The 57,671-nt window shown below is 40.9% G+C and carries 51 protein-coding genes and 5 tRNA genes (1 of these 56 running past the window's edge); 16 read left to right on the top strand and 40 right to left on the bottom strand.

Going from position 1 to position 57,671, the window contains the following annotated elements; translation table 11 throughout:
* Positions 1-725 carry the 3' portion of a sodium-dependent transporter gene (locus tag PGLA_RS03100; protein WP_068529341.1) on the top strand. 637 nt of this gene lie to the left of the window's left edge, so 725 of the gene's 1,362 nt are visible here — the last part of the coding sequence; the start codon falls outside the window, past its left edge; its stop codon occupies positions 723-725.
* A 191-nt stretch (positions 726-916) separates the two neighbouring features.
* Here the strand turns inward: PGLA_RS03100 and PGLA_RS03095 are convergent, their stop codons facing one another.
* The 10 genes from PGLA_RS03095 to PGLA_RS03060 all read right to left on the bottom strand — a co-directional run bounded on the left by PGLA_RS03095 (position 917) and on the right by PGLA_RS03060 (position 7,299).
* Positions 917-1,201, bottom strand: coding sequence for a winged helix-turn-helix domain-containing protein (locus PGLA_RS03095; RefSeq protein ID WP_145939462.1), 285 nt, complete (start codon positions 1,199-1,201; stop codon positions 917-919).
* The gene (locus PGLA_RS27825; RefSeq protein ID WP_161487830.1) at positions 1,191-1,334 is read right to left on the bottom strand and encodes a YEATS-associated helix-containing protein; all 144 of its coding nucleotides are present in this window, start codon (positions 1,332-1,334) and stop codon (positions 1,191-1,193) included. The genes PGLA_RS03095 and PGLA_RS27825 overlap by 11 nt, the downstream gene beginning before the upstream one ends.
* Positions 1,335-1,504: 170 nt before the next feature.
* On the bottom strand, positions 1,505-1,954 hold the full coding sequence (locus PGLA_RS03090; protein ID WP_068528532.1) for a GNAT family N-acetyltransferase: 450 nt from the start codon (positions 1,952-1,954) through the stop codon (positions 1,505-1,507).
* A 245-nt stretch (positions 1,955-2,199) separates the two neighbouring features.
* On the bottom strand, positions 2,200-2,973 hold the full coding sequence (locus PGLA_RS03085) for a hypothetical protein (RefSeq protein WP_068528529.1): 774 nt from the start codon (positions 2,971-2,973) through the stop codon (positions 2,200-2,202).
* Between the two features lie 171 nt (positions 2,974-3,144).
* Positions 3,145-3,639: a hypothetical protein gene (locus PGLA_RS03080; protein WP_068528526.1), complete on the bottom strand. Its 495-nt coding sequence runs from the start codon at positions 3,637-3,639 to the stop codon at positions 3,145-3,147.
* A gap of 22 nt (positions 3,640-3,661) precedes the next feature.
* A complete protein-coding gene (locus PGLA_RS27280; RefSeq protein WP_145939461.1) occupies positions 3,662-3,859 on the bottom strand; it encodes a hypothetical protein in 198 nt (65 codons plus the stop codon).
* Positions 3,860-3,886: 27 nt separating this feature from the next.
* A complete protein-coding gene (locus PGLA_RS03075; RefSeq protein ID WP_245699684.1) occupies positions 3,887-4,360 on the bottom strand; it encodes a hypothetical protein in 474 nt (157 codons plus the stop codon).
* Between the two features lie 390 nt (positions 4,361-4,750).
* Positions 4,751-5,086 carry a DUF4181 domain-containing protein gene (locus PGLA_RS03070; RefSeq protein ID WP_068528521.1) on the bottom strand — a complete coding sequence of 112 codons (336 nt, stop codon included), beginning with the start codon at positions 5,084-5,086 and terminating at the stop codon, positions 4,751-4,753.
* Between the two features lie 686 nt (positions 5,087-5,772).
* Positions 5,773-6,594: a hypothetical protein gene (locus PGLA_RS03065; protein WP_211269491.1), complete on the bottom strand. Its 822-nt coding sequence runs from the start codon at positions 6,592-6,594 to the stop codon at positions 5,773-5,775.
* 363 nt (positions 6,595-6,957) lie between these two features.
* Entirely contained in the window at positions 6,958-7,299 is a 342-nt protein-coding gene (locus PGLA_RS03060; protein ID WP_068528514.1) for a DUF3139 domain-containing protein, read from the bottom strand.
* 482 nt (positions 7,300-7,781) lie between these two features.
* Here PGLA_RS03060 and PGLA_RS28740 point away from each other — a divergent pair, with 482 nt between their 5' ends.
* Positions 7,782-8,546: an IS110 family transposase gene (locus PGLA_RS28740; RefSeq protein WP_245699682.1), complete on the top strand. Its 765-nt coding sequence runs from the start codon at positions 7,782-7,784 to the stop codon at positions 8,544-8,546.
* On the top strand, positions 8,543-8,989 hold the full coding sequence (locus PGLA_RS28735) for a transposase (RefSeq protein WP_245699681.1): 447 nt from the start codon (positions 8,543-8,545) through the stop codon (positions 8,987-8,989). Before PGLA_RS28740 ends, PGLA_RS28735 begins: the two co-directional genes overlap by 4 nt.
* 181 nt (positions 8,990-9,170) lie before the next feature.
* On the opposite strand, the gene PGLA_RS03050 is transcribed toward PGLA_RS28735, so the two are convergent.
* The 13 genes from PGLA_RS03050 to PGLA_RS02985 all read right to left on the bottom strand — a co-directional run bounded on the left by PGLA_RS03050 (position 9,171) and on the right by PGLA_RS02985 (position 27,832).
* Positions 9,171-9,473 (bottom strand): hypothetical protein, encoded by a 303-nt coding sequence (locus PGLA_RS03050; protein WP_068528511.1) that lies wholly within the window; start codon positions 9,471-9,473, stop codon positions 9,171-9,173.
* 857 nt (positions 9,474-10,330) lie between these two features.
* Positions 10,331-10,747 carry a hypothetical protein gene (locus PGLA_RS03040; RefSeq protein WP_068528505.1) on the bottom strand — a complete coding sequence of 139 codons (417 nt, stop codon included), beginning with the start codon at positions 10,745-10,747 and terminating at the stop codon, positions 10,331-10,333.
* Positions 10,748-10,940: 193 nt separating this feature from the next.
* Positions 10,941-11,444: a hypothetical protein gene (locus tag PGLA_RS03035; protein WP_068528502.1), complete on the bottom strand. Its 504-nt coding sequence runs from the start codon at positions 11,442-11,444 to the stop codon at positions 10,941-10,943.
* Between the two features lie 151 nt (positions 11,445-11,595).
* Positions 11,596-12,084, bottom strand: a complete 489-nt coding sequence (locus PGLA_RS03030; RefSeq protein ID WP_068528499.1) for a hypothetical protein — start codon at positions 12,082-12,084, stop codon at positions 11,596-11,598.
* Positions 12,085-12,209: 125 nt separating this feature from the next.
* Positions 12,210-12,728, bottom strand: a complete 519-nt coding sequence (msrA, locus tag PGLA_RS03025) for a peptide-methionine (S)-S-oxide reductase MsrA (RefSeq protein WP_068528496.1) — start codon at positions 12,726-12,728, stop codon at positions 12,210-12,212.
* 112 nt (positions 12,729-12,840) lie between these two features.
* Positions 12,841-15,999 (bottom strand): GAP1-N2 domain-containing protein, encoded by a 3,159-nt coding sequence (locus PGLA_RS03020; RefSeq protein WP_068528494.1) that lies wholly within the window; start codon positions 15,997-15,999, stop codon positions 12,841-12,843.
* Positions 15,999-17,258, bottom strand: a complete 1,260-nt coding sequence (locus tag PGLA_RS03015; protein ID WP_068528491.1) for a hypothetical protein — start codon at positions 17,256-17,258, stop codon at positions 15,999-16,001. Before PGLA_RS03015 ends, PGLA_RS03020 begins: the two co-directional genes overlap by 1 nt.
* A gap of 97 nt (positions 17,259-17,355) precedes the next feature.
* On the bottom strand, positions 17,356-17,610 hold the full coding sequence (locus tag PGLA_RS03010; protein ID WP_068528487.1) for a hypothetical protein: 255 nt from the start codon (positions 17,608-17,610) through the stop codon (positions 17,356-17,358).
* Between the two features lie 97 nt (positions 17,611-17,707).
* Complete coding sequence (locus PGLA_RS03005; protein WP_068528484.1) at positions 17,708-18,343, bottom strand: beta-mannanase; 636 nt, start codon at positions 18,341-18,343, stop codon at positions 17,708-17,710.
* Positions 18,344-18,363: 20 nt separating this feature from the next.
* Positions 18,364-19,638 carry a vWA domain-containing protein gene (locus tag PGLA_RS03000; protein WP_068528481.1) on the bottom strand — a complete coding sequence of 425 codons (1,275 nt, stop codon included), beginning with the start codon at positions 19,636-19,638 and terminating at the stop codon, positions 18,364-18,366.
* Between the two features lie 40 nt (positions 19,639-19,678).
* On the bottom strand, positions 19,679-22,201 hold the full coding sequence (locus tag PGLA_RS02995; protein WP_068528480.1) for a transcription initiation factor TFIID: 2,523 nt from the start codon (positions 22,199-22,201) through the stop codon (positions 19,679-19,681).
* A 2-nt stretch (positions 22,202-22,203) separates the two neighbouring features.
* Positions 22,204-25,593 (bottom strand): tubulin-like doman-containing protein, encoded by a 3,390-nt coding sequence (locus PGLA_RS02990; RefSeq protein ID WP_068528478.1) that lies wholly within the window; start codon positions 25,591-25,593, stop codon positions 22,204-22,206.
* A gap of 436 nt (positions 25,594-26,029) precedes the next feature.
* Positions 26,030-27,832, bottom strand: a complete 1,803-nt coding sequence (locus PGLA_RS02985) for a vWA domain-containing protein (protein WP_068528475.1) — start codon at positions 27,830-27,832, stop codon at positions 26,030-26,032.
* Between the two features lie 340 nt (positions 27,833-28,172).
* Here PGLA_RS02985 and PGLA_RS28475 point away from each other — a divergent pair, with 340 nt between their 5' ends.
* From PGLA_RS28475 to PGLA_RS02975, 3 genes are read left to right on the top strand one after another with little or no spacing between them, the layout of a single operon-like run.
* Entirely contained in the window at positions 28,173-28,325 is a 153-nt protein-coding gene (locus tag PGLA_RS28475; protein WP_211269490.1) for a hypothetical protein, read from the top strand.
* On the top strand, positions 28,318-29,244 hold the full coding sequence (locus tag PGLA_RS02980) for a hypothetical protein (RefSeq protein WP_068528470.1): 927 nt from the start codon (positions 28,318-28,320) through the stop codon (positions 29,242-29,244). Before PGLA_RS28475 ends, PGLA_RS02980 begins: the two co-directional genes overlap by 8 nt.
* Before the next feature lie 24 nt (positions 29,245-29,268).
* Entirely contained in the window at positions 29,269-31,011 is a 1,743-nt protein-coding gene (locus PGLA_RS02975; protein ID WP_068528467.1) for a hypothetical protein, read from the top strand.
* Between the two features lie 126 nt (positions 31,012-31,137).
* Here PGLA_RS02975 and PGLA_RS02970 read toward each other — a convergent pair whose 3' ends face one another.
* The gene (locus tag PGLA_RS02970; protein ID WP_245699677.1) at positions 31,138-33,573 is read right to left on the bottom strand and encodes an Ig-like domain-containing protein; all 2,436 of its coding nucleotides are present in this window, start codon (positions 33,571-33,573) and stop codon (positions 31,138-31,140) included.
* Positions 33,574-33,834: 261 nt separating this feature from the next.
* Here PGLA_RS02970 and PGLA_RS02965 point away from each other — a divergent pair, with 261 nt between their 5' ends.
* From PGLA_RS02965 to PGLA_RS02955, 3 genes are all read left to right on the top strand, one after another.
* The gene (locus PGLA_RS02965; RefSeq protein ID WP_068528465.1) at positions 33,835-34,611 is read left to right on the top strand and encodes a basic amino acid ABC transporter substrate-binding protein; all 777 of its coding nucleotides are present in this window, start codon (positions 33,835-33,837) and stop codon (positions 34,609-34,611) included.
* 68 nt (positions 34,612-34,679) lie between these two features.
* The gene (locus PGLA_RS02960; protein WP_068528462.1) at positions 34,680-35,330 is read left to right on the top strand and encodes an amino acid ABC transporter permease; all 651 of its coding nucleotides are present in this window, start codon (positions 34,680-34,682) and stop codon (positions 35,328-35,330) included.
* A gap of 11 nt (positions 35,331-35,341) precedes the next feature.
* Positions 35,342-36,100: an amino acid ABC transporter ATP-binding protein gene (locus tag PGLA_RS02955; RefSeq protein ID WP_068529335.1), complete on the top strand. Its 759-nt coding sequence runs from the start codon at positions 35,342-35,344 to the stop codon at positions 36,098-36,100.
* Positions 36,101-36,287: 187 nt separating this feature from the next.
* On the opposite strand, the gene PGLA_RS02950 is transcribed toward PGLA_RS02955, so the two are convergent.
* The 7 genes from PGLA_RS02950 to PGLA_RS02925 all read right to left on the bottom strand — a co-directional run bounded on the left by PGLA_RS02950 (position 36,288) and on the right by PGLA_RS02925 (position 44,430).
* Positions 36,288-37,466, bottom strand: coding sequence for an acyl-CoA dehydrogenase family protein (locus PGLA_RS02950; protein ID WP_068528459.1), 1,179 nt, complete (start codon positions 37,464-37,466; stop codon positions 36,288-36,290).
* Positions 37,467-37,546: 80 nt separating this feature from the next.
* On the bottom strand, positions 37,547-38,350 hold the full coding sequence (locus tag PGLA_RS02945) for an HAD-IIA family hydrolase (protein WP_068528457.1): 804 nt from the start codon (positions 38,348-38,350) through the stop codon (positions 37,547-37,549).
* 266 nt (positions 38,351-38,616) lie between these two features.
* Positions 38,617-40,101, bottom strand: coding sequence for a glutamate synthase subunit beta (locus PGLA_RS02940; protein WP_068528454.1), 1,485 nt, complete (start codon positions 40,099-40,101; stop codon positions 38,617-38,619).
* A 214-nt stretch (positions 40,102-40,315) separates the two neighbouring features.
* On the bottom strand, positions 40,316-40,462 hold the full coding sequence (locus tag PGLA_RS28730; RefSeq protein ID WP_245699673.1) for a hypothetical protein: 147 nt from the start codon (positions 40,460-40,462) through the stop codon (positions 40,316-40,318).
* A gap of 185 nt (positions 40,463-40,647) precedes the next feature.
* The gene (locus tag PGLA_RS02935) at positions 40,648-41,271 is read right to left on the bottom strand and encodes a class I SAM-dependent methyltransferase (RefSeq protein ID WP_068528451.1); all 624 of its coding nucleotides are present in this window, start codon (positions 41,269-41,271) and stop codon (positions 40,648-40,650) included.
* Positions 41,272-41,437: 166 nt separating this feature from the next.
* The gene (locus tag PGLA_RS02930; protein WP_068528446.1) at positions 41,438-42,955 is read right to left on the bottom strand and encodes a stalk domain-containing protein; all 1,518 of its coding nucleotides are present in this window, start codon (positions 42,953-42,955) and stop codon (positions 41,438-41,440) included.
* Between the two features lie 20 nt (positions 42,956-42,975).
* Positions 42,976-44,430 (bottom strand): MBOAT family O-acyltransferase, encoded by a 1,455-nt coding sequence (locus tag PGLA_RS02925; RefSeq protein ID WP_342671675.1) that lies wholly within the window; start codon positions 44,428-44,430, stop codon positions 42,976-42,978.
* A 449-nt stretch (positions 44,431-44,879) separates the two neighbouring features.
* Between PGLA_RS02925 and PGLA_RS02920 the strand changes: the two genes are divergently transcribed.
* The 3 genes from PGLA_RS02920 (at position 44,880) to PGLA_RS02910 (ending at position 48,055) form a co-directional block, all read left to right on the top strand.
* A complete protein-coding gene (locus tag PGLA_RS02920) occupies positions 44,880-45,707 on the top strand; it encodes a hypothetical protein (RefSeq protein ID WP_068528440.1) in 828 nt (275 codons plus the stop codon).
* 171 nt (positions 45,708-45,878) lie between these two features.
* Positions 45,879-46,565, top strand: a complete 687-nt coding sequence (locus PGLA_RS02915; RefSeq protein ID WP_068529333.1) for a response regulator transcription factor — start codon at positions 45,879-45,881, stop codon at positions 46,563-46,565.
* A complete protein-coding gene (locus tag PGLA_RS02910) occupies positions 46,562-48,055 on the top strand; it encodes a sensor histidine kinase (protein WP_068528437.1) in 1,494 nt (497 codons plus the stop codon). The genes PGLA_RS02915 and PGLA_RS02910 overlap by 4 nt, the downstream gene beginning before the upstream one ends.
* A gap of 103 nt (positions 48,056-48,158) precedes the next feature.
* On the opposite strand, the gene PGLA_RS02905 is transcribed toward PGLA_RS02910, so the two are convergent.
* The 4 genes from PGLA_RS02905 to PGLA_RS02890 all read right to left on the bottom strand — a co-directional run bounded on the left by PGLA_RS02905 (position 48,159) and on the right by PGLA_RS02890 (position 52,907).
* Positions 48,159-50,810 (bottom strand): copper amine oxidase N-terminal domain-containing protein, encoded by a 2,652-nt coding sequence (locus PGLA_RS02905; protein ID WP_068528436.1) that lies wholly within the window; start codon positions 50,808-50,810, stop codon positions 48,159-48,161.
* 185 nt (positions 50,811-50,995) lie between these two features.
* On the bottom strand, positions 50,996-51,223 hold the full coding sequence (locus PGLA_RS02900; RefSeq protein WP_068528433.1) for a hypothetical protein: 228 nt from the start codon (positions 51,221-51,223) through the stop codon (positions 50,996-50,998).
* Between the two features lie 204 nt (positions 51,224-51,427).
* Positions 51,428-51,730: a TFIIB-type zinc ribbon-containing protein gene (locus tag PGLA_RS02895; protein ID WP_068528431.1), complete on the bottom strand. Its 303-nt coding sequence runs from the start codon at positions 51,728-51,730 to the stop codon at positions 51,428-51,430.
* A gap of 376 nt (positions 51,731-52,106) precedes the next feature.
* Positions 52,107-52,907 carry a YheC/YheD family protein gene (locus tag PGLA_RS02890; protein ID WP_245699672.1) on the bottom strand — a complete coding sequence of 267 codons (801 nt, stop codon included), beginning with the start codon at positions 52,905-52,907 and terminating at the stop codon, positions 52,107-52,109.
* Between the two features lie 160 nt (positions 52,908-53,067).
* On the opposite strand from PGLA_RS02890, the gene PGLA_RS02885 reads away from it, so the two are divergent.
* The 4 genes from PGLA_RS02885 to PGLA_RS02870 all read left to right on the top strand — a co-directional run bounded on the left by PGLA_RS02885 (position 53,068) and on the right by PGLA_RS02870 (position 57,061).
* Positions 53,068-54,312 carry a phenylacetate--CoA ligase family protein gene (locus PGLA_RS02885; protein ID WP_068528425.1) on the top strand — a complete coding sequence of 415 codons (1,245 nt, stop codon included), beginning with the start codon at positions 53,068-53,070 and terminating at the stop codon, positions 54,310-54,312.
* Entirely contained in the window at positions 54,312-55,295 is a 984-nt protein-coding gene (gene sbnA / locus PGLA_RS02880; protein WP_068528422.1) for a 2,3-diaminopropionate biosynthesis protein SbnA, read from the top strand. Before PGLA_RS02885 ends, sbnA begins: the two co-directional genes overlap by 1 nt.
* Positions 55,292-56,254 (top strand): 2,3-diaminopropionate biosynthesis protein SbnB, encoded by a 963-nt coding sequence (locus tag PGLA_RS02875; RefSeq protein WP_068528420.1) that lies wholly within the window; start codon positions 55,292-55,294, stop codon positions 56,252-56,254. The genes sbnA and PGLA_RS02875 overlap by 4 nt, the downstream gene beginning before the upstream one ends.
* A gap of 315 nt (positions 56,255-56,569) precedes the next feature.
* Positions 56,570-57,061, top strand: a complete 492-nt coding sequence (locus PGLA_RS02870) for a hypothetical protein (protein ID WP_068528417.1) — start codon at positions 56,570-56,572, stop codon at positions 57,059-57,061.
* Between the two features lie 102 nt (positions 57,062-57,163).
* Here the strand turns inward: PGLA_RS02870 and PGLA_RS02865 are convergent.
* The 5 genes from PGLA_RS02865 to PGLA_RS02845 all read right to left on the bottom strand — a co-directional run bounded on the left by PGLA_RS02865 (position 57,164) and on the right by PGLA_RS02845 (position 57,585).
* Positions 57,164-57,234 (bottom strand) — tRNA-Gly (locus tag PGLA_RS02865).
* A 12-nt stretch (positions 57,235-57,246) separates the two neighbouring features.
* A tRNA-Pro gene (locus PGLA_RS02860) sits at positions 57,247-57,320 on the bottom strand.
* A gap of 9 nt (positions 57,321-57,329) precedes the next feature.
* Positions 57,330-57,406 (bottom strand) — tRNA-Arg (locus tag PGLA_RS02855).
* A gap of 15 nt (positions 57,407-57,421) precedes the next feature.
* Positions 57,422-57,496 (bottom strand) — tRNA-Gly (locus PGLA_RS02850).
* Between the two features lie 16 nt (positions 57,497-57,512).
* Positions 57,513-57,585 (bottom strand) — tRNA-Lys (locus tag PGLA_RS02845).
* Positions 57,586-57,671 lie beyond the last annotated feature (86 nt).

Genomic DNA, 57,671 nt, shown 5'->3' with positions numbered 1-57,671 from the left:
ATATTCTGTATGCGATGGGTCAAGCTTTCTTCGCCTTAAGTGTCGGGGTATCCGTAATGGTTACTTATAGTTCATATCTTTCAAAAAAAGAAAGCTTAATTCAACCGGCCATTTCCATCGTCGCCATGAATTTATTGATCGCATTATTGGCAGGATTAGCTATCTTCCCAGCTGTATTCTCACTAGGTTTAGAACCCGCTGAAGGACCTGGGTTGTTGTTCGTTGTATTGCCTGCGGTGTTTGATCAAATTATTTTTGGAGAAGTGTTCTTACTAGGTTTCTTAGCATTATTTCTATTTGCCACATTAACTTCGGCTTTCTCGATGTTAGAAATCATTGTAGCCTCTACCGTTAAAGGAAAAGAGGAGAAGAGAAAAAAATATGCCTATATTATTGGTGTTTTAATTTTTGTAGTAGGAATTCCCTCTGCATTATCCTATAGTATTTTTGCTGATATTCTAATCTTCTCGAAGAACTTATTTGATTCAGCCGATTATTTAGTTAGTAATATACTAATGCCACTTGGTGTGTTGTTAATCTCTATCTTCGTACCCCTTAAGATTAAGAAAAGCACTTTGCGGGAGGAGCTATTACAGCATTCTCGGTTAGGGGCTACTGCATTTAATATATGGTTTTTTATCATGAGGTTCATTATTCCTTTAGTCATTATCATCGTGTTTCTTGATATTACTGGAATATTGGATAGAATAGTTGCGCTATTTTAGGATTAAACCTGAAACCACTGAGCATTTGAGTGATTTTAAGAGGGAAAGGAAAAGTGCTGGAAGTTAGCAGAGATTTCCGCGTAACTTCCAGCACTTTTTTATGAAAGGATGGAGAATACTTTTAGGTATAAGATTGTTCTCATATTGGTGAACCACAATCCCTATTTTTTGTAAAGAGCACCGCCAATTTTTCAATTGAATATTATCTGTCTGCCTTTCTGTGTTATCAGAAATCGAACTCCCTTTGGTCTATTTGCTTGTTCAACAAGTTCATGATTAATCAATATATTCAAAATCATTTGGACATTTTCTTTACTAATTCCAGTTTCTTTACTTAATCCTCCAAGTGACCTATAAATATATCTACTTTCAGAGAAGGCCTTTAATATTTTGTACCTTTCATCATCTTTACCATTCATTAATTCATTATTAATTTTAATTACTTCAATCTCCTCAATCTCATTTTCATTTGACACCAATTATGATTGATTTTAATAGTTCTTTATTATTAATTGGTTCTTCATTACCTTTCGTTGAAAAGAAACTTACAACACCGCCAAATACACCTGATAGAACTAAAATAATGCTAAGAATGGTAATATGATTCATACATCGGCTCCTTTTTGTTTGATATTATTTATGTCTTTCGCATAAAATTGTAGTATTCGTTACACCAATTTCCGATAGATTGCATGAATCTCATCCTCTTCAACACTTCTGATCAAGGTCACAATAGAAGGATGACTTTGCCATCCCTGAAAATCCATCAAAGAATATGTCTATAAAGTCTTCTCAAAAATGTATAGGTCATCTTCTTCTCTAACTTTGGTGAATCCGCACTTTGTATAGAAGTGATGATTCTTGACACTCCAGCCAGGAGTATCAAGCCACCATTTATTGCTATCCGGAAAAATCCTTTCAATTTCTTTCATTACTTTCATACCGATTCCTTGATTCTGAAAGTTCGGATCAATAAAAATTCTTCCTAGATTATGTACTTGACTGCTTTCTATAAATATCAAAGTCCCCCCTATTATTTCTCCATTAAAGAGTACCTTGAAATATTTACAATTTTGCATCATCTCTTCTTGCCAACTTATGGAATCATATCCTAGTGGACCACCGATTTCGTTATTATTGAAATGTTTTGATTCTTCATCAAAGCTGGCCTTTTGTATTTCAGCGAGTTTTTGTGCATCATTTTTTATTGCTCGTTCTAGTATCAACATTTGATACACCTCCATTAATGTGATTTATATTAAATTATCTTTTTTTGTTTTTGATTATTATATCTTGCACAGGTTACGTCTAACGTTTGTGCATTCCTGACGTTCAAGTGGCTTAAGTGACCGTAGGGAACGAGTCGTCAGACTTAGTCGGTTAAATGTGTCGCCTGAATCCACTTCTCCGAAAATCCCCCTGGTGACCGAGGAGCGTACGCGACGATGTAGGAATGTTCTGTTAGACGACGTACTTATCTTCCAAATAATCTTTCAATAATAGACTTCTTCTTTAGTAATGGGTTATCGAGAAACTTTGCACTTAGCCAAAAAGAACCTGAAATGATCCCACCAGGAATAATGTCTCTATTTACAAGTTCTTTATCTGCCACTACATCTATCTCACCGCCTAATGTCTTTACTAGTGCCCAACAAAATGTAACACTAGTATGTTCATTAGTAATATTGGAAGTTTCTATTACCCTGCCAGTAATTACTGCAGTAGCACTTGGGAAATTCTCATTTTCGAATAAACCTGAAGGAATAAATGATTCTGAAGCAAATCTTATTTCACGGTCTTGGGATCTATAATACTCATCTTCATTATCATACACACTCAGTTCATGTGCGAAGGTCGTCAGTTGAATATTAAGGATTTGTGGAACTAGAACTTCACCATAGTTGGCTCGATTGGGCATATCAAATACAAATGGATAGCTTCCTGATTCTGCCGATTCATCGATTGGACCAGCCCAAGCATGAAATGATCCATCCAGTATAGAATTCGACTCCGAAATTAATTCATTTGTAACTCCTACCTTAATTTTCGATGAGCCTGAATAATGCGGATTTAATCCTATAATTTCATTTCTTTTATTTGACTGAAGCCACAATTCAATTCCTTTGCCCGTTTGAGAATATGAATAAATTCCTTTCTTTGTTGTAATTCTTTCTCCGGTAGTAAGGGCATACTCTACTAAACTATCAAAGTCTTCTCTAGCATGAAGATCGAATCCAATTGAAGTCATATGCATTCCTGACGTTCAAGCAGCTTAAGTGACCGAAGGGAACGGGTCGTCACTTAGCTGGTTGAATGTATCGCATGAATATACTTCTTCGAAATCCTTCTTAGCGATCAAGGGCGAATGCCCGCAGTAGGAATGCTGTGTTAGATGATGTGGCTAACTCCCATGAATTATCTAGAAAATATTCTTAAAGAAAATCATTATATCTTTCCAAAAAATACCTAAAATAAAGAATAATGCTCCCGAGACCATACTTATTACGATATTAATAACTCTTTCCGAACTCTTACCTTCATTAACTGTACTCTTAATACTATTTAAAATAGGTTCAGCACCAAAACGATTAATTTCAACTAACTTTTGGTATTCTTCAGACATTTTTGTTTGTTTCTCGATTTCTAACTTTATCTCTTGTAGTTTCTTGCTTTTTTCATTTAATATACCTTCCAATTCACTTAATAATGTTGAAGATTTCTGAATAGAGTCAATTGCTTTTTCAATTTTATTCTCTAGTTCAACATCCCTATTGAAGAATTCTTTAGCTAGTCTTTTATACATCTCATCCGGCATTTTAGGGCCTAGCCCCAATCCACCAGGTAATAACATATCCATTTTCAAAATAAAATTAAGAAATTTTATCAATGATTTAGCCAATTTTTCTTTTATCATAAGTCTCCTTCGAATATTTAATTTAAGAATATTTAGCCATTTCATCTAACGTTGCGCATTCCTGACGTCCGAACGGCTTAAGACCAAAGGTCTGTATGGCTCTGCCACTTAGCCGGGTGGATGTGTCGCCTGAATTAACTTCTTTGAAATTCCTCTTGGAGACCGAGGAGCGAACGCGACGATGTAGGAATGCTTTGTTATCGGATGTTATTACCACCATCTATTACTATCAAATGAATCAGTGATATCATTCCCAAGATGTGTATTCCTCTAAGAAAAACTCCCCTTCTATTTCAAGGTTCGTCTTCGGTTTACTATCATCATAATAACTAATATCTGTCGTTGTTCCACTCCACTGAAGAAAGAAGACCCCATTACCTCTATATTCCAATTTCATTAAGTTTTCGTCTACATCTTGATGCTCAAAATAATACAATCTAGCATCCAGATCCTTATTTTCTTCGTTATATCCTTGCGAGAGTTCAAACAATCTAGTCCCAAATTCTTTGAGTACTAACTTATCAAGATATATTGTAACTTCAGCATTTGGATTCATTGCAAATTTAGCAGTATCTTCAACCGACATAATAGCTTGAGGGTCTGTCTCAGTTTCAAACCACATCATTATTGTTTCGTCATTTCTACGAACAACATAAGCTCTTGATTCTAATAGTTTAAATCTCTCAGTTCCATTAAAACGTTTAAGGGTCATGGTACCCATAATTTATTCTCCTTATATTTGCAATAATTTCCGATAACGTTCGCGCATTACCGACGTCCAAACGGCTTAAGGATCGTAGGTCCGGGTGGCTTCGCCACTTAGCTGGTTGGATGTGTCACCTGAAATCACTTCGACGAGACTTCCTCTTGGTGACCAAGGGAGCGTAGCGACCGCCGTGGTAATGAAATGTTAGATGAAGTTATTGACTTCTGTGAATTTTCCCGCAATTATCTCTAATTCTTTAGTTATACGGATTATAAATTTAGTCTTTATCTGTGTCTTTATTGATCACGACATCAATTCGTATTCCTACTTTTTTTATCACTTTATGATGAATCTGAAGTCCACAAATGATAAACCTTCATTCTCAATGGCTCTTAAATTAATACATTAGCCAACAACTAAAATAATAATAGTAAATAAAATAGAAGCGATAAATAAAGCTAATTCAACGATATAACCTTTTGACTCTTTATTATATTTCCATTCCATGAAGGCACGATAAGCACACATGAATGTGATCAAAAAAGCAAAAATTAGATTTGGCTCATCCCTTGGTGTTGAAAATATAGAAGCGATCAAAAGTATTACTAAAATAATTAAAATCCCATTATAGACTTTACCAACTTCAGTCTCGCTAATTTTACGATCAGACGTTAATATTACTTTGCACAATGCGTACTGAAGTACAATGAGTATCATCACAAATACAGCGATTGCATTCATAATTAACCCCCCTTTCTTTTGAAATTTATTATTCTATAGAAAATTTTAGATCATATCTCTCAGTTCTCTTTCACTACCTTTCTCTGAACGAAGGACCATTCGATTGGGATAGCAATCTATCTCAACTAATATGGTTTTCACCGCCCTTCTCTATTTTTAAGGTTTAACATCCCCAATAATTTCATCTAACGTTTTATATTCCCGACGCCGAAGCCCTTAAGGGAGCGGATACGACCGGATGGCTTCGCCACTTAGGGCTGTAGGTGTGTCGCATGAATCCACTTCCCTGAAATTCCTCTTGGCGACCAAGGACCCGGTAGGGTCCGCCGCGGGAATATAGTGTTAAGCGATGGCACCGACTTCATTGGGTAATCCCATATTCGTTCTTGACCTTATTCTCTCCTGAACTTAGTGTCTCTTGAACTAAAAAATATCTCTACTCTAAATATATCGGAGGCTTTTGCACTTTGAATTCCCTTCCACGGTATGCTCTTTCAAACTTTTGACTATTTGAACTTAAATGTCTCTTCAGGATCGGCTTAACGATCACAGCGTGAATATGATCTTCAGCGATTCACCAAGTTCCATGAATCACTTCCAATATGTCCTTTGCCTGTGGCTGTATTGTCTCGAATCGACTACCTCAGATAATTTTTTGTTCTACTATGATTCGATCCGCCTGTAGCTCACGCCCAGATGATCGAATTACCCGTCTGAATGGAGGCCTCAAACAACTTCCTTAATACTCCTGCTGAGGGAAGATCAGAGCATTTAAGCTCCCTTGTAACGACTTGCAGAGAGATTGGATAATAGAGTTCCTCGACTCCCCAGATCTTTTTGCTCAACGGATGAGTTGACTTATGAACGCCTCCCGTCTCAGAATCGCAAAACCACACCAGCCGGTCTACTCGACTATCTTTCTCCAAACAGACCACCTCCTGCGTGAATTCCATCGACCGAAATAGTTCTAAGTTGTTCTGGTTTACGATACGGAATCCACTGTCATTCAGCCGATAAGTAAACTCAATTCCAGAGGAGTAGAACCACCTGTCGTCGCCAGGCAGAGCCTTCGCATATTCCTCCTGTGATTTAGATTCCAGAAGAAAAATTCCTTGGAGTTCGCTTACCCTGGATTCCAGAATATCCAGCTCCTTCAGAGCCTTGCCTGCCTGGCTGGCGGAAAGAGGATTCCCCCATATCGAATTTAATAACGGAAAATTCTCCTGTCCCAGTCGCTCCATCACTCCAAAAAAGAAGTTCCCTCCAGCGATATTGGCGACCCGATTATAGTAGTAGTAAAAATCCTCATGCTCACAGGCATGTTCTCGCCATTTCAAAAAAAGATGGTAAGTTCCGTCATCCGTAGAGTCCGATAAATCGATCCCCTCGTCCGTCCATTCCAGCAAGCCGATATCAAAGGGAGGAGACTTAACTTTTCCCTCTTTCATGCAATTACAGTTCACATATGCATCAAGCCCCATATGCATTCCTTCTTTCTCTCTAGTCATCAACCCGATGAATGACAAAGATTATTATTAGTTCTACTCTTTTTTATTGCTATTTCTTCTTTTAAGTACTGGAGGCTTAGCCTCGTTGATTCACTTCTCTTGCATGCTCTTAAACATATTTTTCTTTTCATTCATTATTGCTTGCTCATTTTACTTTTTCCAAGTGCTTTCGCTTAACGTTGTGTATTTCTGACGTCCAATCGGCTTAAGGACCACAGATCCGGTGGCTTCGCCACTTAGCCGGTTGGATGTGTCGCCTGATTCTACTTCTCTGAAAATTCCTCTTGGCGACCAAGGAGCGGTAGCGACGATGCTGAAAAACTTTATTATCCGATGCCTCGGTCCTCTTCGAAATACATTAATCTATTCGAATGGATCATAATATTTCAAATCAGATTCTGTAATACCTTCTTCCTTTCCCTCTTCTGTCAATCTGTAACCAAACTGCAATACTTCGTTATGTGCAAAATATATATATTCAACATAGGGCTCATCTTTAAAAGTGACTACCGAAAAAAATGACGGTAATTTAATACCCCATACTCCTTCAACGGATTCTATTTCTTCTCTACTATATTTTTGTTCTTCTAATAGATAGTTAGTTACTCTATTTGCATATATTATTTTATTTGCCTGAACATAAACTATCGGCGTTACTACTAAAATAGTTATTATGATTACTATAATTATAGCTTTCTTATTCATTATAATAGTCATTCCCTCTAAGTTTTTTTGTTTGTTGGTCTTAATTGATTTTCTTCTGTGAGTTTACTTAACTACAATTTTTCAGAGGTTTCGGATAACGTACCCACATTTCTGACGTTCGAGCGGCTTAAGGTGCGTAGCACCGGGTCGTCAGACTTAGCCGGTCGAATGTGTCGCCTGAATTAACCTCTTCGATATTTCTCTTGGCGACCAAGGAGCGTCAGCGACGACGCAGAAATGTAATGTTGGTATTCTCAGTTCATACCCGACTGGTTCGGGGATGGACTTTTTCTTTATACTGGAGAAAACACTGGGCTGAAAAACGTATGTTTTGTTGGGACACAGATCCCGTCGTATAAAGTGTTGTAAGCCCTCGCCTTTTGTTCATACCCCGATTCAGCTGGTTGGGTCCTAGAACCCGAATCACCGTGCCAACCTGTGGAGAGCGAAAGTGCTGGCCCCAGTGAAATTAAGGAGGTTATATGAATCTACCTGTTCTAAGTATTGATGTTGCTAAAGGTAAGAGTGTTGCTGCTGCTTTTCTTTCCTACCATGAATGTATGTACAAACCTTTTCCATTCTCACATTCCAATGATGGGCTTCATCAACTTCTAGCTATCTTGGAGCAGTTGAAGGAAGCCACAGGTCATGATCCACATGTTGTTTTAGAAGCCACGGGCAACTATTCCAAACCTATCGCTTCTTTCTTTTCTTCGTATGGTTATTCCGTCATTGTTCTGAATCCGTTACTCACCCATCAACTGAAACAAAAAGCTGTTCGGAAGGTAAAAACAGACCCTATCGATGCCATTCGCATTGCTCAAGTCTTTTACTTACAATCTCCTCAGCCTCAAATAGAGCTAAGCGATCCTGTTCAACAGCTTCGTGTCATTTGTCGCCAATATCAGCATTGGACTGGCCTGTATGGCGAGACACAGCTTCATTTTCGCGCTGTTCTTGATCTTCTTTTCCCAGGGTACGACAAGGCATTTCACAAAGTCTGCAACCGTACTTCTCTTGAATTATTATCTCGCTATCCGACTCCAAAAGAGCTCTTAGATGCAGATCATGAGGAGATCATTTCGGTACTCCTTTCCAATCGTAGAGGTCGAGTTTGGAATGAATCCAAACTAGAAGAACTGCTTAACATTGCTAACAATAGTCTCCCTGATCTTCATGCCATTAGGCCCAGAAAATTGTTCTCAGGCACTATATTCAACTGCTTAAGACCTATCAGGACTGTATGAATGATCTCTTGGAAACCATGCAATCGATGGCTGAATCTATTGATACCTATCATTTACTTCGAACGATTCCGGGTGTCGGACCACTAACAGCTGCTATGCTGATCGCTGAAATCGGAGATATAAAAAGGTTCCCATCCGTTAAACAGCTAACAGCTTTTGCAGGGCTAGACTCAGCTGTTCACGAATCAGGAACCTTCAAATCCAAGAAGAATCGAATTTCTAAACGGGGCTCTTCATACCTTCGAACAGCTCTTTACCAGGCTACCGTTTGCGCTATTTCCAAGCAAATTCATGGCCCAAGAAATTCGATTCTCTTTCAATTTTATCAGCAAAAACGTGCCCAAGGCAAACCTGCTAAAGTCGCAATTGTTGCTACTTCTCACAAGCTTTTACGCATCATTTTTGGAATGTGGAAGTCTGATCAAGCTTTTAAATGTGGTTAACCCCGTAATTGGAAATTAACTTCCAATAAAACTTGCTCTAGTGGGTAGGTTTGTTTAAGTATGTCATTCTAGTGCCTAACAAAAATATTTTTCATGATAGAGTTGACTTTGATTAGCTGGTTTATCGGATGTCAGTGCCTTCCTCGAATATACTAACTTTTCCCTTTAGTTGAACAGTTGCTTACTCAAACAATACATAAGTATCTTTAATTCCCATCATTTCCTTTAGAGTTCTACCTAATGAATATTGGTTTGGTTGATCCTTTTTTATGACACAGATAATATTCCCTGCTTCGCCATGAGATAGGTTAGTTAATTGTAAGTATTCATTATTATCATAGATATATGATAATAAGTAATCATAATAGTCTTCAGCCTTATCCTTCACATTTAGACCGACACCATACAATCTAACTTTCGTCCCTGCCCAAATATATTGACTATCATTTAATTCTTCGAGAGGAATCCACCCATCCGTTTTCATGTATTTATTCCTCCGTGACAATTCTGTCCGCATGTTTAGAATCGATCTTTTAATTTTGCATTGATTTTCGATAACGTTCTTGTATCTACGAACCCGAGAGGCTTAAGGGAGCAACGTGACCGAGTCCGACGGACTTAGCCTCTCAGGGTTGTGAGCTGATTCCGCTTCTCAGTATATCTCTTCTTGCGAACCAAGGGCCGAACGGCCCGCAGCGTAGATACGGTGTTATCTGATGCCACCTCTTCATTGAAAATACCTACTCATCGATCCTATTAATGCATAAATATTTGTTCTTATTGAAGAAAATATAGTAAGGCATAATAAACAGATTTAACAAGTTCCATCCACGAATGGGACACCCACAATTAAACACTATATGTTCATTCTCATTTAAACTAATCCGAAGTTTATTGCTTCTACACCAATCAATCTTCAAATATACCTCGTGCTCTCCAGGAGTTACTTCTATTCTTAATTTACCCCCGTCTTCGATCTTTCCCATATGAAAATCATCAATAATTACTTCAAAGTTCCTCAACATATTTGTATATTGAGACGTCCTAATTATTTCAATGTAGGTTTTGGAGTTCAAAGTTACTCACATCCTTGTTAAGGTTTTATATGGGTTTGGGTGGTTTCAGATAACGTTTGTATATTTACGACGTCCGCTCCCCTTAGATAGCTCTTATCTTAGGGGAGTGAATGTATCTGCCTGAACCCTCTTCTATGAGAATACATCTGGCAGATCAAGGGCCGTAGGCCCGCAGCGTAAATATTATGTTATCTGAAGGAGCTTCTTCTTTGAAATACCCTCATAGATATTATTTTTCACATGTATCTGGCCACCCTACGAACCATTAATCGTCCTCATACTTGTTCCAACCTAGCTCTACATTCTCCGCTATAATAATAATTTCCGAGAAATTATTATTATATTTACTTGAGGCACTACCAAATATAATATACTCATTTGTTCTATTAACTTTCTTATAATCAAATTTCAAAATTTCAGAATCATTCATTTCTACTAATGGCAAGACACTTTCATAGTTGTCCTTATATATCTTAGCTCGGTGTTGCTCAACATTTATAAATCTAATCGTACATGCATCTGTATTCTTAGCAACATCATAAGGATTCAACGAATGTTCCGCTAAAACATCTATTGATTCTAATACCATTATAATTTCATTATTCATAATATTAATTGTATCAATTACACAATCATGAAAACTAAAATGATCTAATTCATTTTGTGAAATGTATTTCTTCAATGAAATTCTCCCGTCATATCATTAAGCTCTTTCAGATAACGTAATATCTGCGACATATTTCGTTTAATATCATCTATATATGGGGTATCTATGGTAGCGGTATTATTCTCCCCCTGACTGAATCAATCTTTAGTCTATAACGTCCTATCTTTTCTTTCTTAATAATGCAAACTAATCCAACTATTAAGTGAATCTATGGATAATACATTTTTTCTTGAATAAATCCGTCATTTCCATATATAGCAACCATTCCTCCACCTTCATACTTAGGATCCATTTTTATTAAGACACCTTGTTTACCGTTAAGATCAAATCGATCTTTTTGGACTCCATTATCATCCAAATAATTAATAATAACAAAATCCATATCATGCTCAACGGCTTTATCATGTACAACAACACAGAAATACCCCAAAGCTCTCTCAACCGAAACCCCTTCTTCATCTTCATTCCAAGCAGCGGACATTGATTCTACTGGTGTTATAGATTTATTCTTTCTTTTTGTAATCGTAGAGACCTGAGCAACAGAACCATCTACTTCAAGTATGAGTGCAGATTGTTCATCTAAAATAGTGTAATCGATGATTTTAATTTTATTTAGTTCACCATAACTGTTTATATCGTCTTGTGTAATCGGTTCGAATTTAGCACATGCTGATAGAAGAAAAATACATACTAATAGAGTTAAATATTTCAACTTGTTATCATCCTTTGTTTTTAATATTTAATCCTGAATCACTTATTTGTGATAAGACTTATTACTACTATGTAATACCATAAATGCAGAACTCAATGTGGTTAGGTTCATAGTATTTCTCCCACCTGAATTCAACTCAAAATACATAGGTTTAATCCAGCGTAACCGGCTCTAAAATAAATAAACCCAGTTGTAATTTATTGGACCTCAATTCTATTGGATGAGTTGATTCCGAAGCATCCCCTATTATATCTATGTAATTGTATCCATCTTGGCTATGTAAAGTATACTTTCCTGAAATATCTTCAAACTTCACTGTACCATCCGATAAGAACTCTACAAACATCCCCTCTTTTAAATGTTGCTCAACACGCATCGATTCCCAAGCATGTATCTGACCATAGTTAGTAGTGAATTCCTCTATATCTACCTCTTCATTGGTTACTACCCATCTCCCTTCAATTCCCTTCTGTTCAATTGGTTTGTTACCACTATCACAAGCTGTACATGTAAAAATCATTATAATCACTAGCAATTGCAGGTATCTCATTTCATTCTCCTTTTCACATGGATAGTATTCAGAGCATAACCTCTGACCTGATGAGTAGCCATTCACCCTCGCCATCCCATTATACTCCATATTTCCCACCCCCACCTCACAAATTCAGACAAAAAAAGACAAATCGCTCACTAGAGCAATCTGCCTTTCTTTACTTCCACAATTCCATCTCTACCATTTCAATCAATCTCTCATTTTAATCAAACTTACGATCCCCAATACTCCGCAATAAAAGGATCTCTCCCTGACTGCTCCCGATCTTCCTTATAATGCTTCGGGTTCTTATGGTGATAGTTCTGATGATATTCCTCTGCTTCGTAGAACGTTACAGCTGGGATAATCTCAGTCACGATCTGGTCCGTGAATCTACCACTAGCAGCAACCTGCTCCTTAGAAGCGAGTGCGGCTACATGTTGCTCTTCATTATGATAAAAGATCGCTGTCTTATACTGCGGTCCTCTATCTTGGAACTGTCCATCTGCATCCGTTGGATCGATTTGTGGCCAGTAGAGTTCAAGTAGCTTTTCATAAGGGAAAATAGTAGGATCGAATGTAATCTGGACTGCTTCATAGTGACCCGTCGTTCCCGTCTTGATCTCTTCATAGGTTGGGTTCACCGTTGTTCCCCCGATATATCCCGCTACGATGCCGTGAATACCGGGCTGTTCCTCAAAAGGTGTGACCATACACCAAAAGCATCCGCCAGCGAATGTTGCTTGCTCCATGTCCACACTTCCTCTCTGTTGTCTGACCTACGCAAAGTATTAGTGGATGCCAGATATTGTTGATCTAGGCTAGTCTAACCATCCATCTAAGACTTAAACACACACGCTCTCCCTACAACGTAGGCTTCTCGATCAGTCTGATCGATTGTGTGCCGACCATAATAACTTTACCAGCCAATGTGTCCATCATCATATCCGGTAAAATCACCGTAATCGAGTTCTTATAATCCGCTAGATTTAGAGTAGGCTTAGTAGGTGTTGGTGTCCCAGTTCCCGTTGTTCCGTCCACAGCGTTCGAAGTACCATCCGTCCCCGTATCATCGTCAGTCTTACCAACTTCCTTACTTGTCGGATCAGATTCCTTACCCGTTATTTCGCCTTCGGTGTCCTTACCCGCAGTCCCATCCTTCTTACTGGTATCTTCGGTTTCTTTACCCGCTACTTTATCTGTCTTACCTGTATCTTCAGATCCCTTACCAGCTACATCAACGTCCTTGCTCGTATCTCCAGATTCCTTACCTACTGTATCATCTTTCTTAGTAGCATCTGCACCGTCTAAGGTTGTCGCCCCTTCACCAGGTACATCGCTACTATCCGTCTTATCTTTACTCTTAACATCTGTATCAGGCGCTACCACTTCACACTTCACTTCAGGTTTGAGCCCTGTCAGAAACTCCGGTTCTTTACCATCCGTTGACCCAAGCGTAATATTGCTAGCATCGAAAGCCTTACAAGTGCCTGCGTCCCTCATTAGAAAGACCAGCTTACTACCCTCTACTTTACCCTCCGCTGATGTCATTGGTTCTGCATACACCACGATCTCATCCGTGATGACTTCAGGTGTTGCTACCACAGGAGGAGTCGGATTCTCTGCAACAATCTTCTCTGGTTCTTTATCGAATACGCCCATGGCTTGGAGTCCGAACAGGCCTCCGACTACGACTACAAGGAAGAATCCTGCAAACACGAAAGTGCGCATCAGTTGTCTACGATTACGACGAATGAACTTAACGAAAGGCGAAGATAGTTCTATCTCAACTTTGGCATACACGGGTTTAAGTTTAGGTTTGGCAGCGTGGAAATATTTCTTCACCAAATCTTTTTTCTTAAAGGCTTCTCTATCATGATTTTTAAAATAAGAGATAATAGCTGTAGCATACGCTGGAATAAGTCCTCGCTCTCCTGCGAACATCTGCTGTCCCGCAGACCATTGGATGAATTGATAGATCACTTCTTGGTCCTTGGCATGTCTCCGCACAAAGTTCAGCAGTCCAGAGTAATTGACTCCAGCTTGTCCACCTTGATAGAAAGCGAGCGCCAAATGGCTGAATTGCTCAGGCTCAATCTGATTCTGCAACCATTGACAACCCATCTGTTGTACACGATCTAACTCCATCGGGTTAAGTCCATTAAAGAGATTCTCGTCAGGGTGATCATCGCTAAACCAAGCATATGCCGCCAACATAACTGCTGCTTGTGATTTAATGCGAGCATCGAATTTAGCCGCCCATGTCTTCACTTCTTTTGGTTCTTTTAGAAACTTAATGTTTAATAACTGATCTTTCGTCAACTTATCCAAATCTAACTCCGTTAACAAAAAGAGGTTCGCCGCATAAGTAAGTTGATCCATAATCGCAAAATCATGCATCGTCACACCCGGACCTGGCTGCTTAATTTCCCAATCCCGCTCAAGCTTCACTTGTTGCTCCAATAGCGCGTTCACAGCACTTACCGGATCAGACTCCTTGCGGAGTTTCTCCAACAGTTGAGCCTTCGCCAAGTCTACAAAATAAGCATTGTGGGTCACACTCGGATGATTCTTACCCCATACCCCAACCAGTTGCATGACATCCTTAGCTTTAGGCGCCAAAGTAAATTTCTCTAGTATATATGGTTCAAAAAGTTGCTTCGCGAACCCACTACTCAAGACCATGTCGAAGAATGCTTTACTAAGTCTTGGATTACTCTCGATCACCTTATAAAAAGAGGAAACAACCTCTTTGCGTTTCGCAGATATCGCGTGGCTGATTGCTACCATGAGATAGGTAACAATTTTGCCCTCATTATTCTTACCGCAAATACTGTAGTAATCCTTGAAGACTTCCACGATCACAAGCTCTGGTATTTGTCCCTGCTTAATAAGATCAAATTCCTGATCAAACCGAGCGAGGAAAATATCATTCAACCGCACTTTACTCGATATGGCTTCGGGCGTCGTTATGTAATCCAATATGCCGCGCAGCACTGAGGTCTTATTGTCATCAAACAACGTTTCGTTGCCTTCTTCAATCTGATAAAAGACAGACAGATCGTTGTAGCTAGAAAGGGCTGTTCTACGCATCATATCCATATCCGCCAACATCTCTTCAGCGAATTGATAGAACCGCTCTGCTCGATCTGGGCGACCTAGATTACTCCAAGCGAAATCCAAGTAAGGCTGTTTCGAAGGATCAACATCTACATTCCCAACCCGCTTCGATACAAGATCAAAGGCAAAATCCTTCTCAACATTTCGGTCCCCTGGGCGAAGACTACCTCTCTCGACGAACATGACATGAATCCCTTTTTTACTCTGAGGCTCATTCGCATAGGTTAAGAACCCAAGTAGCTTACGGAAAGCATACGGCATACTACCATACAACACTTCGAGCAATTGCTTCGCATAGGCCGATATCTGTTCGGCAGGTACATCAAGCGCGATATATACCTTTTTCTTACCCGTAACTGCCGTCATCACCGCAAATAACAGTTGCTTGAACATCTTCTCATCCATATTCAGACTCGCCAGAACGCTAGCTGCATCTATTGGTCTTGTAACACCCTTGCTAGGCACTGCATTCAGCTCAGGTAGATCCACGCCTTGTTCAATATCATAAGTCTCAACGAAATCCGCATGAAGCCATGCAGCATAATTCGTAATCACTTCTTCAGAACGTTCTCTAGGAATGACATAATTATGTGTAAAAAAAGCACTCCGAAGTCCCGTGAAATCTGCCGATTGGTACACACTACGTCCAATGACTGTCTGATCGTTATCCGTATGATAGAGATGCAGCGCATCGGGATAGACCGCCGTATCCTTCTCACCACGTGCTAACAGTTCAGCCGGTGCATCGTATGCGCAGAACGGATGGAGCGTTTTTTTGATAAAAGAATGATCTAACCCCTTCGATCTTCCGATCGTATCGAAACCTTCCGTTGATCGAAAAATCCCGCGCCGCTCCCGTGTATATAGCTGCTGCTGAATGGGTTGGGGAGTCGTGTTCTCCACTATTCCTCGCTCCCCTCAATATACATTAGTTGATACAGTAGCCAAATGAACGGTTCATCCACCCGAATCGGGCTTGCAACGCCTTGTAACTTCTGGTCAACAGGATTACTCCCCAGTGCCGACACCGCGAAATAAGCTGTATTGGAGAAATACACATCCATCGTTCCTTTAAACGGTCGATCCACCTTCTCTATGAAATGGCGAATTTCCCCGTCGATATTCTCGAATTCAGTCAAGTTAAGCGATTTGCGATGCACCATATTGTTAAAAACATTACTATTCGACTTAATATATTCGCCCTCTTCGTCCTTCAACGAATGAAGCATGTCACTCTTCGTCAACACGACAGCGGTCGGTATATCTGTCTTCCCTTTATCTTCATAGGCAATGAAGTCACCGAACATCGTGAGTACCACATCACGTGGTTCATCATATTGGGACACCCATCCACCTTCAGAATCGCCATATTTAATCCGAATCTTCTCTCGGATCGAACGTATTTGTAGTGGATCGACCATGAAAAGAATGCCGGCTGAATTCTTGATATGCTGTCCATGCAGACCTAGATAATCCTGATCGACCATGCCTTCGCCCGCTACATCGAAGAACACAAGCGTAAGCGGTGGCTTACTCTCATCCTTAAATACGAACTGGAAAATAAACGGCTCTTGCATCTTCTCTTTCTGCGTAGAAGCTAGCAGATCGCCACGTTCGAACAACGGTTCTTCGTACATCGTACGGAACTTACGACTGATCTCTGCATTCAGTGGCATACAAGCCGCATCGAAATTGTCCGCTGTCGTATTTTGTAGCGTATGGATCAAAGCCGTCATATACACCGACTTCCCTACTTGAGATGCACCGACGATCGAGATGATGTTGCTCGGCACTTTACCAGAAGTAACTGGCAACTCATTATGGCATTTCGGGCATAATCTTCTGCGGGTAAGAACACCATAACGGTCGTTCAGCCCGATAAGCACGTTATCCGAATATATCCGATGTTCTTCTGGAATATCCGTAGGGTGGATGATCGCTTCAATGTCATCTACCGTATCAAGCCCGAATCGCTCACGGTATCTGTTCAGCTCATCATCTTCTCCCAGCGCATAGTTCTCATCATCTTCACGATGATGTGCGGCCCGGAACACGACATCTTCTGGCGTGAATTTCTCGAAACAGAACGGACACACAATATCATAGAACAGCGGTTTAGGTTCCGCCTGTGGTTTCTTTTTGAATATATCGAAAATCCCCATATGTTCTCCTCCTAAAAGTTTTACAAAGTAAAACTCGCCTCGTAAGCATAATCCAAGTTTACGAAAACTACTTGAAAACAATGCCGAAACATCACCGCTACGGGTACGGATTGTTCTTCGATCGCTGTTGCCGTTGGATTTCCTGATTATGTACCGCTCTTAGCGGTAGAAATCCGAGGTCAAGCATATGCTTTCGAAGTAGCTTTCCTACGGAAAACTTGTAGGCGAGCGCTACCGCTTCTACAGAACAATTCCGTTCCCTTCGCTGCGTCTCAGCATTAACCATTATTCTCAGCAAGCACTCTTTCTCAAAACTTACGTCGTCAATATCCTTTAAAGCCTTTACCTTCATGCTTCGCCAATTCCGGCACTTCGGTTACTTCACTACTTTGCTAACTCGTGTATAACTCCATTTACTTTGCCTACTTCTCTAACATTGGTAACTCGGCTCACTCCGGCATTAACTCATACAACTGGCCGTATGTAGGGCCGTCGGTAAAGAATATACGGACGAAGTCATTTTTGCCTACCTCGATTGCGGGTAGGATGGTTTGGCCCGGGTTGAAATGCTGCACGAATGGATACACGGTGCCATCTGACTTATTGGTTGGATTACTGCCGTGTTTCCTAACGTAGCATAGAACGTCTTTGGCAACGGGGACTTCTGTCGTCACCCTCATTTGGATCGTTTTATTTTTTTGAAACAGACCACGCTTCTGCTTAATGCCATATATAATCCGTGATTTGCCTGTGCTGATGATTTTACGGTTCTGCCCATCTTCCTGAAGAATGAGAACGGGTTCACCACCATCGTTCCAATAAGCAAACACCATATACATCCATCCACCAACACCCTGCATCCGTTCGTGATACCCATTGTTAGCCTTATACTCATCTCTCGTATACAACTTTAGGCTATCGATTGCTGGTTGCTCAAGCAGCGCTTGATCCGCTGGAGCGCGATGTATGTAGACTGCCTGAATTCCATCGGGCCAATGCCAACGTAGAATACAGCGATCTTCGTCCACTTGATGTACCAGCTCACGTATGACTGGCGTGTTTAAGTCCGCATGCATGTATTGCATACCTCACTCGCCCCCTGCGACTAAAATCCCTTACTACTGCCCTTTTTCCGTTCATATCCTTCTGTAATGACACCTGCATGCCCTGGTCTATGTCTACCTTCTTGCAATCGACCGTTTTCTTTGACCGGCACGATTAACGTGAAGAGTGCTATAATGCCCGCAATAATAAGACAAGCTAACAAGCGAATCATACTATCACTCATCGTGTGCCCTGTTAAACCAAATTCTAGCACTAACCCCGCAATTAACCCAGCTACGCTTCCACCAATGCCAAAGCTCCGTGCTAGATGGCGGTTATCGAACACTAGTCCAAGTGACAATCCGATCGCTGCTCCTATAGCCATGATTGCAATAACTCGAAACACCGAATAGTATGTGCTATCCTGCATCGGACCAGTTCGTTCTGTTAAGAGCGTACGATTTCCGATTCTGTCATATATCTGTTGAAATGCGAACGAAAGATTACTTACATTGTCTACATCGATAAACTGACCGTGTGTTCGATTGGCAATGTCATTGAGTAATCTCGAACCCTCTGAGTTGACCGAACTCATGCCAACCGCATTAATGATAATACCTTGCTGCTCGTATTCAGCTAAGATGCTATTCATATCTACTTCAGTAAAACCGTCAGAGAGAAGAATAACCATCGTCCCTCGTGAAATCTCTTTGTAATCGTTAATATGTTTCATTGATTCTTGAAGTGCACGAGCAATTTCCGTTCCACCATCTGTCGCCTTAAGCGTATCAATGGTGTTATATACCTGGGTTTTAGTTTCAGTATCTTTTAGCGCGATAAACGGCTGAATCAATTTAGCATCGTCACTGAACTCAACGACAGCTACTCGCTTATCGCTATCCATTTGTCCAATAAGACTTTTGGCCGCTTGATAACGTTCGTCCTTCGGATCCGTCTCCCGCATGCTCCCGGAATTATCGATTACGAGTACAATATCTTTTACAGGCTTAACCGAACCCACATTCAGCCCGTATAGTAGTTCAAGTATTATTCCTACCATGAATAACATAACTAACGATGCAGGAACAAGTAACTTCCATGACGTTCCTACATAACGTTGTCTCCATGAAGGACCATTCAATCGTGGATCGATCATTTCGGCAATGAGGCACATGAGAACAATACATAACGCAACGACCCCAATATATAAGCCCACCACCACAATACTCGGTAATTCTCCGTATAGGCGACTCAATAGTACTTCTCCTATTACACAACCAATGGCACCACCAATAACGCTGAACAACAGCATCAGTAGATTTACTTTGCGTTGCATCTTTAAACATCCCTTCTAAAATGGATTAACGTACGTCTTATTAGCGAAGCTCGGACAATAGGCTAGGATCTAGACCGTGGAATTCATACCCATTCTGTAGGTACGTCTCATAATACATTTTACCATTCCGATAATACATGAGGTCTTCGATATGGAATCCACCCATTAAATTCAACTTCTCTACGCCGCTACTTCGTTTCTCATGAACATAACCCAGTTTGTAGATACGTGATGTCTCGTCTGCACCAAGAGAGTAGCGAATGAATTCGCTCTCTGCGTCCCCGAAGAAGTATTTCTCCTCATAGCGATGTTCCTGCGTGTAATCCAATAACCGCACGTTAATCGCCGCATGCTCTTCCAAAGTTCGATACAATTTCTTGAATAAATCATCCTTCGATAATACTTGTTTGTTACTATAATCTATCGTTACATTGGCACGGCGTAGTAATTCCTCTTCGAACGTCTGAGCAAATGGCTCTGCTGTAAGGATATTGTTGCGGCAGATGTGAACCAGTTTCTCGACTAAATGAACCACTCCAGCATCTAAAAGCTCCGTCACGCTCCCCAGGTATCGTTCCTCGAAGAAGACGGACGTGCCTCGTTTCGCCTCAATGTCACGTACAACATCCTCAGTCACGACTTCATAATATTCCATAATATTTTGCCCGATGTAATCGTCTGCTGTACGAATACTTTCAAGAGCCGCATCACGTAGCGTCCCTTCTAATCTCTCCATCTGTTCCACTTGTTGTCTATAATGTTTATGCATGTGGTTTAGCTCGGCTTCCACTCGCTGATGAAGTTTAAGTTCCGTCTCAAGTTGTAGAATGTGGCGCTTTCTTCGATACACCGTATCGAGTAAATACCTGATAAAACTGCGTAGGTTATGCTTATCCATCAAAGGAAGACGCGAGAAAGATTGTTCCTCTACAATGCTAAGGTAACATTGCGCAAGCTCAGCTTTGGCTGATTCTAGTTCGTTCGAAGTTTCACGAATGGTACTTCGTAAATCGCTCATCACACTTCCCGATTGATCTAACTCATCGCTCCACTCTGCGACTTGGAAGAACCCAATCTCCGGACGATCAAGCATCTGCTTCTTGACGGCTAGAGACAATTCATCGCCTATCTTAACATGGTCTAACCGCGCTTGAATTTCCCTTACATAATTATCTCGGAAATAAATCTCGCAACCCTCACCATAGAGTTCATGCTCTGCTTCTTGAAGCGACAAACGTTTCAATGCATTGAAGCTCGTCTGATGCATCATAATACCCGTCATCTCTTCAATCTTATCTTCATCTGGCATCATCGCCTTCACCCGATTGGAGATCGCTTGTGGATCAATACCGAAGAAAGCCAGTTTCCCTTTATTGGTTAACTGTACGCCTGTCTTCATGCGAGTAATCATCTGTCGATAGAAGTGGTACAGTACCGTCAGCGCAATCGACTGATTGGGCCGTTTTACTTTGGAGAAACCCGCAGATACGAACCCTTCCCGACCCGATTCTGACTTGATGTTACTTTTAAAAGACATGTTATTGTAGTTCCGATTGCTCGATTGCTGCTGAACATCTTTCCGCTTACGGTTCTTCAGTAGATTAACGTGGCAAATAATCTCGTAGTTGTCCTGCATATTATCATACAAAGAAATCCCACGTTCATTCTTATCCGACAATAAATATGCCAGTTCAAAGAGTGGAGACGGGGCATGAGTTACAGGAATCGATATGCCGTCCTCCGTCACATGAAGATTCGCCGTGAACGTATAATCGCTCTGTTGCATATGTTCTAGCTCACGAAGAAACGCAACCCCAACAGAATGACTATATCCAAAGGCTTCTACTTCCTTCTCACTGATTAACCCATACAAATCCATCTGCACAGACTTAAAAGACTGGCTAAAGATGGATTTGGCTAGGAGTGATATTTCCGGTAAGAAGACATTAAGCGGGTCATCGACCCGCGTAATGAAAGTAAGATGGATTCGGTCGAAGGAGGAGTACATTCTTCCGAAATCGGATATGTTATGACTAACCTGCCGTAGAGCCCGATTCAGCTCGAATAGATGGCGTTCATTCTCATAAAAGCTAGTATAAAGATCTTTACGCAAGCTCTTGGCACCACTTGTTGTTGTACTTGTAGCTGTACCTGTACTTGCACCTGTACTTGCACCTGTGCTTGTATTTCCACTCGCCTCTGTCGGACGTGGTAGTTCGAACCGATGAAGACGGGGATGAGTCACCTTACCATCACGATTAGATCCCGTATGAGATCCAGAATGATTGGATGTGCGATTCGTTAAATAGTCACTCGAAGGGTTCAGGGGATTGTCATTCCCTCCCCCGCCTTCAGAAGCCACGTGAACGTACATCACACCGGCGCTATTGTCCCATTTCTTATCATGAATCCCCATGATCGGTTCAATCGCATCTGACACTTTATCACCAATGAATACAAACACAGCAGGATAATGAATGCTACTCTGGTCGTCATCTCTTCCATCGAGCTTCTCTTCCGCAATGGCATATTCCGTGGCGAACTTTTCCAGTAGTTCCTTCATGATTATTTCAACTTTCTACGAATATCGTTTAATTTAGACAACATCTGCTTGTAGAATTGATACGTTTCTTCTCCATTCGCCAGTTCAATCTTCTCATATTCCAATTGATCTCGACCATTCAGAAACGTTTCATACAACTCATCTAGCTTCGCTACTAGTGATGTGATGTCTTCTGATGCTGTTAGTTCCGTACCACGACGTGCTGATTTACGTAGCAATGTGCTCTTACTCTTCTCCTCTAGTCCAAGGAAATGCCCGAACACCTCGAACTCCACATAATTCTGACTCTTCATCAGGTTAGCGAAAGGTTCCCACGATTCTTCCTCAGGGTCGCGATCATAGACATAGAGCGCACCTTTTTTCGTAATCGTCTCCGTGTATAGCGCTTCAATAAATTGATCAAACCATTTCTCTTCGACTTGGTGCTGGTCGAGCAATAGTTCGAATTCAGTAGCTTTGGCACTAATTTTATCGTACTTAGCTAATTCTTCTCGAACACGTGTAATTAATTCAGGTGAGCGAATCAAGTTCTCTTTGGCCATGTCTTCAGAAATACTACCGAAGATATCCTTGTTAGATACTTTCTCAAGTCCCTGTGACAGAAGGCGTTTCAACTCGTTCAACGCACGCTTCACTTCTCCAAGATTCGGCTTAGGTGAATCCAACTGTAGATCGTATCCACGAAGGTATTCGGCCAGACTGAAAGGCTGCGTCATCACAACAGTAAATCGGTTACTTGTATTCTGATCGATGTCTTTCTCCATGATAACCTTCAAAGACAATGCCTTAACGAATTCATTACGAACACGAGCATTATAGGACTGAACACGTGTGTTCATATACGTCTCGCCCCAAGATCTCTCTGGAATTGGCGAAGGTAGATACGTCCAGTTCGCTTTGTCTGTCTGTACCAAGTGGCGCCCGATACCCTCTTTATCTAGAATGGTTCGTTCATAACTTTCTTCATAGACTTTAAGTGGCGTGTAGACGAACAACGGCACACCATTCTTTGTATTCAACCAGAAAATACGGTTCTTCACTTGACTCTCTTTTATAGTGAAATGGGACTTCCCAACGGAATTGTCCTGATAGTTACGAATTCCTTTGAGAATGCTCGGCGCCCCAACAGGGACGGACACAAATCCCCAAGAAGGGAAATATAAGTTGCCAGAACTATTACTTAAATGGAATACAGGTACGGCTTCCTCATCTAGCTTACTTGCGATATTACGTTCAACAAATTTCTCGATAGATTCTTCATGGCCGAATTTCATGATCAAGAAGTCTTCCATCGACTGCGTGATCAAATCGCCGAATTTATCTCCAAGGAATTCTGAAATAGAGCTTACAATATCTACTTCTTGTTCCCTCACCCATTGATTCGAATGATTCAGAAGTTCGAGTGTAAAGTCACGAATGAGATCATCCACGTCCTTACTTTCCATCATTTTTCCAATGACTTTCGAAATGTCTGGCACACTCACAAGATTCCAATAGTATGTTTTATTACCTTTATGATCAGACTGTTCGTCACCCTCAATCAGGATTTCACCATTCTTCTCAAAAATAGCATTCAATGCGTTCAAAATTTCTGTATATACGTTATAAATGCGTGTATTCTCATTGTTCAAGAGTTCATGAAGATCTTCATAGAACTCAATCATCTGCTCTGTACGTTCCACATCAGCTTGCAGCCAGTATTCATTAATCTTAGCTTCGATATAAATGTTCTTCTTCTTATCTTTAGAGACGAATGCGCTCTTGGCATCTCCAAGTCTCTCATTAGCTTGCTCTCTTGCTGCTTCAATATCGCGTGGGATACGGTGTAAGTTCTCACGAAGTGTCTCGATATAGGAGAGTAGCATTTTGAGCAAACTGAATCCTTTTTCTGTATAAATAAGGCGTGATACAAAGAATGGTCCTTGTTCAGGATGAAGGAATATACGACGGATCTGCTCCGTGAACTGTCCTACAATCTCACCTGGCAACTGCTTCTTCGCTTTAATGTACTCTTCTCGAGCACGTGCCAAGAAATTCTGTTCAAGCTCCGTATCCATACTAATAACCTGATTCTTCACCACATTGCTATAGCTTAAACGCTCACTATTCTCAAATCCTGGTAGTGGCTCTGGCACACGAGATTCAAAGGTCTTCACCATTGTGTCTAGATCAATCCCCAGCTTACGGGCAAAGGTCTCGACTTCATCCTGACTTGGAGCCTTCTCGAACATCTTCTCCATTTTGCCAAATAACCGGAATGCCAAGTACGTCGTCATCTCTTCAATCGGTAACACAGCGGATGAAGCACCGATAATATTATAATCATAGTTAGCTGGATACATCTTGTTCATCTGTGCGATATTCGTACTAATATTGCTTATATAGTCATGAATAGCGAATTCTTCGCCTGAAGCTTTCTCTTCACTGGCCATGAAGTTCGTAATGTTCTCAGCTGTTACGTTCATACAGTAGTCGTAGGCATTCTCCAGTAACTTGCCTTCGGTATTCGTTGCCGAGATCAGATGACATAGGTTAAACGGTGGAAGTGGTGAGTTTACCGTCAAAATATTCCCATACCGTTGTTGGAATCGTTCACCTCGACTATCTACATTCATCCAATAATCAAGTTCTTTAAGTGCGGCATAACCATTTTTCTTAATATATTCACGCGTATGTTCACTCAGGCTCTTGTTGGATAAGTTAATATCCGGTGTAAACAAATACCCGAGTGTGTTCACACGGTCAACCCCCGCCGAACCATGGTCGCGCTCAATAATACCTCGTACAATGTACGCGATATCCAAGAAACAACCGCTTCCTGTACCCCCAGCTAATCCCGTAAGCATGAACACCATAAGTTTCTTGTTGGTGCCGACAGACAACGTCTTAATCTTCTTGTCGATGGCCTGTACGACTTGATTGATCTTCGTGAATAACAGTAATCGACCTGCTTGGCGAACCCCAGCAGCCCCATTCATCCCATCCGTAATACTCATCTCAGGTGATAACCAATCGGTAATATACGGTTCAAGCACACTACGATTCTGTAGCAGTCCACCGATCTCCGCGTTGGAGAGCAATACAAATTCATTGATAGGATCGAGTCCTACACCTTTGTACTTCTTACCACGGTCCTGTTCATTCGTCTCAAAAGCTAGAAACTCCACATTATCCGGTTTATCACGTTTCTTCTTGGACAACGGATCTTCTGGTAGCTTAAATCTGCGATTAATCTGATATTTCAGCCGTAGTAACGCATCAATCCCCGTACCCCCAAGTCCAATAATAAGGATCGGATTATCTATCGTATCTACGCGAATCTTATCGCTAACAATCCCTCCGCCTAATGAAACATCTAATTGTTGAATATGTTCTCTAACTACTGGTTTCATTGTTGTTCCTCCTAAAAGTTTTACGAAGTAAAACTAGCTTCGTAAGCATTATCTTAGTTTTACGAAGTAAAGCTAACTTCGTAAGCATTATCTTAGCTTTACAAAGTAAAGCTAACTTCGTAAGCATTATCTTGATTTCACGAAGCAGCACTCGGCTTCGTAAGCATTCTTTATTTTTATGCTAAAAACTTACTATATCTAGGCTCAAAACCTTTTAATACTTGCAGAAAACACTGGATCGCGCAGAAGCAGCGAAGATGGCGGAATTGTCGTGAAGAAGCGATAGCGTTCGCCTTTGCCCTCTGATTTCTACCGCTGTAGGCGGTATATAATCAGGAAATCGGAGGGCAACAGCGATCGGAAGGACAATCCGCTATCGTAGCGGTCATGCGCAAGCCTACTGTTCGTAGCTCTATTAAACAGTTTTAGCCTATATTCACACTAGGTACTCTAACATGATCGTCTTATCTACACTTTGTAAGGAAAGCGTGATACGATCTTCGCCTTTTATTTCGAATCCGTTGCTAGCATCAATGACGCGCCCTGACTTCTCGATATTCACCGTTGACCCATTCTTTATCATGATTCGGTCATTCTTACTCGGTACGAAGAGGATCTTCTCCGTTTCCTTCAGTTCAGGTGCCAGTTGTAATAGCTGATGAAGGGTGATCTTGCCTTTAAATCCATTCAACTTCTTATATTGTGGATACGTCTTCTCGCCCGTATTCTCATCTCGAATTTCAATGACCATCTGTCCGACGAAGCCTTTATTAGCCTTTTTATATGCCGATAAAATGAAGTATGCTGCTGCAAGGACCGCAGCAAATGCGATCACACCACCCACTACCAGTAGAACAGGGAAGGACTCCTTCTTCTCATCCGTTACGGGTGTTGTTGGCTTACTTGGCGTTGGATTTGCACTGGCTCCACCGGGCTTGGCACTAATCTTCACGACATCAGTCTCCCGATAAAGACTGCTATCCTCTGCTATAACTGTGAGCTCATAATCATGTTTATCAGCGACCTTATAGGTACCTGTGAAGCGATCACCTGGATTAGAGAGTGGTACTTCTTTCGTATCGCCACTATCCAAATCTTTCACAACTAGCTTAGCATTCATGTTCTGATAAAGTGTACTATTTTGTAACTTTTGTCCATTACTTGTTAAATAAGAGACAATATCGATCTTGTCACCCTTCTTATACGTACTACTTGGAAGAGGATCCATCGTAAGTTCTATATCATAGTTAAACACTAGATTAATATCGATCTTATCCTTGGCTACACCTTTCACTTGAAGCTTCCAGTCCCCCTTGGTTGGGGTTATCAGCTTTAGTAAAGAGTAGCTTTTAGATTTGGAGTAAAGAATATCTTTTGCAGGAATGGACTTGCTTGCGCCTGATGGGTCCGTTAATTTGACCTCTACTGGCTGAGCTGACATGATAGAGATGTTGGCTTCCAGCACATTTGCGTTAGGTACATTAATCGTAACCTCTTGGAAGCTTCCATTCCCAGTCATAGACTGGATAGGTACAATCTTAAGTTTCAGATGACTCGCGAATATTTCACTTAATATTTGTGGCAGATCATCGGCTGTATTTGTCGAGAATGCTTTACCACCCGTTTTCTGAGAAATCTCGGCTAATGCATCTTTATTTAATTTCCCGTCCGCATTCAGTCCAATGGTATATACCGGAATACCTTTTTTATTCGCATCCGCGATGGCTTGATCTAGCTCTTGTGCTGATTCCTTTTCTGTTCGACCCGTCGCCTCATTCAGATCATTATTTCCATCAGCTAACAACACGATCATCGGTTCGTGCGTGGGATCAGATCCCTGTTCCAATACCTTTACAGCTTCCCTTATCCCTACAGCGCTATCGGTATATGGTCCCCGATCTAGCTGATCAATGAACTTCTTCAAATCTTCCTTATCCGCAGCTGATTGAATCTCAAGCAGTGCTTTCTCTCGCTGGATCTGGTCCGTATACGAGATGATTCCGACCTTGTCTCCTTTGACAGATAACATATCAATGAACATTTTCATCGCTTCGTTACCGATCTTATTAGGATCGCTTTTCTTCATGGAATTACTTGCATCCACGACTAACATGGCATCAATCTGTGAAGACTGTTGTGCAGCTGCGACTTCCTGTATGCTGAATACGTAAGAACATGGAAGTAACAATAATGATATAACCACCAGTATACGGAGTGTGAGTTGGTTTCTTCGAAGCATAGTTGTACCCCTTTATTATGAGATGAATTACGAATGTGAAGGCTCATCTATTCCACTCTAGGTGAAAAGTCTTAAGATCCTCTTAGTAAATCCTTAAGATATATTAAAATAATATCCAATACGCTAATGGATGATGTCCCTACATAGATTGAACTAAAGTTTGCACTCACCAATTCAATCATTTCAAAAGTAGATCATGAATTGGGGTTTCGTCTTTGGTTCAATCTATGTACATAAGCTAAATTCTACCATTAGTATGACATTATGATATAATTAAACCTTTAAAACTTCAATGTATCAATGAAAAATGCCTCTTATTCAACCAAGAAAGGAATCTGATATGATTACATACGTTTGTTTAGGAATTTTGATTCTTTTTGTTGCTGTCAAATCGGCTGTTTATATGAAACACCGTAAGTACACCCCTTCTTCCGATGACCTTGATCTTACACTGTTATCCCTAATCAATCCAAAGAGTGAACGCCATGACTAAAAAAAGAGCTGTTACTTTTAAACCCTATAATAAGACGCGTTATGCCTATGAAAAGTTGAGGGTATGCCGTCATTGCCAGCAATTCACTGTACTTTGGGAAGATGAATGTAGCCAATGTGGTAAGTCTACACTTGTTCCTGTTCGTCAACGTGTAACCTCTAAAGTTAAACGCACGATGCTAAATGAACGACTAATTGCATTATTCATTGGCTTAGTTGCAATTTATTTCGGTCAGACCTTCCTACAAATGATTCTTAGCGCCGCAGCTGCCATCTTACTTATCGCATTACTGTGGTTCGTTCAAAGAAAAATGCTCCCTTTTGAAGTTCCCTTAGAAATGGAGACTCTATTCGAACAAGAACAGCCACGAATCATCGAAGACATCAAGCGCAATCGAAAACTTGCCGTAGCTGCATTGAAGGACGACGAGCTCCTTACATATGAAATGCTGCGAGAGATCGCCACACTTGTTCAGAATGACAAAATCCGTCTACAACAGGTGGTACTTCTTCAATCTTTTGTACTGCGTAAAGATATGGATTTAGCAATAGAACCTCTGCTTATTGACAGCTTCGATACGGATCTAGCAGCCTACATCGGTGAAGTTGCTAAGGTTCAGCGTGAACTCATCAAGAACAGCTCAATCCGTTATATTCTGGCCTATGAAGCTCATATACTAGAAATGGAGCATGGAATTGAAATTCTGTCGAGTGTGGCCGCCGCAGCTATTCGATTGAAGAAGTATGTGGAGGCTTACCCAGAGTTCATCCGACGTTATGCACGCAACATTCCCAAAGACCGCTTCTTGCGATTATATAGAATGATTCAACAGCATCCAGATGCCTATTGGGGCAATTTAGCGGAAGAAGTGGCTATCATTCGTCGTGAGCAATATGAATGGGATTCCGATTTTCAATAAGAAAGTTAAAGAGGCTATAAGACTATGACGATAATAAGAATGATAACCCTGCGAAATATTTTAATATGTTGTTGTGCAGCCATGTTGATTCTCATTGGTATGAAAGGTTATAACATCCAACAGAAGATTTCTACGGTAACCGAGGCCGATCGCCTGTATGCTCTTAAAGACTTAATTGAAGCGGAATCCTGGTATGACAAAGCTCAGCGCAACCATTCAATTCACTATAAGGAAGAGCAGATTTCTTCCCGATTACAGGAGTTGGCACCGATCACTAAGATCAATACACAACTTCGTGAGATTGATGACCAAGCTGAGAATGCTTACTCTGATCAGGATTTTAAACAACTCATGACGGTGTATCGTAGCTTACAAGACGTTCGAAGTATTTATATGACGGGAAAGAGTCCTTATGAACCCTATTATCGCCAGTTATCTGCTAAATATGAAATTTCTGAGGACTTCACACGCTATTTCAAACAATTTAAAACGCTCTTTATAGAGCAAATGGAGCATAATCTAGATAACAACCAATATGCTGATGAGTCTTTCAAATGGAACTTATTAATCATACCCGATATATTCTTTGGAGATGGGAAACAGAAGAGATCTGAACTCTATGTGAAATTCACTACCTATGATAACCGCAAAATGGCCCGAATGGCTGCAAATGGTGAGTTTCAAGCTCTTTTAGATCAATCCGCAGCGATGTTCAAACTGTATAAGGACAACAATGTTCAAGCGAAGTGGATTACGGATCAGGCCGAAACACTCGTGAGAACATTCTTAGAGAATGACGCTGAGAAAGATAGTTATTCTATATTCGCGACTCATGCTAAGAGCTACATGGACTTTGTCCGTACGGTATCTTTCAAGTCATCTGTTAAGACTTACATTGAGAAACAAATAAGTACCTGGATGAAGACTGCTAAGAGAAATGTCTCTAAGGCCGAGTTCGAGAAAGCTTTTGCCATATACGACGGAATTAAAGAATACAAGGATACGAGCCTCGAAGTGAAGGAAGCCAAGCTCGCATGGAACATTCATGATCCGATCCGTATCCTGCAAAATGGTGACCCCACACGTGTATTCAATCATGTAAGTAGTGGAAATAAACGTTACGGGGCATTAGTATACGTGGTTGCGACGGATGCTCAGAATGTCATTTATTTCGGAACAATAGACAGCGAGAACAATGTACAAGTGCTGACAAATACGGACTTTCAACAAGGTGGATCAATTCAGGAACTTTCCATTGAGAATTCACTTAGTACCAAGGAGCACCCAGTGATCCTTATTAAAGGTGATTCTACAACACGAAGTGCTCTTTATACAGCCGTCGAAGTACAATCGAATGCTATGATCACCCTGTTCCAACTGAATGCAGATGGATTCCAAGTAGATTCAAGCGGCATTCTGATGATGACCAATCCCGACACCGCAGAAGGTGCAGGGCAAGTAGCCATGTACGAACGTACTGGAGATAGCTATCAATTTGTTGGCGTACAACGAGATTTCATTGATATTGCTGTGGAAGACCTCCTCTCGCACCCTGATGAAAAGGTGAGGTTCATTACGACCATCATTCAACCAGGATACAATGAGGCCTTTGCCGTGATGGGAACCAGCTACGTGAAACTCACAGGCACCTTCAACTTCTATGAGGGCAACGTTACCTTGACTGGCAAGCTCAGAGGGTACGAAGACACCTACATTCAGGATCAGTTGACGTCCATACCGGTATTCGAAGTAGAGAATATAGAGTGACGACCGACACTCAGATATCATCCTGTGAAGAAACACAAAACAAGAGTGGGCATCTGTAATTAACAGATGCCCACTCTTGTTTTAAAATATAAGAAAGTAAAAGTTTCACTTGATACGTTACTAGAACTATTCTACAACAACCATTACCTTCGTTTTCTTACCGCCATAACTAATGGTGATCGTTGCTTTCCCTTTTCCGGTAGCTTTGATCTTACCATCTTTTACGGTAGCTGCTAGGATCTTCGATGAAGTCCATAACGCTGCTTTTGATACGTTATCTTCGCTTCCGTCAACGTATGTCGCTGTTGCAGTAATCTGAACCTCTTCCTTAACTTTCAATTTCAGACTAACTTCATCCGTCTGTAAATACTTCAACATATCTACTTCTACAGGAATACTTAGCGTTTTACCTGCATATTTAACGGTAATTTTTGTTTTACCATATGCTACAGCAGATACATTCCCTTTATTCACAGTCGCTATTTTATAACTGGACGTTTTCCATTCCGCCGAATTCGTGACATCGATGGCTGTTCCGTCACTGAATGTAGCCGTAACTTTAACCTGCTGCTCTTTCGGTCCCTTAGATCCAGTTTTCAATTCAACATGCTGATGTGTAGCTTCTAGGCTCTGGATCAAGTCCACTTCTACCGAGACAGTCACTTTTTGACCACCATATTCAGCAGTAATTGTCGCTTTACCCTTCGTATACCCTGTTACTTTACCGTCTGTCACACCCGCAACGGATGGATTACTTGACTTCCAAGTCACATCTTCTGCCAAGATGACCTCGTTACCACCAGATGAACTTTTAGCCTTAAGTACGATATCCTTACTCTTTCCTATCTTTCCGTCCGCATCAGCTACAGAGCTCAGCACAATAAGTTGAGAATCTGCCTCAAGCACGCTTACCAATCCAACGCTTACTTTCATCGTGTATTTCGTCTTATTATACAATGCAGTAATCGTAGCTGTTCCCTTAGCAACTCCTGTGATTACTCCGTCGCTATTTACTTCAGCAACTTTCTCATCACTCGTGCTCCATTCTGCTTTGCTTGTCAGATTAACATTTTTCGTAGCATCTGTAATGTCATACACCGCATTAAGAATAGCTGTATATGAACTGTCTACTTTGATATCAGCCGTTTTGGCATTCAAAGATATTGAGATAGGAACATCTACACTAACCTTCGTCTTCACTGTAATTCCACCATAAGTAGCACTAACGATAGCTTCACCCATTTTATAAGCGGAAATCTTACCCTTCGATACAAAGACGATAGCCTCGTCGCTCGAACTCCATACAGCCTTGTCAGCCACATTTATTTTACCAACTATATCAGCGTAAGAAGCATTAAGCTCCAATTGCTGATCCTTGCCCACATTCATTCCTACCTTTTCTACGAGGTCAAGGTGGCGTGCAACATCAACATCAACTTTAACCGTTACACTCTTGTCCCCATATTTCGCAGTAATCGTTGCTGATCCAGAACCTTCAGCAGAGATTGTTCCTTTGTTAACATAAGCGACTGCTGTATTACTAGAAGTCCATGTCGCAAGCTCCGTAACATTAACGGGATCCTTTTTATCTGGATATATAGCTTCTAGTTTGAGAACTTCCGTTGATTTACCTTTATCTGTATCCAGAAGGCTTAAATATACCTCTTGTTTGCTAACTACCAATTTACGAGTCGTATCAACATCAACCTCAAGGGTTATTTTCTCTGTTCCATAACTAGCTGTTATTGTTGCTGTTCCGGCGCCGTAAGCAGTAATCGTACCTTTAAGTACATCTGCAACCTTCTTGTTACTCGTTGTCCACACGGCATCATTGGTTACATCTTTCGGTATATCAGTCGCGTTCCCATCGGGATACGTAGCTGTTAATGTTACGGCTTTTGATTCTTTTAACAATAAAGACAATTGATTCACATCTAGATCAAGTCGTGACACAATTTCCACATTCACTTCCACAGTAACGACCTGTTTGCCGTAATTGGCTGTAATCGTAGCTGTTCCGGCGCTAAGGGCCGTAACTTTACCATTTAATACAGTCGCAACTTTCTCATTACTAGAGGACCAAGCTGCTTTAACCGTAACGTTCTCAGGGGTGGAATTATCAGTATAATGTGCTGTTAAGATAACATCTACAGAACCACCCTTCCGAAGGTCAAGACTTCCATTTTCGGTCTTAGTCGTTAAGTTCTTCACTTGTTTGGTGACAATAATTTTGAGTTCTTCATTCTTATTCCCGTAATTTGCAATTACAGTAACAGTACCTTCTTTTTTAGCTGTTATCTTACCGTTATATATCGTTGCAACAGTGTCATCTGGATTCGTCCATTTCGTTAATTCCGTTACATCTTTCTTCGTACCGTCACTGTGTAGAGCGGTTACAGTCATTGTAGCTTGTGACCCATTCTCAACAGATATTTCATTCTTAGAAAGAATAAGTTTCTCCAATACTACTGTCGTCTCAGCTGCCCAAGACGTCCCCGCACTAGCCAAACTCACAATTAGGATTAATGTCATAATGAAAGACTTTTTGAATCTAATAAACAATGTTAATTCCCTCCAGTTCTAATTTTAAATTAGTATAGTTACTTCAAATATCGGTAAATGAAGACAAAAACATTAGGTTTTCGAGCATTTACATGATTGTCTTTAATAATTTTGATACTACGATCCTATTCCCCTCTACTAAATTCCATTATCTTCATTTTAGGATGAAGTCGTTTATCCAGCCTACATAATATTTAAATACATAATACGTAATAAATAATACTCTTCCATAATAAATTCTATCATTGGGGGGATTGTAAAATGAAAAAATGGTATACATTGTCAATTGTTACATTGATGTTGTTGGGTATTGTGGGGTGTAGCTCGAATGATGGCATTAAGTTTGCAACAGATGCTACATATGCTCCGATGGAGTACATGGATAAGGAGGAGATTACCGGCTTCGATATTGATTTCTTAAGCGAAGTAATGAAAGAGGCAGGCATTAAGTATGATATTAAAAATATCGGATGGGATACGATGCTTGAGAGTGTAAAACAAGGCAAGGAGTATAAAGGAGGCATCTCTAGCGTATCAATTACAGACGAGCGTAAAGAAACATATGACTTCTCAGCGCCATACTTTGAATCTACTAATATGATTATGGTACGAGAGGACAGCCCTGTTAAGAACGCACTTGACCTTAAGGGCTTGAAGGTTGCCGTGCAAGGTGCTACAACAGCCGATACTCTGATGTCTGGCATTATGGGAGCTACAAATTCAGATTTAAAAAGATTTGATAGCAATACACTCGCACTATTGGATCTATCCAAAGGTGGTGCAGATGCCGTAGTAGCCGACATAGCCATTATCCGAGAGTACATTAAAAATAATCCAAATAATAAGTTAGTAGGCATCTTAGATCCAACGAACTTTGACTCTGAATATTATGGCATCATTTTCCCTAAAGGTAGTGATCTTAAAGCCAAAGTGGATCCTGCTATTAAAAAAGTAATCGAGAACGGAAAATATGCGGAAATTTATAAGAAGTGGTTCGGTGAGGCGCCTGATACAACTAATTTATTAAAATTACAATAAATCCAACGATAAGCGTGCGTAACGCTCATCGCTTACGCATGCTTACCTCAGAAGAAAGGATGCGTCTTATGGATTTCAGACTGGATATTATTATTGATTACCTACCACTTATCCTAAAAGGGGCAATGCTTACGATTGGCATCTCCCTTCTGTCCATCATCCTTGGATCTATCCTTGGGTTAGTCATTGGTTTTGGAAAAATGTCCTCCAAGATGATCGTACGCTGGCCCATGAGTGCATACATTAATTTCTTCCGTGGTACGCCATTGTATGTTCAAATATTAATGGTTCACTTCGGTCTGATTCCGTTGGTTCTAGGACGAACGGACCCTATCACTGCGGCCATTATCGCGCTTTCCCTTAACTCAGCAGCCTATACGGCAGAAATATTTAGAGCGGGCATTCAGTCCATGAGTGCAGGTCAGTTGGAAGCAGCCTATTCCCTTGGCATGTCGCATAGACAAGCCATGCAATTCATCATCTTACCGCAAGCAATCAAACGTATGATTCCCGCCTTTGGTAATGAATTTATCGTTCTGGTCAAAGACTCCTCATTAGTAGCCATTATCGCTGCCCCAGAGATTATGTATTGGAGTAATGGCATGAGCGGCCAATATTCCCGAATATGGGAGCCCTACCTCTTCGCATCTCTCATCTATTTCATCCTTACCTATTCACTAAGTAAGCTTCTAAATGTGTTAGAAAGGAAGTTAGCCTAACTATGGATCCTATGATAGAAGTAATCGATTTAAATAAATCATTCGGTTCTCAGACCGTTCTTAAGCAGATTAATCTGAAAGTGTACAACCAAGAAGTTGTCGTTATTATCGGACCCTCCGGATCAGGTAAATCAACGTTTCTTCGTTGCTTGAACTTATTGGAACAACCGCAAGGTGGTACTATTCTGATCGAAGGTCAGTCTTTAATGGATCCAAACATCAAAATCTCAAATATTCGTGCCGAGGTAGGCTTGGTGTTTCAGCAATTCAACCTTTTTCCTCATATGAAAGTCATTGATAACATTACAATCGCACCTATTCAAGTACGTAAATGGCCTGTAGAGAAAGCACGAAGTAAAGCCGTAGAACTGCTTGCCAAAGTAGGTCTATCAGAAAAAGCAGACGTATACCCCGATTCTCTATCTGGTGGTCAGGCCCAACGGGTCGCCATTGCACGAGCACTTGCTATGGAGCCCAAGATCATGTTATTCGACGAACCTACCTCCGCGCTCGATCCAGAAATGGTCGGAGAAGTGCTCGCCGTAATGAAGGATTTAGCTAAAGAAGGAATGACTATGGTCATCGTCACACATGAGATGGATTTCGCACGGGAGGTGGGAGATCGTGTCTTGTTCATGGAACAAGGAATTATCGTCGAAGAGGGTACACCAGAGGAGATATTCGAACGTCCGATCCACGAACGAACGAAATCCTTTTTATCAAGTAGAAACGGCTACGCCTTCCTTCTACAAGGAAGGCACCCGTTTTAGCGGAAATATAAGGAATAGAGTATCAAGTGAAACTTATACTTTCTTATATTTCAAGAAGAGACGGATACCCCTCCCTTTGGAGGAATAAGGAGTAGAGTATCACGCTTGCTTATATTGTAAGGAGTAACGGCTTTACCTCCCCTTATTAAGGAAGGTATCCGTTGTATTTAAGAAGAATAAGGTTGGGCTATTCTTGAATCGCACGTTTAGCCAAGATCTGAAGGACCACATCGTCCATTGGAGGGTTATGAAGCCCAGCACGTACATCACGGTACATTCTCTCCAAGGGTAGGTTACGCGAAAGACTCGACGCTCCAACGATTCGCATGGCTTTATCTACGATACGGATGGCATGATTCGTTGCAATGTATTTAGCAAGACCAAGATCCGGCTTCAGCGCGACTCTGCCAGCGGGATCACGATCCCAACGGTCAGCTACGGAATAGAGGAGCGTACGTGCTGTAATCAGATCAGCTTCCATCTCTCCGATCTGTTGCTGAATTCTTGGAAGTTCTGCAATAGGTCCGGGCAGACTGTTCGGTTTATAGTTCTTAGCGAAATCTACTGCGAAATTGCGAGCAGCATAAGCGATGCCGATATAACAAGCAGGGATATGCATAAGCGACCCTCCGCCATCATCCGTCACTTGCTGTTGTTTCGCTATAATGGACAAGCTGATCACCTCTTCATCAGGGACGAATACATGATCAAGAGTAACGTCATGGCTACCTGTAGCGCGCATACCTAACGTATCCCAAGTCTCTTCCAAGCTAAATCCGGGACCTTTACGCACAAGAAACTCCCCTACCTCATCATTACCCTCGATCCCTGCTGAGATCGTAAAATGTTCAACAATCGGGCTTAACGTACTGTACGTTTTGCGTCCACTAATGGACCAACCACCCTCTACTTTAACCGCTGTAGTCTGGGGTTTGCCACCACGAGTCGGGCTTCCAGTTGCCTGTTCGCTGGCGAAATGATTAATGATCGCTCCGTCCTTAACCACTTCCTGACTGAACCGTGAGAACAATTCTTCTGACCAACGATTTGTATATCGTAGATTTAGAATAAGAGCCATATGCCACCCCACAGCTAAAGCCGTAGAACCGTCTCCACGCGCAATTCTTTCCTGTGCTAGTAACATTTCATATAGAGATAACTCTTCCCCACCGTATTTCTTCGGTACCGTTAGTTTCAGATAACCTGAATCTCGTAAGTCTGCAAAATTATCAAAGGGAAATGAGCCCTCTCGATCATGTTTCGATGCACGTTTTGCGAACTTTATAGCTAATTGATCCGCGAGTAAGGCTATGCCAGCCTCTCTTTCGTTACGTATACAATGATCTGACGAGTATGGTTGTGTCATGGATTTAGCCCTCCTCATACTATTTCTTTACGGTTCTACGCTTAAGTGATTTATACGAACATCTTGGACACAAGCTAATCTTACTTTGGCGACGCTTCTGATTGTAGTATATCTTTCAAATCGCTTAGCGAATTCCAAATGTAATCAGGTTGGACGTCACTAGCTTCCGCTTCTTCCCTACTTACAGATCCAGTCAATACAAGTGTCGTTCTCATACCGGCATTCTTCCCGAGTCCTATATCGGATACCAGACTATCACCAATGATCATACAACGTTCAGCTGGAAGACCCATGACTTCAAGTGCCGCTTCTGCCATTAAAATGGAAGGTTTACCGATCACAACCTCCACCTTCTGATCGGTCGTAGACTCTAGTGCACCAATCATGCCTGCAACATCAATGGAATCTCCTTCATCGCCTGGGAAAGTCTTATCCGCATTCGTAGCGATCATCCGTGCACCATGCCTTACGGCTCTAAATGCCTCATTGAGTTCTTTATAGGTAAGGGTCTCGTGTAGCGTAATAACCAGCCAATCGGCTTCCTCAGGTTTCTCTGCTAATGTAAGCCCAGCAAGGACTAGCTCATCTCGCAATCCTTGTTCACCCAATACCCATACCTGAGCGCCTTCATCATGGTTTCTTAAATAGGTAGCCGTTACAGTGGAAGTCAGCAGAATTTCTTCTTCCTGAACATCAATACCCATTCCGATCAATTTATCATGGCACATATGTCTCGATATGTTGCCACGGTTGCTCAAGAATACTACGCGTTTACCGATGGACTTTACATAAGCAATGCTATCCATTACCCCCTCGATAGCCTGTTGTCCTTTATATACCGTTCCATCTAGATCTATAACGTACCCATCGATGTTCTCTAACATTGTATCTATCTCCACCTCGTATTCTAATCTTTGTCAGCTTCTATACATCTTCCTAATATTCACATTCATTTGTCAACATTTGTTTGGAGTTCCCACCCGCTGCAAGCGATCGAAAAAGCAGTTACAAAGAAGAGAATCTCCGTAGCAACTGCTTTTGTCCATCCATAGATTACTATTCCTTTGCTTATGCTGGTATGATACCGCCACACGCCCTTGCTCACGGTTGATCCATTACTACACTATTCATACACATATAACCTACTCTATCATGGTAAAGTACTACTTCCCATTAGATAACAATCGACCTCACGAGCAGCCTGACGCCCTTCGTTAATTGCCCATACTACAAGGCTCTGCCCACGACGCATATCACCTGCTGTAAAGACACCTTCTACATTCGTGACCTGCTTACCGAATTCAGCATTTGCATTGGAACGTTCGTCACGCTCCACCCCAATCTGCTCCAATAGGCTTACATCAGGACCTGTAAAGCCCATAGCAAGGAGTACCATTTGAGTCGGGATAACCTTCTCAGTTCCCGGAACTTCAACGGGAGTATAACGTCCCTGCTCATCCATTACCCACTTCATTTCTACGGTGTGTAATTCCTGAACTTCCCCCTGATCATTACCAAGGAATCGTTGTGTTGAGACTAAATAACGACGTGGATCTTCTGCATACAGCGTAGCAGCTTCCTGTTGTCCATAATCAACCTTTAGAATCTTAGGCCATTCAGGCCACGGGTTGTTCGGCTGACGCTTTAACGGCGACTGTGGCATAATCTCCAATTGATTCACGCTACGGCAGCCGTGCCGTATAGCTGTAGCTACACAGTCCGTTCCTGTATCCCCTCCGCCGATGACTACCACATCTTTGTCCTTAGCAGATAAATATTCCCAATCTGCCAGACCGGAATCGAGCAAACTCTTCGTATTTAACGTCAGGAAATCCATCGCTTGATGAATGCCACCAAGCTCTCGACCTTCAACGAACAGATCTCTGGCTTTCGTTGCTCCTCCACACAGAACAATTGAATCAAACATTTCTTTTAACTCAGAATATGTGATATCTTTACCGATTTCTGTATTCGTTACGAACGTAATGCCTTCCTCAGTTAGAAGATCGACACGTCGTTGCACTGTTTTCTTGTCTAACTTCATATTCGGAATACCGTACATGAGAAGTCCACCTATACGATCAGCTCTCTCATACACCGTTACCGTATGCCCAACCTTATTTAACTGAGCAGCACATGCAAGACCTGCTGGACCCGAACCAACAACCGCCACTTTTTTATCTGTACGTGTCTTTGGAGGTTCCGGTACAATCCAACCTTCGGCAAATCCTCGATCCACAATCGCTTTCTCGATATTCTTAATTGTCACAGGCGATCCACTAAGTCCCACTGTACAAGATCCTTCACACGGAGCAGGACATACACGCCCTGTAAATTCCGGGAAATTGTTCGTCTTATGCAATCGAATTAGCGCTTCTCGCCATTGTCCATGGTAGATCTGATCGTTCCATTCAGGAATGAGATTATTCACAGGACATCCCGAAGCCATACCCGATAACAATCGACCCACATGACAAAAGGGCGTACCACAATCCATACATCTAGCACCCTGTTCCCGAAGCCTTTCCTCATCCATTGGAATCACAAACTCTCCCCAATGCTTAATACGTTCGAGAGGATTCACCTCTTCTGGAATTTCACGTTGATATTCCATAAAACCGGTCGTTTTGCCCATAAGTTTAACTCCCCCTACTCCCTTGTATTTGAAGCTAACTCGTAATTGATCTAAATACTAACATGAAGCACCGTGCTAAAGGCGTGAAGAAGATCACCTTTAAGTCTCAGATATAACAAAAAAAACACCTGCTCAGTGTTTTAAAGTTTATTCGATATTTTGCTTCAATCACTCCATAAATTTGCTTATACAAACATTAGATCTGATAGATTCGTTATTCTTCCATAACCTGATAGTTACTTAACAAATCATTCGCAATATCCCCGAATTCTCTTAAATCTTTTAAATAATCATATCCATCAGGATTACCTAGTTGGTTATACATTCTGACGACGACGGCATCATACTCGGGCACGACCAAACAAACACAACCCGTAATTCCTAAAACCTTGATATGAATCGCTTGGTAGACCTCCGCCTAATTGATTAAGTAATGTGTTACTTTGGAGCCGCCATATACATTATACTCCATTTCATTTAGCTACGATATTTACGGTTGAGTTCGGGAGAGCACACTTTAACATTTCAACTTCTACTCAACTCAACTCAACTCAACTTTTGCATGCTAATCTTTCGGTACATCCCATTAAATAATACAGGACGATCATCCAAGATGTTTACTTGTTTCTCGTATGGTTCAATTATATTCTCAAAATGCCGTCCTATATCTGTCCCCAATAGAGAGATTAATGGACGCACTATTTTTTTACCCAAGGAAAGTTTCTTATCTCTAGGTGTAAATTTATCAAAAACCAAGATGCTTCCTCGGTCTTTCGTAACCCGTATGATTTCATTCATGCATTGATGCGCATCGGGCACAACGGAAAGAATTAGATTAGCCACAACGAGATCAAATGTTTGTTCAGGGAATTGAAGTTGCTGCGCATTCATTTCATAAAAGTCGACGTGCATGTCATCATTCACTTTATCCTTGGCTTGAGAAATCATGGAAGGTGATATATCAATAGCTGTGATGTGAATGTCCTGTTCGGTAAAAAAGCACAGGTCCGCACCTGTCCCCACACCAACAATCAGAACATGTTGTCCATCCCGTAGGACAAGATCCCCAAACACCTTTTTTCTTGCATTCAAAAATACGCCCGAGTTAAAGAACCTATCGTATACTGGCGCTCCTACTTTGTAAATGAATTTGTTCCATTGATTATTCATCATTTCACCCCAACATTCAAATGATTGTTTGATTGTTTGATTGTTTATATTATAAATGATAACAGGATATTATAACAATCTATTTAGCTTCCTGTTACTCATCTGCCCTTCCGTCAAACATAACAACAAAGACCCTAGCACAATTGCTAGGGTCTTTGTAATTCCTCTACTTTGAAGAAGATAATGTCATTCGAATAATCCGATCACTTGGATGCTCTAACGTCGCCTCGAAACCGAATAGTGCCGACACAGATGCTAGAGGAATCATCGTTGTACCGTCGATTAACCTTGGTGCATAAGTAATATCCTTCGAGCCGGTTACAGTCTTAGCTGTTGTGCTTCCAACGATCAACACGACATCCTGATCACCACGTTTGAAATTCATCGACTTCGCGGCCTGATCCCACACCATCTCTGCTCCTAACGCCGCTGTTGCTTCTTTGACAGGTACGAAGATATCTTTATCGTCATCCGTTGCGCTCAAGGATGTGAATGTAAGAGGGTTCGTTTGACTGCCCTTTTTTAAAGAAATTTCGGCATTTACAACGACATACTTACTCGTAACCATAACCATATGAAGCTGTTTCTCCATTTGGAGCTTAAATTGCTCAACATTGTCTTGCGTCACTCTGTATTTAGGGTCTTCACGACCAATAGCTTGGGCCATCCAGCTATTCACATCTTGATTATGATGCGACAAATCTTTGTATAAATCGAGATTATACGTCCACTCAGACTCTTCTTGGAAATCATACACATGGACGTTAGGCAATTTATCGAACTGCTGGAACATCCACTCTTTCATCTCAAGTTGATTGAGGTAACGCTTATTATTGGTGTCCTGCCACACTTTCTGTCTTAAGACGCTGTATGGAGGATAATAGAAATTAAATTCAACATCAGGATATTTCTTGACTAGCGCTAAAATATACTCATTAAAAGCCTCTTTTATCGTCTCAATCGGTTCCTCATTTAAACCAAAGTATGCCTCTCCTGCACGAGAAGATTTATATACATCCGCCACCTTCTTCGCACCGAAGGTAACCTCTCTATTCCAGTTATATAAGTATTCCAACTTTCTAGGTTCCAACCCACGTAGCGGTCTTAATACGGCTTCCTTAAACAGATCTTCATAGATCGAGTAGTTGAACCAATATTTATAATCATTCCACCACTTTTCGTCATAAAGATACGTTGGGTTATCTGTCTCTTCTTTGCTTCCCATTTTGAGAGAGAAATAATCAAGACCCCATAATATCTTCTTCACTTTACCTGTCTCTAGAGCAACACTAGCAATGGCATTATGCTCGTCAGCTGTCGATCCCCGAACAGACAACTTCAGTGTCTTACCACCTAAAGCTTCATCCACCTCTGAAGGAAGAAAGTTCTCCGTCATCGAAGTACCGATAATAATCGTGTCATAGTCATAATTCTTAGCTAATCCCGGATTCTGATACCGTTGTTCATTGGAATAGATAGCTGGGTAAAAAGATTTATGGTAGAACTGTAGTGGATCAAGAACTACAGTAAGTAAAGCAACTAAAGAAGATATGATGATGGCAGAAACAGCAAACTGTATGAGCATTTTCCTACTCTGTTTGGCAGTGACGCGTGCCCGTTGATCTTTACGAGATCGTCCATTCTTACTCTTTGCTGATTCTGGCGCTGGTGTTAAATGTTGCACAACGTGTTTCTCCCTTCCAGCTAGAAATTAAAATACAGGAATTCTGTAATTCGGTTGAAATACAGTAACGATATTACAAAAATGACTGCCATAAAGATTGCTTTCTTCCAAGTTGGTCTAAAAGCTTCGACTCGTTCGGACGAATTAGATGCAAACATTACGATAGGTAAGAAAATGAGAATGAACAATCCCGCTGGAGCAAGCGTCTTTAAGGAACTCATATCCAGTCCATTAAGTCCAATCATACCTTTGAGCAGACGTAACGCTTGAGTCACAGTATCTGCCCGGAAGAATACCCATGCAATATTTATAAATATGAATGTTATGAGCCATGCAAACCATTTGGGAAGAGGTTTGCCTACCTTCATCCACATGCGATGAACTGCTTGTCCCGCTCCATGCATGAACCCCCAGACCAAGAACGTCCAGCCTGCACCATGCCAGAATCCACCTATAATGAACGTGATGATCACATTTCGCATAGCAATCAGTTCACCACGCCTACTTCCACCCAGTGGGAAATAGATATAATCACGTAGGAAACGACTAAGCGTCATATGCCAACGGCGCCAGAAGTCCTGAATACTTAACGCCTTGTATGGCGAGTTAAAGTTCTGTGGCAATACGATGTTGAACAAAAGTGCAGCCCCGATCGCCATATCAGTATATCCACTGAAGTCAAAGTACAACTGTAATGTATAAGACAAAGTTGCAACCCAAGTGTCTACAAATTGGTGAGCCGAAGCGAAACCATCATTTGCAAATTCTGCGAAGGTGTCCGCAATAACGACTTTTTTGAACAATCCTATACAAAAAATGTATACCCCTTTAGAAGCATTATTCCAATTCCAATGCTTATTCCGCAGTCTATCGAATTGAGGCATCATCTCGCTATGATGAAGAATCGGTCCAGCAATCAGATGTGGGTAGAACGTAACAAACAAGATATAGCTCATTAGGTTATACTCGCGAGTCTTACCACGGTAAGCATCAACTAAATAAGCTATTTGTGTAAATGTAAAGAAGCTAATTCCTAGCGGTAATATAAGTTTAAGTAAAGGAAAATTGTGTCCTGATATCTCCGTCAAATTAATCAAGAAGAAATCAGTATACTTATAATATCCCAGTAATAGGATATTCCCAACAAGTCCTATGGTAAGAAGTGCTTTAGGGGAGTGTAATAACCCTTTTCGCTTGGACCGTTGGTCCTTCTGTTCTTGGTCTACGGATATATCATCACTACCATGGACTGTTACCTGAAGTAGCCTTCCAACGATATAGTTAAATGCAATTGATCCAAGAATTAAAGGAAGATAGCTAATGTTCCACCAACTGTAAAAAAACAGTGAGGCAATTACTAATGACAACTTCGCAGCAGTAACATACCGAAGTCTGTTAAGAAAGAAATATACTCCTACCGAAATCGGCCAAAATGCAAAAATAAAAACATACGTATTGAACAGCAACCCCTTCACTCCCACTCCATTATGTCTATCATCGATCGTGCGAACATCCTAAATATTTTAAAAATACACACTACCTTTAATAATCACCTGCGGTAAAAAATTAGTCAATATAAAAATGTAATATTATGCCGATTAATAATGCAACTAACACAATATAAGTAAGCATATCACCCTACACCAAACCCACAATATGTAATAAAACTTCTGGAACATTGCACTGAAAAGGGGTATTTTTAATAATGAATTATTATTATACTTGGTACTCCTGAATTCCAACTAAAGCTCAGCTGAAAATACACTGAATGCTATAGTTGACTCCTTACAGACCATCATGTATATTTATGGAAATTAGTAATTGTTTATTTGATTTAGACACAGGAAGCACCTGTAAGAAAGGCTTAATGAAGCCTTTCTTGCAGGTGCTTTTTTGATGTCCATAGATAATAGGAGGTTATACGATGACTATGGTAAAGAGATTAACCGTGATGTTCCTCAGTCTTATGCTTGCCCTTATGCTCGTTATAATGTTTCCCATCTCGGTATTAGCTGCTTCTTTTGAATTATCAGCCTCAGCGAAAACTGCCTTTGATAAGATGATCGCATCCGGAAGTTCAACCTCGGCAAGCTTGATGAGCAATCACTATGTCAATATTGTGAAGTTACAACAACAAAATCAAGAATGGGACAACCAAATTAAAGCCCTCCATTATACGAACGAGGAAACCCTGATCGCACTAAAGAAACAAATACAATTGATTGATTCCAACAAACTCACTACATTGCAATCACAGCTTACGCAAGCCAGGGAACGATACAAACCGGTATTCAGTATGTACGAGGCTATTAATCAACAGAAGACAATAGCCAAGAAGCTAAATAATAAAGACTTATACACCCTTCTCCAATCGCAATCTGAAAGTATGAAGATAGCTGTTCAAGTAGCACGTGCAGATATTCGAAATAAAGAGAGCTTATATACGACAGCGAAGAGCACAACCGCAAAGACTAAGAAAACACTTCGTGCCACACTTGATGGTATTGCTCCACTTAAAGTACAGATTAAAGTATCCAAAAATGCTGCTAGCACGACACAGAAAAAATTCACTGCCGAGACATCAACCTTCAAACAATCCATTAAGAATGGTAATATATCCACCACCTTAAGGTCTCTTGAGGCATTACTTACACAAGCTAAGAAGGTAATAGAACATAAACAAAAAACGTACTCATTAGAACAAAAAATTAGTGAGCTTCAACGGAAGGTCCAATCACAGCTTACTTCATGACACGTTTACCATTCAAATCTTCCTTCTCCTCAAATTGATTCATTCACTTCACTTAGGATATATCGTGGGACATGCTATGATTAAGCTGTAACTCAGTATATCCTCAGTAAAAATTCAGCAAAGAGGTACATAATGATGAAGAGAAAGATTTCGCCTAGGGACGGTGACAGGATGAATACAGTTAAGGGAATACGAATCATGCTAGTTGATGATGAACCTCATATATTACAATTCTTAGAAATCGGACTAACAAATGAAGGATTTGAGATCAGAACAACACCCGATGGGATGAGCGCTGTCACTTTAGCTCAAGAATTCCAGCCACACGTTGTCATTCTTGATGTAATGATGCCTGGAGTAGATGGGTTTGAAGCCTGCCGAATGATTAAAAAGCTTGGATTTAATGTAGCTATAATCATGTTAACAGCTAAAGACGAAATCGATGATCGGGTCAAAGGATTAACACTCGGAGCAGACGATTACATGGTGAAGCCATTCAGCTTCGATGAGCTCCTTGCAAGAATTCAAGCGCGACTGCGTAACCAATTCCCAAGTTTACTAGGGGAAGTTATTCATGGTCCTTTCCAGATCGACGATCTTAGAAAAGAAATAACGTATCAACAGAAAGTATTAGAGCTTTCTCCTACGGAATATGAGCTTCTAAAGTTTATGGTCCTGAATCATGGCATTGTACTTAGCAAAAGTAAAATTCTAGACAAAGTATGGAGCTATGATTTTGGAGGAGAAGAGAACATTGTTGAAGTCTATATTCGCTCGATTCGAGAGAAATTGAACGATAAGGAACATCGGCTTATTCGTACCCTTAGAGGTGCTGGATACCGGATTGATCTGCCATGATCAAGAACTGGATTACTCGAGCTAAGCATGTATTTGCTCCGCGTTCACTAAGGTTTCAGCTCCTAACCCGCTCCTTATTGATTATGGCAGTTCTTCTGCTATTGGTCGGTCTGCTACAGTACGTTGTCATGAAAGATTTCCTCTATCGTAAACAAGCGGAGACCATGAAAGCACAAATGCAATCTATGCCAAGAGATTGGTTTATGAGAAAGAGCTTTGACGAATCTCACACCAGACCTTCGACTCGTCCAGGAGGAGATGCCTTCCTATTCATCCCAGACTCTTCATTAGCTTGGGTCGGTTCTGATGGTACCTCCATCGATATAACCGAAAGTAGCGGAAACGTCTCTCCATTACTCTCAGCAGAAGAATATAAACAAATGCTTGAGAAATCAAACCTTCGTAAAGAAATTCCCTATAAAATAGTTCAGGACACGAATGGAATTGAACAATTGATTGTTTTCAGACCCTTAGGAGCTCCTAATACGTCTGATAGCATACTTCAAATGGGTACCCACACAGCTCCATTACAAGATCAGGTTATGCAACAGTTACTCATATTTTTTAGTTTATCGGCCATTGCATTAGTAGGTGGAGCAGCCCTTTATTTGCCCTTACTTCTACGCACCTTGCTTCCTCTATCTAATATGGTGAAATCCGTTGAACAGACAGATGCCGGCAACTTGGCTGAACGGTTTCCAGTATCTCAAGGCCAGGAAGAAATTGACCGCTTGTCTGTGTCTTTTAACGGAATGCTCGAGCGACTTGAGACTTCATTTGAATCCGAAAAGGAAGCAAGAGAACAAATGAGACGCTTCATTGCTGATGCTTCTCATGAACTGAGGACACCTCTAACCTCCATTCACGGTTTCCTAGAAGTACTTCTTCGTGGGGCTGCCGCTAACCCTGAACAGCTCACAAGTGCCTTGAAGAGCATGTATGGAGAATCCAAACGAGTGAATAAATTAGTAGAAGATCTCTTGCTACTCGCCAAGATGGATCGTTCCCCTCAACTTCAATTAACAGAAGTGAACTTAGATGAACTGATTCATGAAATGAGGCCTCAACTCGTCATTCTTGCAGGTGAGCGTACGATTCATTTGGACCTCTCTTATGGTATTAAAGGAACCTATGATCCTGATAAAATGAAACAGGTGATCTTGAATTTATTCCAAAATGCTGTCCAGCATACGGACCCCAAGGACGGGATAATTACAATCACCCTTCATACAACAGGCGATAGAATCGAACTTGCCATACGGGATAACGGTGTCGGTATCCATGAAGATCATCTTTCACATCTATTTGAGCGGTTTTATCGTAGTGATTCATCCCGAACCCGTAAATATGGCGGAGCTGGTCTAGGCTTATCCATTACCAAATCCATTGTCGACGCTCATGGCGGAAGCATTCATATCTCAAGCGAACAAGGTAAAGGTGCTTCTATTATTATCGAAATTCCTCTTGTTACTCGCCTTTTATTGTCTTAAATAGTGTTCAATGTACAACCTTTGAAATAGCGAAGAAGCCTTGGGTTCTCATCCAAGGCTTCTTCTGGCAGTTATATTAATGTCGAACTATTCACCACACTTATTATTGAAAACGGATGCTAGCATATGATGTTGATAATACATTAGCTATCGCTTTGGGATCTGCAATGGCAAGTATATAAACCTTATAGCCCTCTCCCGTTTTCAGTCCACTTCTATAAATATCAGTAGAATTAATACTTATACTTACGTTAGGTAAAGCCGTCTTATTTATCTCTCTGTAAACAGCAGATGTTACAGTGTTTGGTAAATTGGGATCATTAGAAGATACAATCAATACTCCATAATGGGAAATTCCAGCCTCTGTAGCTGGTTTGGTAAAACTAACATTCCAGCTAGCCGTACTACGATCCCAATCTGCTGTTACTTTAGTTATAGGATCTATAACCGTTAGTGAGTTTTTCAATATGAATGCATCAGATGCAGAAGACAGTGCATTAACTAAGTTCACTCTTCCATCTGCAACTGTAAGAACAAATACTCGGTATTTTACACCGTTTTTAATCGTTTCTCCATTTACATCTCTGGTGTTGGATCCAAGCGATTGCCTAATATTATTTCCAGTCTTACTTACAGACGTGTAGTTAGATACTCCATTAGCTCTCGATGGACTGAAGTTGCCCGCATCTTCCGATTTAACAACCATGATACGATATTGACTAACATAGTATTCATCATTCACACGATTGAATGTAACCAATGGGTCACGGCCATCACTATACACAGTTACGTCGAGATTACTTACAGCAGTAACACTATTACTACTCGATAACGTAATCGAAGATGAGTAATCTGACAATGTATTATTTCCTGGATTACTTCCCATTCCCACAGATAAGACAAATACTCGATAGCTCACACCATTTCTAATCAAAGATCCATCTACATCTCTTGCAGTCGTTGGAAGTGATTGACTAATTTTGTATCCTGTCTTACTTATATACGTATAGTTTGCACTAGATACTGCATTGGCATTGGATGTACTGAAGCTACTCGCATTTCCAGACTTTACAACCATGACACGATAATGACTAATATTTGATTCGTCGTATGGTTTGTTGAAAGATACACGTAAGTCTCGACCATCATTATAATCACTTACGTCATTTACATCCAGATTCGTTACAGTACTAACATTAGAATTGCCTGATAACACAATGGCAGATGAGTAAGATGATAATACATTACTTCCTACATAACTTCCCGTTCCTACAGACATGACAAATACCCGATAGCTAACACCATTCCTAATCGTTGAACCATCTACGTCTCTTGCACCAGAAGAGAGAACTTGGTTGATATTATATCCCGTCTTATTTACATTCGTATAGTTATAGCTAGATACTGCATTGGCCGTAGTTAGATTAAAGTTATATGCATAATTTTCTTTAACTACAAAAATGCGATAAGATCCTATTCTGGACTCATCAGACACTTTATTAAAACTGACTGATAAGTCACGTCCATCACCATAATCACCGACATCATCCACTCTGGTAATCACAGGTGCCACCACAGGGTTGTTATTCAATATGATGGAGGAAGATCCATTAGATAATTTATTCGAATTAGTATTTGCATTATTGCTTACAGATAAGACAAATACGGTATACGATACACCATTCTTTATTAGCTCTCCTGAGGTATCTCTAGAAGATGAACTTAATGTTGTTGTTAATGTTGTGCCTGATTTATACACCGTCGTATAGTTACTGCTAGAAACGCCATTCGCTGTATTCACGTCGAATTTGCTAGCATTCGAAGTCTTCACTACCATAACCCGATAATTGGATATATTAGTATCCGTGGCTGGCTTAGTAAAGGTTACCTTCAAATCACGTCCATCGCCATATTCACTTACATCACTAGGTACAACGTTTGTTACAGCTACTACAGATGAACCCGTAGAAATAGCCACCGTTTGGGAAGCATTAGAAAGTACACTTAAAGTCGATCCTTTACCAACAGTAAGTACATATACAACATAAGATTGATTCGCCTTAACCAATTCTCCACTCGTATCCTTAGCTTGATAAGATAACGTTAAAGCTATATCCCTTCCTTGAGCTGAAACCGAAGTATAGTTATTGTTCGATAAAGCCGTTGACAGATTAAAGCTTGAGGAATTCGCTGACTTCACAACGAAAATACGATATTCATTTACGCCAGACTCCTTTACTGCCTTAGGAAAACTTACTTCCAAATCACTTCCATTTCCCAATTGACCATTAACCCTAGCATTTACATAAGTTACTGGGTTCACCTGTGTTTCTGTGGTAATGTCTACTCTTTTGGTATACGAATTCCAATTAACATCTTCGCCAAGAGCTTCACTGACGAAACGAACCGGAATCATCGTTCTTCCTTTTATACTTTGAACAGGCACATCTAGAGCTACTGTTGAATTATTTATCGTTGCTGTCTTTGCACCCATTTTCAAGATGATCGTGTTGCCATCCTTATTTGCTGTTACCACCTTCGTTTGTTGATTCCAATCTACGTTCGCATCTAGCGCTTCGAATATGGCTCTCAAAGGCAAAAGAGCTCGATTCGAGACCACTATAGGCGCCTGATCCGTTGATAACTTAGCTCCATTAATATAAATACCAATAGGTGCAGCAGCCTGCACTTGATTTTGAAGCAATCCTGAACCCACAAGGATACTTGCCACCATGATTGACACAATCTTCTTCATTCAATTAAGCCTCCCTAATCTCACTTTCATTTCGAAACAATCTTCGTACTATCTTTGACGCAATACCTAGGCATAAAGTTTCCATGTTTTTCTTTTTTATTTTTTTCATTGCTGAAAATGTATGCAAAATAAAAAGACACCTCAATTGGTGCCTTATACTATCTCTATATTTATGGAATGAATCATTAAGCTTTTTTTATAATTTGTTCAATTTCACTTTTGAGTAAAAGATATCTATGCGTGCTTCTCATAATTGGAATTTTATTCAGTTTATTCTTCTCAACATATACTTTCATTTGATCCTTCGTAAGACCTAACCAATTTCCAGCTTCGGTAATGGTTAATACGGCTTCATTACTAGTTGCATTGAAAGTTTTTTTTACTTTTTGATTCCAATCTTCAAATTCTTGCATATCAATATCATCAACCTTTCTTATGACTCAGTCGATGAGCCAAATGACTGATATGTCTATTATACCACGATCCGCCACACTTGTGTGCGGTTGAATGTTTCCATGTCCTGCAAAATCCTTTGAAATAGCCCACTTCAACGATATCTGCCTACAATAAAACCCCCAATCGCATCGATTGGGGGTTTTATTGTCCAGTGTATCCCTTTAGAATAGATCACTCAACATATCAAGAACGGGATTCTTCTTTTTATGTTTGTGCTTGTTATACTCTGACGAGTGCCTATCATAATTTCTTTTGCTATCATCTTCGTACCTATCATGATCTCTTTTGCTATCATCATTGTGCCACTCATTGTACTCTTGGCGTACTTCACGTACACCAGACATTAATTTATCTAGCTCCCCCCGATCTAACCATACACCTTTGCATTCTGGACAAACATCTATATGAATTCCATTCTTATCTACTTCTCTCATCCTAACACCGTCACAGATTGGACACTTCATTAATATTCCTCCTTACATATTTTTGCTGAATACTACGTTTGACGGGAACTATGGTTTCCGATCAATTCTAGCAAAGCAACCACTAACTATTTCAAAGCGTATTCCTAAACATATGTAGCTTCTAACATGATAGAGGACGCAACCTCACTTTCTCTATCATGTTAGAATTAAAAATACCATAATTAACCATTATAGACAAACAATTCAGCACATATTCAACTATGGCAACCTTATTTCTCTCTATTTCTTCATCCTCTGACGAACTTTATATTTTCCGGGCAATAATTGGTGTAAATAAGCCCTTATTGTCAGAGCAAGGAAACTAGCGTCGACAATAAGTTAGAACTTACACAAAAATACATAAATTCAAATCATTCTATAGCTTTGAAGTAGGAGCAGATTTTTTCGCTTTATTGCATTTCAATTCATATACCCTGCCATATTCTTTAGCATATTTCACTATGGTCTCAATCATGCTAGAATCCGACAACTTCGTGAACGGACAAGGATCCGGTCTCGTGTTCACTTCAAGAATCCATAACCGCAGATCTCGATCAACAGCAATATCCAAGCCAAGCTCGTTCATTGCTGGATATGAAGTGCCGAATTGATTAGCTGTCTTTAACCCTATTTCCTTCATCTTTTTAACCAGATTCTGCGCCTTCGTGATGTCCGCAACCTTACTTAGTATCTCTTCTGCTGCATAAATGGTACCGCCTTGGCTTCCGTTCGTAACAGCCCTCTTCGGATGTGCTAGTCTAGCAGCGACACCTGTACACTCCCATATCCCCTTATCGTTCCTCTGTACCATAACTCGGAAATCGAACGGACGATTGTTATGCTTCAGCATAACAATCCCTTTCTGCACCAAATAGGGCTTACTACCAATTCGACGTTGAATGGACAGGTACATCTGCTGGAATGTTCTAAAGGTATATGTGTTCATCTCTTCGCGATAACGATATTGCGCACCCTTCTGCTCAACTCTTATTACCCCAATTCCAAGTGATCCACACACTGGCTTGATATATACCATCTTGTAACGATTCAACATATTCAATAGTCTATCGCTAGTTAAGCCTGCCGTACGAGGTACATTAGTAATTAAAGCGGGGTTCTGTAATAGGACTTTCGTCTTCACGAGCTTACTTGATACATATTTCATGGTTCGGTTCATTCGCAGTTTCTCCTTCTCATAAACATTCGAACGCTACCTATTAATTTATGGTTTATAGCCACCTTAGGTGATTAAGTTTGCTCATTTTTTTTGCCTATAGATGAACCTACATTGATAAATGCACATAAGGTATATCATCAAGACTTACGGAGGATCAATCATGCGTATTAACGATGAATTAGCACAACTTATTCAGCGCACATGCGAACATTTTGGATGGTACCAAGTCCTACGTACGACAACTCATTATGAAGATACGATAGTTCAACAACTTGAAGATCTCCCTCTTCTGACCTCCACTGTGCTGGAGGAGCATTACTATATTTGCGATCATCCATTCGAACAACGTCTTGACTTACACCGTTATCAAACATCTGGAACAAGCCGTAATCTTAGAAAGAACATCTATTATTCTGAACAGGATGAAGATAGCTATATTCGAATCAAAACAGAAGTTCTAGATGTTATTCTTCATAATTATCAAGCCATCCGAGCGTTGGTCGATATGGGAACAGGTCATGCTGCAGCTACTGCCGAAGTTATATTCAGCCGGTTAGGGTTTGAAGTCGAGACCGTTTCATTTCAATTGCCGATTGAACAGCATTTAGAACGGCTTGCCACATTTAGACCTGACGTGTTATACACTATGCCTTCTATTCTTGACCGTATTCTAATGGCCGCGGATAACCCAGTATCTTACGGTATTCGTAAGGTCATTCTTGTTGGAGAGGTAGCATCTCTTACTTGGCAACAACGTGTTGCAGAGCGACTAGGTCTAGAAAAAGGGGATATCACAGATACCTACGGCTCCATCGAGATCGGAACGATTGCACATTACAATCATGAGCTTGATCGATACATCGTAGTGGATGGGATTATAGCTGAAGGACTCACACCACAAGAATTAGGTATTCATGAATTGGAATTAGCAGATGATGAGCGAGTGCTTGTACTAACTTCTACTGTCCGTGATATGTTTCCAGCCATTCGGTTCGTCACATATGATGTTGTGCGTGATTTCCAACCGGTCATGGTAGACGGACAATCGAGACAAAGTTTTCGAAACATTGTTAGAAGAGTAGGCAGTGAACTCAAGCATGGGGAGAAAATCAGCATTTACGACATTGAAGATGTTGTATTTCAACACGTTCAAGATGCGAGCATTAAAGTGCTGACGTCGAATAATCTTTTGACCATACAAATTATCAATAAATCGGTATCCTTGGATCCCCATATCCTAGAAGCCGTTAAACACGATATTACACATCGAATCCCTGAGATCGGCATCATGATTCAGAATGGATTATTAGAAGAAATACGAGTCACACATGTCATTTTCGACGATTCACAACATAGGAATGCCGTTAAATTAAAAAGAATCCACAACAGTAAAGAGGTGCTCTAGTGAACATTGATGAGGGTATTTTTCATACCATTGGATCCACGCCATTGATCCCACTTCGCCGATTGTTCGAACAGGAATCTTTCGATGTGTTCGGTAAGCTCGAAATGATGAATCTAGGGGGGAGCTCCAAAGATCGATCTGCACTCAATATGATTCGTGAAGCGATCAAACGAGGGGAGCTTCATGACAATTCAGTTGTTATTGAATCTAGTTCAGGCAATTTAGGCATAAGTCTAGCTCACGTTTGTCGTTATTTAGGTCTACGATTCATTTGCGTCGTTGACCCTCGTACAACCGAACAGCACAAGGCCATCATTCGCAGTTTCGGTGGGGAGATCGACCTAGTGACTCATAAGGATGTCGAAACAGCTGAATTTCTCCCTGCTCGCATACGTCGGGTTAACGAACTACTTCGAGATATTCCACACAGTTATTGGACCAATCAATACGGTAATCCAGACAACTACCGCGCGCATGAACTTACGACGATGCCTGAAATTATGAACACGCTAGGTAACATCGATTACCTGTTCTGTGGAGTCAGTACTTGTGGTACCATCCGGGGCTGTGTGGAATATATCCGCAACAACAAACTTACAACGAGAATTGTAGCAGTAGATGCGGAGGGTAGCATTATTTTTGGAGGCGAAAAAGGTCCACGGCATTTCCCAGGCCTTGGAGCCGGGATAGTACCTGCACTTTATCATCCAGATATCGCGGATATGGTCATTCATGTTTCTGATAAAGCGTGTGTGAACGGATGTCTTGATCTTGTCCATTACGAATCCATCATGGCAGGTGCCTCATCCGGAGGAGTCATTGCAGCCATTCAACAAATGGCGCCATCTATCCCCCTAGGTTCTACATGTGTCGCTATATTACCTGATCGCGGTGAACGTTATTTGAACACCGTGTATAGCCCAGCTTGGGTCGAACACGAATTGAATAAATATCATATCGATTCTCTGGTTGATAAGATATGAAATATTTAAACGACGAACATATTACAACCATTGGGATCGATTGGGCTAATCTTATCGGTGTTATTGAGACCACTGTTCGTACTTTAGACAAGGGTGACTATTCTCAGCCTATTAAGCCTTACTTACGATTTCGCGAACCGTCCAAACGGATTATTGCCATGCCAGCCTTCGTTGGTGGAGAAATTGAGATGTGCGGAATCAAATGGATTGCAAGTTATCCCGACAATTGGCGAAAAGGCCTTCCGCGTGCGCATAGCACGATGATCCTTAATGACCCCAATAATGGAAGACCTCTAGCTATCATCGAAAGTAGTCTGCTCAGCGGCCTTCGAACAGCAGCCGTCAGTGGTCTTGTTCTTCAACATTATGCCTCCGTTCGCAAGCTAGAATCTACAAGATTAGGCATTGTGGGATGGGGCCCCATTGGACGTCTTCATGCCTCTATGTGCGCAAGCGTGCTTGGTAACAAGCTTAGCCAAATTACACTATTCGACTTAAAAGGGATAGAGCTGAACACTATCAATCCCCTGCTTCGTCCAATAACCGAGATTACAAATAATTGGCGTGACGCATACCGTAATTCTGATATATTTGTCACCTGTACGGTATCCGACAAACGTTATATTGATGAAAAACCTCCATCTAGCATGCTACTCCTTAACGTATCATTAAGAGACTATCTCTCTCGTAGCGTCAGAGACATACAAGCCATCCTTGTAGACGACTGGGATGAGGTGTGTCGTGAGAATACAGATATCGAACAGCTGCATTTAGATCTCGGACTGACACGTGAAGCAACTTTTACATTAAGTGACATGGTGATATCCAACCGCTTCGCCGATTATGATAGCAACGAATCTATCTTCTTCAACCCCATGGGACTTGCCGCTTTCGATGTAGCTATCGCAGCTTACTATTTGCGCGAAGCAGATCGTTTAGGTGTGGGTGTTTCCCTTTAATTACTTGAAACCGTCATAGCCCTTCTTCAAGAATACTAGCAACTGAAAAGAGTTCTTACTTTTGTAGTTTTGATGGTGAGCAAACAAAAAAACTACAAAAGGGGCTCTTCTTCTTGTACAATTCTTCAAGAATACAACATGAACAATACACTAACTCTGAATTTTGAAAGTGAAATATAAAGGCTCAATCTTACTTATTAAGCTGATATCCATTACATATAGCAAGACTAGAATTAAATATAATGGTAATTAAATGCTTATGAAAACAATATTAGATAATTTCTAAGATAACCGATTTCCGAGAGGAGACTAGAAATGAATAAGTACTCAAAAATATCGTTATTATTGCTATTGATCCTTATATTAAGCGGTTGTAATACCTCTTCTAATAGTCAAATTAAGATTTTTGATGATAATAAGAGACTCGCTGAAAGTGGTGACACATACACCTTTTCTAGTAACACAGGACACATATCTGATTCAAAGGCTAATTTGAAATATGCTGGATTCTCTGGTGTATATACCATTTGGAAGATTAATAGTGATGGCGATGTGGGGACTAATATGAAAGTGAACGTGGCAACTAAAAAGGGAGATTTCAAAATCATTCATGTTACGCCAGACAATATTGTAAACAGTATTGTCTTAGAAATCGATGATAAGCAGCAATTCGAATCACTTCACCTTTCTAAAGGTGACCATTTCATTAAGGTTGTAGGGAAAAATACTAGTGGTAGCGTAGATTTAGAAATCGAGTTGAAAAAAGGATTGCTTGTAATACCCCAAGGAGATCCTAGTTCTAAATAAAACCGCAACGTAACTGAATCTCATTCATGAATCACAAATTGGCTAATAACTTATAAAAACAAAAATAACCCTATATAGGGTTATTTTTGTCTGAAACTATAAAGCGGGTGATGGGAATCGAACCCACGCTATCAGCTTGGAAGGCTGAAGTTCTACCATTGAACTACACCCGCATAAAAGAAGAATCGGGACGACACGATTTGAACATGCGACCCCCTGGACCCAAACCAGGTGCTCTACCAAGCTGAGCTACGTCCCGAAGTCATAATGGTGCGCCCAGAGAGATTCGAACTCCCGGCCTTTTGATTCGAAGTCAAACGCTCTATCCAGCTGAGCTATGGGCGCTAAATCAAAAGGAAATGGAGCGGACGACGGGAATCGAACCCGCGACCCTCGCCTTGGCAAGGCGATGCTCTACCGCTGAGCCACGTCCGCATTACATATAATAAAATGGGTCATGAAGGGCTTGAACCTTCGACACCCTGATTAAGAGTCAGGTGCTCTACCAACTGAGCTAATGACCCATAAATAGCTAGAGAAATAGGAATTAACTAATCACTAACATCCCTTGGGATCTTTCTAATGTAATATGGTGCCGGCGAGAGGACTT

The organism is Paenibacillus glacialis (assembly GCF_001637205.1).
Taxonomy (GTDB): domain Bacteria; phylum Bacillota; class Bacilli; order Paenibacillales; family Paenibacillaceae; genus Paenibacillus_AQ; species Paenibacillus_AQ glacialis.
Note: the sequence above shows the minus strand (reverse complement) of the source record. Positions and strands in the feature narration are given on the sequence as shown.

Coding starts and splice junctions, on each gene's coding strand:
- PGLA_RS02975 (WP_068528467.1), top strand. CDS start 29,269: ATGACGATAATAAGAATGATAACCCTGCGAAATATTTTAATATGTTGT.
- PGLA_RS02920 (WP_068528440.1), top strand. CDS start 44,880: ATGACTATGGTAAAGAGATTAACCGTGATGTTCCTCAGTCTTATGCTT.
- PGLA_RS02900 (WP_068528433.1), bottom strand. CDS start 51,223: ATGCAAGAATTTGAAGATTGGAATCAAAAAGTAAAAAAAACTTTCAAT.
- PGLA_RS02990 (WP_068528478.1), bottom strand. CDS start 25,593: ATGAAACCAGTAGTTAGAGAACATATTCAACAATTAGATGTTTCATTA.
- PGLA_RS03065 (WP_211269491.1), bottom strand. CDS start 6,594: ATGACTAGAGAGAAAGAAGGAATGCATATGGGGCTTGATGCATATGTG.
- PGLA_RS02870 (WP_068528417.1), top strand. CDS start 56,570: ATGAATAAGTACTCAAAAATATCGTTATTATTGCTATTGATCCTTATA.
- PGLA_RS02905 (WP_068528436.1), bottom strand. CDS start 50,810: ATGAAGAAGATTGTGTCAATCATGGTGGCAAGTATCCTTGTGGGTTCA.
- PGLA_RS02875 (WP_068528420.1), top strand. CDS start 55,292: ATGAAATATTTAAACGACGAACATATTACAACCATTGGGATCGATTGG.
- msrA (WP_068528496.1), bottom strand. CDS start 12,728: ATGGAGCAAGCAACATTCGCTGGCGGATGCTTTTGGTGTATGGTCACA.
- PGLA_RS03070 (WP_068528521.1), bottom strand. CDS start 5,086: ATGAATGCAATCGCTGTATTTGTGATGATACTCATTGTACTTCAGTAC.
- PGLA_RS02890 (WP_245699672.1), bottom strand. CDS start 52,907: ATGAACCGAACCATGAAATATGTATCAAGTAAGCTCGTGAAGACGAAA.
- PGLA_RS03085 (WP_068528529.1), bottom strand. CDS start 2,973: ATGACTTCAATTGGATTCGATCTTCATGCTAGAGAAGACTTTGATAGT.
- PGLA_RS02935 (WP_068528451.1), bottom strand. CDS start 41,271: ATGAATAATCAATGGAACAAATTCATTTACAAAGTAGGAGCGCCAGTA.
- PGLA_RS02895 (WP_068528431.1), bottom strand. CDS start 51,730: ATGAAGTGTCCAATCTGTGACGGTGTTAGGATGAGAGAAGTAGATAAG.
- PGLA_RS28475 (WP_211269490.1), top strand. CDS start 28,173: ATGATTACATACGTTTGTTTAGGAATTTTGATTCTTTTTGTTGCTGTC.
- PGLA_RS02955 (WP_068529335.1), top strand. CDS start 35,342: ATGATAGAAGTAATCGATTTAAATAAATCATTCGGTTCTCAGACCGTT.
- PGLA_RS02950 (WP_068528459.1), bottom strand. CDS start 37,466: ATGACACAACCATACTCGTCAGATCATTGTATACGTAACGAAAGAGAG.
- PGLA_RS03060 (WP_068528514.1), bottom strand. CDS start 7,299: ATGAATAAGAAAGCTATAATTATAGTAATCATAATAACTATTTTAGTA.
- PGLA_RS03080 (WP_068528526.1), bottom strand. CDS start 3,639: ATGATAAAAGAAAAATTGGCTAAATCATTGATAAAATTTCTTAATTTT.
- PGLA_RS28735 (WP_245699681.1), top strand. CDS start 8,543: ATGAATGATCTCTTGGAAACCATGCAATCGATGGCTGAATCTATTGAT.
- PGLA_RS03030 (WP_068528499.1), bottom strand. CDS start 12,084: ATGGAGTATAATGGGATGGCGAGGGTGAATGGCTACTCATCAGGTCAG.
- PGLA_RS02960 (WP_068528462.1), top strand. CDS start 34,680: ATGGATTTCAGACTGGATATTATTATTGATTACCTACCACTTATCCTA.
- PGLA_RS27825 (WP_161487830.1), bottom strand. CDS start 1,334: ATGAATCATATTACCATTCTTAGCATTATTTTAGTTCTATCAGGTGTA.
- PGLA_RS03090 (WP_068528532.1), bottom strand. CDS start 1,954: ATGTTGATACTAGAACGAGCAATAAAAAATGATGCACAAAAACTCGCT.
- PGLA_RS02885 (WP_068528425.1), top strand. CDS start 53,068: ATGCGTATTAACGATGAATTAGCACAACTTATTCAGCGCACATGCGAA.
- PGLA_RS02965 (WP_068528465.1), top strand. CDS start 33,835: ATGAAAAAATGGTATACATTGTCAATTGTTACATTGATGTTGTTGGGT.
- PGLA_RS02945 (WP_068528457.1), bottom strand. CDS start 38,350: ATGTTAGAGAACATCGATGGGTACGTTATAGATCTAGATGGAACGGTA.
- PGLA_RS03050 (WP_068528511.1), bottom strand. CDS start 9,473: ATGAAAACGGATGGGTGGATTCCTCTCGAAGAATTAAATGATAGTCAA.
- PGLA_RS03075 (WP_245699684.1), bottom strand. CDS start 4,360: ATGGGTACCATGACCCTTAAACGTTTTAATGGAACTGAGAGATTTAAA.
- PGLA_RS02980 (WP_068528470.1), top strand. CDS start 28,318: ATGACTAAAAAAAGAGCTGTTACTTTTAAACCCTATAATAAGACGCGT.
- PGLA_RS03010 (WP_068528487.1), bottom strand. CDS start 17,610: ATGAAGGTAAAGGCTTTAAAGGATATTGACGACGTAAGTTTTGAGAAA.
- PGLA_RS03005 (WP_068528484.1), bottom strand. CDS start 18,343: ATGCAATACATGCATGCGGACTTAAACACGCCAGTCATACGTGAGCTG.
- PGLA_RS02910 (WP_068528437.1), top strand. CDS start 46,562: ATGATCAAGAACTGGATTACTCGAGCTAAGCATGTATTTGCTCCGCGT.
- PGLA_RS02985 (WP_068528475.1), bottom strand. CDS start 27,832: ATGCTTCGAAGAAACCAACTCACACTCCGTATACTGGTGGTTATATCA.
- PGLA_RS27280 (WP_145939461.1), bottom strand. CDS start 3,859: ATGGTGGTAATAACATCCGATAACAAAGCATTCCTACATCGTCGCGTT.
- PGLA_RS03000 (WP_068528481.1), bottom strand. CDS start 19,638: ATGCAACGCAAAGTAAATCTACTGATGCTGTTGTTCAGCGTTATTGGT.
- PGLA_RS03015 (WP_068528491.1), bottom strand. CDS start 17,258: ATGGGGATTTTCGATATATTCAAAAAGAAACCACAGGCGGAACCTAAA.
- PGLA_RS02915 (WP_068529333.1), top strand. CDS start 45,879: ATGAATACAGTTAAGGGAATACGAATCATGCTAGTTGATGATGAACCT.
- PGLA_RS02995 (WP_068528480.1), bottom strand. CDS start 22,201: ATGAAGGAACTACTGGAAAAGTTCGCCACGGAATATGCCATTGCGGAA.
- PGLA_RS28740 (WP_245699682.1), top strand. CDS start 7,782: ATGAATCTACCTGTTCTAAGTATTGATGTTGCTAAAGGTAAGAGTGTT.
- PGLA_RS02940 (WP_068528454.1), bottom strand. CDS start 40,101: ATGGGCAAAACGACCGGTTTTATGGAATATCAACGTGAAATTCCAGAA.